The following is a 57,671-nucleotide window of genomic DNA, read 5'->3' on the forward strand; positions in this document are numbered from 1 at the left end:
CCGGCAGGTGTTTGGCGGCATACGGAAACAGCACGTCGAACACAAAACTCACCGCGCTGGTGGTGCCTTCGATGTCGGTGAGAATCGCTTTGATCGGCATCGGCTCAGTCCTCAAGACGCGGGAAGCGGCTGGCGATGTCTTCGCCGGTGAACTTGGCGACCCAGCCTTCAGGGTTGTTGAACAGGCGGATCGCGACGAAGTGCGGATGCTCGCCCATGTCGAACCAGTGCGGCGTACCGGCCGGTACGGAGATCAAGTCGTTCTTCTCGCACAGCACGGCGTAGACGTAATCATCAATATGCAGGGTGAACAGCCCACGACCGGCGACGAAAAATCGTACTTCGTCTTCGCCATGCCGGTGTTCGTCGAGAAACTTGGCGCGCAACTCGGCTTTTTGCGGGTGATCGCTGTTCAGGCTGATCACGTCGACGGTGACGTAACCGCGTTCGGTCATCAGCTTGTCGATCTGTTCCTGGTACGCCGCGATCACTTCTTCCTGGCTGGCGCCCGGCTGGATTTTCGCCGTGGCTTGCCAGCGGTCGAAACGCACGCCCTGCTCGGCCAGGGTCGAGGCGATGTCTTCGAAATGGGTCAGCACCTTGTTCGGAATTTCAGGGCTTGAGACGTGGTAAACGGACAGGCTGCTCATCAGGGCAACTCCTTAACGGTTCATGCTTTATGGTTCGAGAGAGAGCGCGTCTTCAACTCGCACTCGAACAAAAATTCAAACGCTTCGATCTGCCGCAGCGCGTCGCTCATGCGCGCGCCCCAGGTGTAGAGGCCATGGCCGCGAATCAGGTAGCCGACGCAATCGGGATGGGCTTCAAGCCAAGGCTGCACCTTGGCGGCGAGACGCGCAATGTCCTGATCGTTGTCGAAAATCGGCACGCGTACCCGGGACTCGTGGGTCGAGACGCCGCTGAAGGCTTTTTGCAGTTCGTAATCTTCGAACTCGATGAAATCTTCTGGCGTCAGGCGCGACAGCACCGTGGCGTTTACCGAATGGGTGTGCAGCACCGCGCCGATCTCCGGGCGCCAGCTGTAGAGCTGGGTGTGCAGCAAGGTTTCGGCGGACGGCTTTTTGCCCGGTTCCAGGCTGTTGCCCGACAGGTCGGTGGCCAGCACATCATCCACACTCAACTGGCCTTTGTGCTTGCCGGACACGGTCAGCAGCGCTTCGGTCGGCGACAGGCGGGTCGAATAGTTGCTGCTGGTGGCCGGCGACCAGCCGCGACCGTACAGAAAACGCCCGGCGTCGATGATTTCCTGGGCGAGGTGTTCACGGGTAAGGCTCATGGCCTGTCCTCTTGCATGCGTGTAGCAATGATAACGGCAGCGGCGAAGGCTGCGAGACTGGCAATACTAAAGGTGAACGTGGCGCCGAGGGCGTTCCAGCTATAGCCGGAATACAACGCGCCCAGTGCGCCGCCGGTGCCGGCCAGCGCGGCGTAAAGCGCCTGGCCCTGCCCTTGCTGGCGCGCACCGAAGCTACGTTGCACGAACTGGATGGCAGCGGCGTGAAAGCTGCCGAACGTTGCGGCGTGCAGCACCTGGGCAAACAGCAGCACCCAAAGGAATTCGGCCAGCGAACCCAGCAGCAACCAGCGCACGGCCGCCAGCAAAAAGCTCACCAGCAGCACCCGCCGCACCGAAAAGCGCGCGAGGATTTTGCTCATGGCCAAGAACATCAGGACTTCGGCGACCACGCCGACTGCCCAGAGCATGCCGATCACGCCTCGACTGTAACCGAGCCGTTCAAGGTGCAGGGTCAAAAAGGTGTAATAAGGCCCGTGGCTCACCTGCATCAGCGCGACGCAAGCGTAAAACGCCAACACGCCGGGATTGCGCAATTGCCTGAGGAACCCGTCTCCGGCAATCCGCTCGCCCTGAACCGGTAGAGCGTTGGGCACCCACAAGCTGCTGACGACAATGCCGGCCATGATCAGCACCAGCGCCACCGGATAGATGTCGAGGCTCAGCCATTCGAACATCCGGCCCAGCGCGACCACGGTGATGATGAAGCCGATGGACCCCCAGAGGCGGATCTGACTGTAGCGCGACGTCTGCCCTTTCAAGTGCGCCAGGGTGATGACTTCGAACTGCGGCAACACCGCGTGCCAGAAGAACGCGTGCAGTGCCATGACCATCGCCAGCCAGGCGTAGGTCTTGCTGACGAAAATCAGCGAGAACGTCAGCAACGTGCAGACGGCGCCGAAGCGCACGATGGCCAGGCGCCGGCCGGTATAGTCACCGAGCCAGCCCCAGATATTCGGCGCCACACAGCGCATCAGCATCGGGATCGCCACCAGTTCGCCAATGCGCGCACTGGAAAAGCCCAGGTGATCGAAGTACAGCGCCAGGAACGGCGCTGTCGAACCGAGCAAGGCGAAATAGAACAGATAGAAACTGGAAAGCCGCCAGTACGGGAGCGCCGCCACGGCCGTCAGGCCGCTGCGGCGTAAAGGTCAGCCATCAAAGCTGACCCAGCACCGGCGTGCTCACGCGCACGTCGGCGTTCTGCCCGCGATGACGCAACAAGTGATCCATCAGCACGATGGCCATCATCGCTTCAGCGATCGGCGTGGCGCGGATGCCGACGCACGGGTCGTGACGGCCCTTGGTGATGACCTCGACCGGGTTGCCATGAGTGTCGATGGAGCGGCCCGGCGTGGTGATGCTCGAGGTCGGCTTGAGCGCCAGGTGCGCAACAATCGGCTGACCCGACGAGATGCCGCCCAAAATGCCGCCAGCGTTGTTGCTGAGGAAGCCTTCCGGGGTCATTTCGTCGCGGTGTTCGGTACCGCGCTGGGCGACGCTGGCGAAACCGGCGCCGATTTCCACGCCCTTGACCGCATTGATGCTCATTAGCGCATGGGCCAGTTCAGCATCGAGACGGTCGAAGATCGGCTCGCCGAGGCCCGGCATCACGCCTTCGGCGACGACGGTGATCTTCGCGCCGACCGAATCCTGATCACGGCGCAATTGGTCCATATAGGCTTCCAGCTCCGGCACCTTGTCCGGGTCCGGGCTGAAGAACGCGTTTTCTTCCACCGAATCCCAGGTCTTGAACGGGATTTCGATCGGGCCGAGCTGGCTCATATAGCCGCGAATGACGATGCCCTGGGAGGCCAGGTATTTCTTGGCAATCGCACCCGCCGCCACGCGCATGGCGGTTTCCCGCGCCGAGCTGCGACCGCCGCCGCGGTAATCGCGCTCGCCGTATTTGTGGTGATAGGTGTAGTCGGCGTGGGCCGGACGAAACAGATCCTTGATCGCCGAGTAGTCCTTGGACTTCTGGTCGGTATTGCGGATCAACAGGCCGATGGCGCAACCGGTGGTGCGACCTTCGAACACGCCGGAGAGGATTTCGACTTCGTCCGCTTCCTGGCGCTGCGTGGTGTGGCGGCTGGTGCCGGGCTTGCGGCGGTCCAGGTCGCGCTGCAGATCCTCCAGGGAAATCTCCAGCCCCGGCGGGCAGCCGTCGACAATGGCGACCAACGCCGGACCATGGCTTTCGCCCGCGGTGGTGACAGTGAACAGCTTGCCGTAGGTATTGCCGGACATGCAGGACGCTCCGTGAAATGAACCTGAATACGTAATGCGCGCCAGTATACGCAGGCTACCCAAGTAGTTCATCCTCGAACCTTATGGGTGCCCGCGAGTCCAACCGGCACCTTTGTGAATGATGGCGTGATGATGCTGCGAGTTCTAGCCTTGAGCCTTACCCTGTTAACCGGCTTTGCCCAGGCCACTGTCCTGCAACGCCCGATCACTTTGGATACCGGCACCGGGGAGCTTTTCGGCTCTTTACTGTTGCCGAAATCCGACACACCGGTTCCGGTTGTCCTGATCATTTCCGGCTCCGGTCCTACGGATCGTGACGGAAACAACCCTGACGGCGGACGTAACGACAGCCTCAAGCGGCTGGCCTGGGTGCTGGCCAAACACAACATCGCCAGCGTGCGTTACGACAAGCGCGGCGTGGCGGCGAGCCTTGCGGCGACGCCGGACGAGCGCAATTTGTCGGTGGAGGCCTATGTCGCCGACGCCGAGGCCTGGGGCCGCAAGCTCAAAACCGATCCGCGCTTTGGCCAGCTGATTCTGCTGGGCCACAGCGAAGGCGCCTTGATCGCCAGCCTCGCGGCGCCCAGCGTCGATGCCGCAGCGGTCATCTCGATGTCTGGCAGCGCCCGGCCGATCGATCAGGTGTTGCGTCAGCAATTGAGCAATCGTCTGCCACCGCCACTGATGCTGCGCAGCAATGAACTGCTCGACAGCCTCAAGGCCGGAAAAACCGACGACAATGTGCCGCCGCAGTTGCAGGTGATTTTCCGCCCCAGCGTGCAGCCTTATCTGATTTCGCTGTTCCGCCAGGACCCGGCGGCGGCGTTCGGCAAATTGAAGATGCCGGCGTTGATCATCCAGGGCAGCAACGACATCCAGGTCGGCGTCGGCGACGCCAGGATGCTCAAGGCAGCCAAACCGGACGCCGAACTGGCGCTGATCGAAGGTATGAACCACGTCATGCGCATCGTGCCCAACGACGTCAAAAGGCAAATGGCCTCTTACAAGGACCCGCAATTGCCACTGGCCGCCGAACTCGGCGCGCGAATCCTCGGGTTTATTGACGGACTTCGCACCAGTTAAGCGCTGTTTGCCCTCCAGTCTTGAAAAAAACGGCCGATAAGCCTTTGTCGCCAGCGTTATGACTGACGACAAGCAGAGCTTGGACAGGATCTCGCCGTTATGACTGATACCCAGACTTCACCCGACACGACCGCTGAAAAAGACGCACCGCCAGCGGTCGAACTGCCGTGGGCGGACGTTCACGTCGAGCACCACAAGATGCTCCGTCTGGCGCCGCTGCAAACCGACCGCAATACCGGTGGGCGACCATTGCGCTTTGTCGAGTTCGGTTACGCCGACCGCCACAGCAAGGACCACAGCCTGATGCGCATGAGCATCAAGCTGCCCGGCCAGCGCGTGCGCAAAGAGCAGAATAATCTGGACGTGTGGGTCGATCACACCGCCAAGCGCGTGCATTTCGAGCCCGAGAGCGGCTTGCAGATTGAACCGATGAACCGTGGCATCGGCCGGTTCATGGCCGCCCAAGGCATCACCTGGGCGAAGAAGCGTTGGCCCGGCTACACCGTCGACGGCACGGACCTGAACAATAAAGATGCGTTGAACGAAGACACCCGCCTGCGCCGCGATCACTTCCTGAAGGCCCATGGTTTTGAAGTGGTCTACGCCGACGCCCAGCATTTGAAAGGCAGCGTCAAAGAAGTTCGGGTCGAAGACCTGGTCGGTGACTGGAACAGCGAAAAGCTGCAAGTGGTGGAAATCCTAGAAGCCGCGCAGATGCTTCAGCAGGCCGAGCAGAATCTGGCCGAGCAGGAAGTGAAGCTGAAGAAGCACGAAGAGAAGGTCAGCAAGTACAAGCGTGAAGACGCCGGGCTGCGCTTTACCATTACGTGCCTGGTGGCGTTTGCGGTGTTTCAGGCGGGGTTGTTGATCTGGATTGCTACGCACCGGTAATGATCTGAGACCGCGGCGCGGCCTTCGCGGGCAAGCCTCGCTCCTACAGGATTGGTGTCGTGCCCAAATGATACGGCACCCACAAGACCTGTAGGAGCGAGGCTTGCCCGCGAAGCGTCCTAAAATCAGACGCGGGAAGCGAACAGGGCCTGATGATCGCGGCACTGTTCCGCGCTCAACATGAACACACCATGCCCGCCGCGCTCGAAATCGAGCCAGGCGAAGTCGACTTCCGGGTACAGCGTCTCGACGTGAACCTGGCTGTTGCCCACTTCAACTATCAGCAAGCCCTTCTCGGTCAAGTGATCCGCTGCCTCAGCGAGCATCCGTCGCACCAGGTTCAGACCATCATCACCGCAGGCCAGGCCCAGCTCAGGTTCATGCTGATACTCGTCCGGCATGTCGGCGAAATCTTCCGCATCGACGTAAGGCGGGTTCGACACGATCAGGTCGAAACGCTGACCCGGCAAGCCATCAAACCCATCACCCTGAACGGTGTAGACCCGCTCATCAACGCCATGGCGTTCAATGTTCTGATTGGCCACTTCCAGCGCTTCGAACGACAAGTCGGCCAGCACCACTTCGGCGTTCTGGAACTCGTAGGCGCAGGCGATACCGATGCAACCGGAACCGGTGCACAGGTCGAGAATCCGCGCAGGCTCGGCGCCCACCCAGGGTTCAAAACGTTTTTCGATCAGCTCGCCAATCGGTGAGCGCGGGATCAACACGCGCTCGTCGACGATGAACGACATGCCGCAAAACCACGCTTCGCCCAGCAGGTAGGCAGTCGGAATGCGTTCTTTGATGCGGCGCTTGAGCATGCGCTGAAGGTTGACCAGCTCGTCCTCTTCCAGATTGCAGTCGAGGTAGCTGTCGGCGATTTCCCACGGCAAGTGCAAGGCCCCCAACACCAGCTGACGCGCTTCGTCCCAGGCGTTGTCGGTCCCATGGCCGAAAAACAGATCCTCCCCATGGAAGCGGCTGACGGCCCAACGGATATGGTCACGCAGGGTACGAAGGCGGGAAGTGATCATGGGGGCAAACTCCAAAAAAAACGACTGGCGATTCTAACAGCCAAAACACGCCACGACGACGCAGGAAAACAGCGGATCAGATGTAGGACACATCCATTTTTGCCGTTGGCTATTGAACAAAACCGGCATCTTGACAAGGCTGCACGCCAGCAATGACGGCGCCTACGATAGTAGCGATTCACAGAACCGCTCAGCCAGAGGACAATGTCGCAAAAGCCCCACTCCAAGGAGCCCCAGAATGTCCGTTCCAAAAACGATGTTTCAACTCAGCGGCCGCGGTTACGCAGCAGCCAATCTGGGTCATGCGACCCTTGTCATCATCGATGCCCAGAAAGAATACCTCAGCGGCCCGCTGGCCCTGACCGGCATGGATGCTGCCGTCGCGAACATCAAGCAACTGGTGGCCGCTGCCCGTGCAGCCGGTCGTCCGATCGTGCATGTGCGCCATCTCGGCACCGTCGGCGGGCTGTTCGATCCACAGGGTGAACGCGGTGAATTCATTCCGGGGCTTGAGCCACAGGCGGACGAAACCATTATCGGCAAACTGCTGCCGAGTGCGTTTCACGGCACCGAATTGCTGGAACGCTTACAGACCCTTGGTTCCCTGGACCTGATCGTATGCGGCTTCATGAGTCACTCCAGTGTCAGCACCACCGTGCGTGCGGCGAAGAACCTGGGCTTTCGCTGCACCCTGGTTGAAGACGCCTGCGCGACTCGGGATTTGCCTTACAAGGGTGGCGTACTCAGCGCCGAGCACGTTCAACAGACCGAAATGGCGATCATGGCGGACAACTTCGCCACCCTTGCGCTCACTCACGAACTGATCTGATTGGCCTCGAAGAGCGGTCAATACCGCCGCTCATCCGCAAAAGCCTCTCATTTGCTGCAATTGACTTAGCCTCAGGAACAACCCGGACAACTCCCGGTCGAAGGGCCGATACCCATTGAGGAAGGTCGGAATGAAGTTATCCGATGGTTTTGATGCACGCCGCTTGCGGCCCAAGGGCCAACGCAACTGGCGTTTTCGATTCGGCGCAGCCTTTGCTGCCTTGCTGGCGACGTGCGGTGTGTTGCTGGCCATGGCCGGTGCCGCCAGCCTGCTCGGCCGTCCCCCGGCCCTGGGCGAATTGAATGCCAGCCCGCTGGGCTCGGCGATCATTCTGGCGGTTGGCCTGTTCGTACTTTATATCGGTGTGTGGCTGTGGCGTCGTTGCCGGCGTCGTTCGCGCCAGTCGCGAGAGCTGAACATGTCCCCGCACCTGATGAAAAAACACGATTGAATCGAAGGCCCGGCGTTTTGGCGGGCCTCAATTGTTATGGATAGCGCCTCGACTTGGGTAAACTGGCCGCCCTTCGCGGAGGCTGACATGCAAGACGACGATTTTTCCCTGTTCAAAAGTGCGATCCAAGGCGTCAAGCCGATCAAGCACGATCGCGCCGAAACCGGCAAACCCAAGGCCGACCGCGCGCAAATCGCCAAGCTGCGCCAGGCCGCGACTGTTCGCACCGATGCCACCACCGTTGATGGTCTGTCCGATCAGTTCGTGATCGACGTCGGCCCGGAAGACGAGCTGATGTGGGCCCGTGACGGTGTTCAGGAAAGCCAGATGCGCAAGCTCAAGGTCGGACAGATTCCGTTCGAAGGCAGCCTCGACCTGCATGGCATGACAGTGGAGAAAGCCCGGGAAACCCTCTGGGCGTTTCTGGCCGAAGCGACCAAATTCGAAATCCGCTGCGTGCGCGTCACCCACGGCAAAGCCGTGCGTCTGGACGGTAAGCGGCCGATGATCAAAAGCCACGTCAACACATGGTTGCGTCAGCATTCCCAGGTGCTCGGCTTCACCTCGTGCCAACCGAAACACGGCGGCGCCGGAGCGGTTTATGTGATGCTCAAACGGACCATGATGGAAGGTCGCGACGAGTAAAGCTGTCGCTTCACGCTTGCAGCGCCGTGTTTGCCACCGTACCCTTGCCCTTTGCGAAAATCCCCACAGGTAGTTTCATGTCCCTGGAACAGAATTACACGGCCATCCTTGGTCAACTTGGCGAGGACGTCTCCCGCGAGGGCCTGCTCGACACGCCAAAGCGTGCCGCCAAAGCCATGCAGTACCTTTGCCGCGGCTATGAACAGACACTGGAAGAAGTCACCAACGGTGCCTTGTTCAGCTCCGACAACAGCGAAATGGTGCTGGTCAAGGACATCGAGCTCTACTCGTTGTGCGAACACCACCTGCTGCCGTTTATCGGCAAGGCGCACGTCGCGTATATCCCGAGCGGCAAAGTGTTGGGCCTGTCGAAAGTTGCGCGGATCGTCGATATGTACGCCCGCCGCCTGCAGATCCAGGAAAACCTCAGCCGCCAGATCGCCGATGCGGTCCAGCAAGTCACCGGCGCCCTGGGCGTTGCGGTGGTGATCGAGGCCAAGCACATGTGCATGATGATGCGCGGTGTGGAGAAACAGAACTCGTCGATGATCACGTCGGTGATGCTGGGTGAGTTCCGCGAAAACGCCGCCACTCGCAGCGAGTTTCTCAGCCTGATCAAGTAATTCGTTACATGAAGAAAACCGGCATTCATCGCCGGTTTTTTTTCGCCTGTGAAAAATCAGGTAAGCTGCGCGCCTTCCGTTCGCCCTGTGAGGCTTATTCCGTGTTCGTAAAAGCGCTTCGTGTCGGCCTTGGCCAACTGATCATCTTCATCGACTTCATTACCCGCCCAGGCAAGAAGCAGCGCCCCGCCGCCGCTCAGGCCCAGGTCGAAACGGCCGCCAAGGACCTGACGCTGTATCAGTTTCACGCCTGCCCGTTCTGCGTGAAAACCCGTCGCACCCTGCGTCGCCTGAATGTGCCAGTGGCGTTGCGCGATGCGAAGAACAACGAACAGGATCGCCAGACCCTGCTGGAGCAAGGCGGCAAGATCAAGGTGCCGTGCCTGCGCATTGAAGAAAATGGGCAGACCACCTGGATGTATGAGTCCAAGGTGATTATTGATTATCTGGATAAGCGGTTTGCTGCGGCCTGATGGTTTTGTGGTGCGCTGACTGACGTCTTCGCGAGCAAGCCCGCGATGAGGCCCGCACCAACACTGCAAATCCCGAACAGAGAAAACCGGCCGATCGCCGGTTTTTTTTCGCCCGCACACTGGCGGTAGACGGCTCGCGAAAACATCCCTCCCGGCGATATATCCCTATTGCCAATCTTTTCGTCTACAAAATCAAAAACATTATTTGCTTTATTTGTATACAAAAGCATAATCCATTTCGTGCGAGTTTCTGACCAGCCGGTCAACAAATTCGCAAATGCCTCAAAGGGCCGCTGCCACCCTCATGGGTCCGGCCCTGGAAATAACAATAAAACTCTTGAGGAGTATTCGCTGTGGAAAGCCGCAAATCCGAAGCCCCGACGCTGGAACTCTCGCCGCCGTTACGCAATGGCTTGCTTGAGCGCATCTTCAAACTCAGCTTGCACGGCACCACGGTGAAGACCGAGCTGATTGCCGGTCTGACAACCTTTATCACCATGGCTTACATCATCTTCGTCAACCCCAACATCATGGCCGACGCCGGGATCGATCACGGTGCCGCGTTCGTTGCGACCTGTATCGCTGCCGCACTGGGTTGCCTGTTGATGGGCCTGTATGCCAATTGGCCGGTCGGCCTGGCACCGGGCATGGGGCTGAACGCCTTCTTCACTTACACCGTGGTCGGCACCATGGGCTACAACTGGGAAACAGCCCTTGGCGCGGTGTTTGTTTCCGGTGTGTTGTTCATGTTCCTGACCTTTTCGCGGATTCGCGAATGGTTGCTCAACAGCATTCCTGTGAGTCTGCGCTACGCCATGGGCGCCGGCGTGGGGCTATTTCTTGGGTTGATCGGCCTGAAAACCGCCGGCATCGTCGTTGATAGCCCGGCCACCCTGATCAAGCTCGGTTCCCTGCGCGAGCCCGGCCCGTTGCTGGCTGCCATCTGCTTCCTGATGATTGCCGTGCTCAGCTACCACAAAGTGTTCGGTGCGATCCTCATCAGCATCATCACCGTGACCCTCGCGGGCTGGGGTCTGGGCCTCGTCCACTACGAAGGCATCATGTCTGCCCCGCCAAGCCTGGCGCCCACCTGGATGGCCATGAATGTTGCCGGCGTGTTCAACGTCAGCATGATCAGCGTGGTGCTGGCCTTCCTCTTCGTGCACATGTTCGACACCGCCGGCACCCTGATGGGCGTCGCCCAGCGCGCCAACCTGGTGAACGCTGACGGCCGGATCGAAAACCTCTCTCGCGCCATGAAAGCCGACAGTGCTTCCAGCGTGTTTGGTGCGGTGGTCGGCGTCCCGCCAGTCACAAGCTATGTGGAAAGTGCCGCTGGCGTAGCGGCGGGTGGCCGGACTGGTCTTACCGCCGTCACCGTAGGTGTGCTATTTATTGCCGCCATGTTTTTCGCACCGCTCGCGGGCATGATCCCTGCTTATGCAACCGCCGGTGCGCTGATTTATGTGGCGATGCTGATGATGGGCGGCATGGCGCACATCGAATGGGACGAAGCGACCGACAGCATTCCGGCGATCGTCACGGCGATCATGATGCCGCTGACCTTCTCGGTCGCCGATGGTATCGCGCTGGGGTTTATCACTTACGTGGTGCTGAAGGCCTTCACCGGTAAGCACAAGGAAATTTCCGTCAGTTTGTGGGTGTTGTGCGCGATCTTCATCGCCAAGTTTATTTTCTTGTAAGCGCTACGCCGTAAGCGTTTCAAATCAGCCTCACCCCGTCGGGTGGGGCTTTTGCACAAAGGGAGGAAAGTGATGAGTCTGGAAACCTGGCTGCTGTTCAGCGGCGCTGCGCTGGTGGTGATCCTGATCCCGGGGCCCCTGTCTTTGCTGATGATCAGCAACAGTCTGAATTACGGTTTGCGCCGGTCTTATCCGGCATTTTTGGGTGGTGTGATTGCTTCGATCTGCTTGCTCAGTGCCTCGGCGCTGGGTCTGGGCGCGCTGTTGCTGGCGTCGGAACAGCTGTTCGGTGCGCTGAAAATCGTCGGTGCGCTGTACCTGTTCTACCTCGCCTGGCAGAGCTGGCAACAGTCGCGCCAGCCATCGGTAGGCGCTGAAGTGCCCCAGGCGGCGCCGGTGCCGCGCTTTCGAGCCCTGTTCGGGCGTGCATTCGTATTAGGCGCGAGCAATCCGAAAGACATTTTGTTCTTTGCTGCTTTTCTGCCGCAGTTTTTGAGCGCCGAACAACCGTTCCTGCCGCAATTGCTGGTGATGATTGCGACCTGGACCGTGCTGGATCTGCTGTGCAAGTTGGCCTATGGGCTGGGTGCGCATGGGGCGGCGAAATATTTACGCAGTGGCAAGGGACAAAGTTGGTTTAACCGGGTGAGCGCAGGACTCTTCAGTGGAGCGGGCGCGGCTTCCTTATTGAGCAATCACTAAACGGATCGCGATAAAACTCGAAAGCTTAATTTCATAAGATTTTATTGACGTCACCGCACTAATAATTGTTTGCCAAGGATGGCAACAACCCACCCCCACCTCGCAACAAACAGCAACACGCGATATAAATATATATAGTTGTCTTTTCAGAACTCCCCCTAACATGGCGCTGCGACCTCGCACACAACGCCTGGAAAAGGAAGTTCTTATGGCAATTGTTTTCCAATCACCCGACCCTGATCACTATAATGCCGTCGAAGTTACGGACATTGACCTGCACGCCAATGAATCCTCACCGACCACTATTGATTTCGGCGAAGAAAGTATCACCTCCGCCCCACAACAAACAAACGTCAATAAAAGCCAGCTCAGCGTTATAGATGAGCTGTTCGGCCCTATCAAGATAGGCTCCCATTCGATTACCCGATGCGCACTCGATGCGCTGGGTGCGACATCAAAGGGTGAGAGATTGAACGGTCAAAACACGTTCTTTCGCCATCCCAAACGGTCTTTTGTCAACTCGTTGCAGTTTGACCCTTTGTCCATTGAAGCCCGCCTGCGCTCCACCGGAACAAGGGACGATTACGCACTCCCCTCATTACTGTTTGAGATGGCGTCGCAACGCCCGTTAACGGCTCCGCCCCTGCTAAGTGAGAAACTCGATACCCCTGCCGACCCTGAACAGTACCGACACAAACTGGACAAACTTCTGAACGCGGCGCAGAAGCTTGATATACGCCACGCACACCTGTCCAAAAGTACACCTGTCTGGGTGAACCGGGTCAAAAGTAGCAGCATGGTCAGCATGGGCACCGGGCTTCAAGCTTTTGGTATTTATAGCGGCCTGCGTGGACTGCAAGACGCTATTGCACGAAAAGATCACGGCGAAGTTGTATTCAACAGCCTTAGCACTTCAGCGGAAGTCACTTCGTTAGCCGTCGAAGTTGCCGTAACGAAACAAGCAAAATACATGATCGAGGCAGGCCAAAATGCTTACAAGGATTTTGCCAAAACCAGCTTCGGCGTTCGGCTGGGGCGTGGTGCGGGCCTGATCGCAAGCGCACTGACGTTACCCTTCGATGTTATTTCCGCCGTTAAATCCTTTAACCATGCAGCGACGGCGACAGGCAAAGAAGCCATGGATCACTATGTCGCCGCAGGCTTGAGCGTGACCAGCGCGGCAATGACATTGATTTTGGGTGCCGCAGCGTTGGCAGGCTTCTCCTTTATCGGCCCGGTAGGGTTGGCAGCCGGACTTCTGCTGGTTGCGGGTTCCCAGGTCTATGCGGCAGTACGCGTTGTCGACGATATCGATGATTACATAGAGCTCACTACCCACGAGCGCCTGCGCACGGGCTGGTTCGCCTTTTGGGGAATCAGCCCCGACGAAAACATACAAACTCGCCACGCGATTGCCAAATCCACCGTTGAACATTCGCGGTTGTTACAAGCGACCGCCCGAAAATTACTGGAAGGCAGTTTAAAAGACAGTACCGAGGTCATTGTAAACGGCAAATTTACGGTAGAACTGACGCCGACACGGGTGCCGAGCTTCGATTGGGATGCCCAACACTACACTTATAAAACCGTCCAGAAACCGCATGTTATTGACAGTGACGACACCCTTGATGCGCGCAACGGAGTGACTGCGGATATGCCCGGTGCGGAGTTTGGCACTCCCGGAGAGAACAAAGGAGCGGTGTGGTTTATTGGCGGCGGAAACGACACCATTCTTGGCATTGAAAAAAAGCCGAACAGATTCTATTACGGCGCAGGTATCAAGAACCTGACCGGGGGCGAAAAAGATGATGAATTCGTTTTCGAGGGTGCCGCCGAACTCCTCAAAAACGGCCCAAAAGACCCTCTACCCACTTCATTGAAAGGTGGTTTGGGCAACGACACGTTAGTCCTCAGCGGCAGCTATCCCGAGCGCAACCGGCAACGATTCGGATACTTCATCGATCTGGACGATGGGCGGCTTTCGATCATCACCCGTGACCAGAGCAACGACAGCCGTTTTAACTATCGACACACGCTTCTGGAGAGCATCGAGAACGTTGAAACTCTGGCGGGCGCGGAAAACAAGGTCATAGGTACCGATGGGCCGAACATTATCAAGTCTCGGGGTCGCGACACCATTGAGGCGGGCGCCGGGGATGACAAAATCTATCTTCTGAACAATCAAGGCTCAGCCTCCGGAGGGCCTGGAAAGGATCACTATGCGGTTGCCCATAAATCCGGCAACGTATTTATTACTGAAGATGGCGTGGACGAGAGCGTCATTGCACTTGACTGGCGAATGGACCTGATTAAAAGCTGGAAGATTGAAGAACAGGAACTGGTCATCACCTCAGGATTTGATCTCGACGACATCAGCGAGAGGGATGTGTACATCAAGGGCGTCTACAAAACAGTCAACAATCAACGACAACTGCAGAACAGAAAGCTGACTTTCCTTACAAAGGACGGCTTTCATTTGATGCCTGAACTTCCTGAAACCATTGAGGCGGCTGACCCGCTCGACATTAAAACCGTCATTACCCAACAGGGAATAACCCAAAATCCGCTCATTCTTTACAACCGTGAATACACGGTCGCACACGACAAAGACACGAGCTATTGCCTGTCGAGAATCAATGAGCATACGACCCTAGCCGTAAAACAACGAAGCACAAACACCCTTGCAACCCTTTACCTGGATTATGCCAGCCATGAACTGACCCGGGCCGAGGCTTACTACAACGTAGACTTGATGCGCCAGCCTGATTTCGATCGCATCATGTATAAAGAATGCGGCATGACCTTTCACTTTGACAGTAAGCGGTTGACTATAAAAAACCTGGCCAGCTCTACCTGGAGCGGAGACCATAGAATCACAAGCCGATTAACGCGCCCCACAAAAATATTGAACCAACATTTTATTCTGATCATGAATGATGGTGTTTCTTATAGAGTCGACCCACCCTCCTTACCCGATACAGCGTTTTCAAACGATCAGTTCGAGATAAACGGCCCGATGGAGCGCACCCGCGAGGTGCCGCTGCCACTAGCGGCCAGAGATGGAAAGTATATTTACCGTCAACCCATGGACAACGAAGCTCATCAGCTGGGCAACCGAGAGAAATGCGTCAAACTTGTCGCTTACCCGGATCAAACAGCCATTGAACATCTAGAGGGCGACGGCTCGACGTACCTTGTCCACCTCAGCTCCGAAATGACGTTAAGCATTTCAACGCCAGGTGCTCGAGCGAACGCCACCGTCAAATCGCAGTCGGCGTCTACCTGGGAATTCGATGCAACAGGCCTCGCCTACACCCGCATCAAACGGGTGGATAACCATCTGCTGATCGGACATACCGTCATTCGTCTTCCTCACTACGACGATCCTCAAGATTTGATCGATCAAATACGTGTCATCACCCCGGACGGGGTTGTCTACAAAGTCGATCTTGATTTTGACGAGATCTACATTGACTCGCTGGATGGCAGGTACTTTAAAGGCCCCCTTCTGAACGAAGGAGCCCTATCGGCAGAACTGACATCGTTGGAAATGGAAGACGTTGTCGTTCGAAACATAGCAATGAGGGATGGCTCTGCCGGCAGTCTGTCTTACAACCTGTCGGATCGTCGCTGGATACTTGATACCGACAAGTCCCGTACTGTCCTTTACGCCGACCTGGTGCCTCTGCACCGGTGCGCGCACCAACTCGAACACTGTTATGAATTAATGGAGTTTGGCATCAACGCCACCCCGCCTGTAAGCGCCGCCAATCTGCGGATACTTCTAGACACGTGCAAACTTTTATAGAGCCTGCTCAAGACAAATATCACTATTAAGTTGAAGCCTTTTGTAGCAAATACCGCCACACCCTATAAATATTTATAGCCTCTCGACAGCTGATCCAATCAAAACTAACCACTGTGATGTCCAGGGCCGTGCACCTTCACGAGCCCTGTTTTTCACCCAATTAATTTTTCGTCTGTTTCAGGTGCACATACTGATTTAGACCTTCACCAGATTATTTATCGGAACTAAGGTCATGGCTAAACCACCCAGGAAAGTTTCCAGTCCCAATACGCTTGGCACTTCATCGACCCTCCCCAGACCCTCTCCTGAGGATGACGTGGCCAGGGTCGGCTCATCCGGCCGTGCTGACACGCCTGTGCGTGGAGGCGAAAACCCTACAGACACCCGTGCCCCAAATACCTTGCCAGGCGACACTTCTCAACAACCGCCCGTTGTCGTCACCAACATGCCTGGCCACACCGCCGGCCCCTTCGTGCAACCCGAAAACCTGGTGTCCTGGCCCCGTGAACAGGTAGATCAACTGATTCGAGTCGCTGACACAGGGCTCTTCATGAGCAAGGAGCAAAGGTTATATGCCGATCTTGAAAACGCAGGCATTGGCAGCGTCGAGCCGAACGCCAACGGCGATTACCGAGTCTATTTCCCTTTCGCCCCTGACCATGCGGGGCCGGTGCTGAGAAAAGTCGAAGGCAAGCCACTGTGGGCCGTTTTGCCGTCAGCTCCAGACGTGCGAGCAGGGGGTTCGCACGCGACCGCCACGACCGTTGCTGCGCCTGTCCATCTCATCAAAAATCCGCTCGTGGTTAAAAAACTACCGGCCGCCAATAAGCTCGGAATACGCTGGCACAACCTGCGAAGTTATGTCGATTTGCTGGACGAGGGCATTGTTCAAGTCGCCAGAAACGCGAATGGCGATTATCAGGCAACCTTCGGCCAGGAATGGACGCCTTCCGGCCCCTTACTCGAGAGGATTGGACTGACGCAGTTCTGGCGACGTAAACCTCAGACGCAGACCACTGATCAACGGACCGCTCGCCAGCAGTCATCTGTCGTTGAAGAGGCCGGTGCCGGTCCGAGCAAGCGTCAGCGCCTGGAGGGGAATGAAGAGCAGCCAGACACAACCGGACCCGCGCAACAGATTATTCCCCTCTATCCCACCCATCCGATAAATGAAAATCCGTACCTGTGGGTCTCATGGGGAAAGGTCAACAAGCCCCTTGCAAACGAATCCATTCAAATCGGAGAACTTCATTATCAAACGGTACCCGAAGTAAAAAACGTACAAAAAGTCTTGAACTACCTCCAGCACCCCGAATTCCCACCCTCTCGCTTCGATCTGTTCGAACAGATGTTGCACGCAAAACCCTGGTTACAACCTGTACCGGTAGTTCTGAATAGCGACGGCAAATGGATTGTGAATAGCACCCGCCGATTGTTTGAAAAACCGATGACGGAATCTGTTTCGGATGTATTCCCGGACTTTTCACCGGTCACCTCGCGAGCTGTCGCAAAAAAGCTATTTGAACATTCAGGGGATTCCGAAGTGATCGCCCGAGAGGGTTTATATACCACCACACTCACCCTCGATCATTGGAAGGAACAGGCGGGCATCTTTGATGCAAAACTCGAGAATCCAATTGACTTATTGCCTGTCGCTTCGCGCATGGATCGTGAGGGGAAAATCATTTCCATGGTGCCTCCGACATTTGGCGATCCCTTACACAGGCTGGACTTCCTCCCGAAACATTTTCAGATGGAATGGGACACCTTTGTTGCAAATCGCTCTGACTACAACCTCAAGCGTCTAGTCAGCACCGCGTTGACCCGCAATGGGTATGAGGTGTTTCCGTTACTGAATGAGCATCGAAATCCCGTGCTGGTATTCAAACGTGCCGATCACGACAAGGTTTATTTCCTGAAACTAGGTATCGCTGAAAGAAATGCGATCGGAATAAACCCGTCTCCGGCGCCAGAACTTGCTGACCCGTCTTTAGTTTCACAGGTCGGTAATGACGCCCTGCAAGCACTCACCACCGCCAACCAGCAGAACAACATCGTATGGCTATTAGGTGGATTTCAAACAGCCCCATCAGGATGGCAGTCCGTTTTTATTATCAGAGAGCGTTAATACCGGCCATTTTCATTTACAGCCACCATTCACTAAAGCCCCTTATCAGATCTTCGATCTTTATCGTTTAAGCACCACCAACTTATTTAATTATCAAGGAACACTATTCATGGCTAAACCGCCAAAAAGAGCTTTAACTTCCAAGACACCCGACACTTCGACAACCCTTCCAAGGTCTTCGTCAGAAAATAGTCGGGTACGGGGCGGCGATCACGCCGCAACGGTCGGCAGACCGCTGGGAGACGCCAATCCCGTTGCCGACACCAATGTGTCAAGTTCATCGCAACGTACCTTGCCTCGTCAGCCTGTCGTCGTTACCGACATGCCAGTTAACGCTACAAGCGCCGCCGAGATCGCTGCCAAAATGATTTCCTGGCCTCGAAACGAGGTCGATGAACTATTCAAGATCGCCGACACCGGGCTGTTCATGAGCAGCCGGCAACAGCTTTACGCTGATATTGGAGAGGAAGGCATTTTTCTGATCAGAACAAACGCTAGAGGCGATTATCAAGTTCCCCTCCCATTTGCCCCAGACCAACCGGGCCCGATCCTCAAGAAAGTTCCTGGCCAGCCACAGTGGAGAATCGCCAGGGAGGGCATGGTTCTTCCAACCGCAAGCGTACCCGCGAGGCCGGAAACGCTGGAGATCATTCCCCGGCACCTGGCCGACAAACTGACGCCTCCCGATGCCAACGGCCTGCGCTACGACAAGCTGAGAAGAACCTATGTCGACCTTGCAGACGAAGGCACGGTCATGGTTCGAAAAAATACCGACGGTGATTATCAGGCGTCCTCGACGAGCGAATTGACCCCTTCGGGCCCGGTACTCGAAGGCATTGACGGGATGACGCTTTGGCAACGCAAGGCAATCGACACCACAGCCTCAGACGCTGAAGAGTCAGGCCCCACGCCGGGCAAGCGCCCTCGCCTCGATGAAAATGCCGAGGCGTCCGACACCGTGGCAGATAACAGCCAACCAGCTGCCACCTTGAATGAAAACCCGTATTTGTGGGCATCCTGGGGGAAAATAACCAAACCTGAATCGGTGGAATCCATAAAGATCGGTCAGCTCCATTACCCGATCGTGCCGAAGGGGCCGATGGCCGATCAGCTACCCCTCGTTTTCATTCAACACCCGGGATTTGCACCCTCGCGCTTCGAGGCATTCGAACGCATGCTGCACGAAGCACCTTCGTTGCAACCCGTCGCCACCAGCCACCAGGCTGGCACAAATACGCGGAAAGTCGACGGCGCTGCTCGTCTCTTTGAGAAAACACTGACGCAACAGGTCGCGGATGTTTACAAGGGTTTCACGGAACCGACTTCGCGCGCCGTCGCCAAGCGATTATTTGAGCTATCCAGTGAGTCGGAGGAGTTCAACGGCAGCGGCTTGGCCCGAATGAAGCAAACCTTTCGCCACTGGGAGGGCAAATCGACCATCGGCGTGCCACGACTCGGCGACCCGTTGGATATATTGCCTGTTGCGTCCGGCAATGAAGGCGCCAGACGGATCGTCGAACTGCACGCTCCGGATTCTATCGTGCCCTTGCAGCAGTTGAACTTCAGACCGGAGAGCACTCATGCCTGGCAGTTTTACGCAGAGTTGCCCAACGCACCGGGTCGACTTTCGTTATTACTCGCCTCGATACTGAGCCACAGCGGCTACAAGGTCTTCCTTCCTGCAAACGTTGAGAATGTTCAGCTCACTCCCCCGACGGTGGTATTTAAAAGGCCCAATCACAACAAGGTCTACTTTCTGAAACTGGGACGTGTGGAGACTGACGCGATTGAAATCAAGCCGCCGTCCGTGCCAGAGCTTGCAGACCCTCTACTGAAGACGCGAATCGGCGCCGAAGCCCACCAGTTGCTGCTTGCCGCCGATGCGAAGGGCGACGTGGTATGGCTGATAGGCGGCGTCCAGCACATGCCCGTTGGAAATCCTTCTGTTTTCATCATCAAGGAACGCTGACAGAGAAACGTGCGCACCTCGCAGGCTATTCGCGAGGTGCAACCCAATAAGTTCGCTCAAACAGAAAGCAAAAAAAAGCCCGCAGTGTGAGCGGGCGAAAGACCAAAGAAGCTATATGCGCAGTCGCTTCCAGGTTGAGGCAGCTGCTTGGGGGATCAGCTGCCGCGGTACGTGGAATAGCTGTAAGGCGAGATCAGCAATGGCACATGGTAGTGATCCTGTTCCGCAGAGATGCCGAAACGCAGCACCACCACGTCCAGGAACGCAGGCTCCGGCAGCTGAACGCCTCGGGCGCGGTAGTAATCGCCCGCATGAAACTGAACCTGATAGACCCCGGAACGGTAGTCATCGCCTTGCAGCAGCGGTGCGTCGACACGGCCGTCGCTGTTGGTGATCGCGCTGGCGACCAATTCCAGCTGCGAGCCTTCAACGCGGTACAGCTCGACCTTGATCGAGCTGCCCGGGCAACCGTGTGCAGCGTCCAAAACGTGTGTAGTCAAACGTCCCATTGATTCTGCGCGCCTGCCTGCATGGAGCAGCCAGACCTCGCGCCTCCCGAAGTCAGTTGAAAGGAGACCGCACCGGTTCGGAGCACGAAACGCTGCGGCGAGCGATTGATTAAGACACTTTTCATAAAAATTGTACACAATAAAAACGACATTTTTAGCGCTACCCCTGCCATTCACGGAAATGCGGCGAATCTGTCGCCGAACCAGACGATCAGAAGACCTTCCATCTATAAGCTGACCAATCAGGCAGGTTTCTTGCAATGACATGTTCAGATGACAGCTCATCAAAAATGCAAAAAATCAGGCTTACAAAGTGAACATAAAGTTGTATACAATCAGCCCATCGCTGTGACGCCAGCCTGTCATCTCATCGCCAGGCCGCCACACAACCTGTCAACGAACAAGAAGGAAGACTGCAGTGAGCGCTGACTACCCACGCGACCTGATCGGTTACGGCAGTAACCCTCCTCACCCACACTGGCCCGGCAATGCCCGAATCGCCCTGTCGTTCGTGCTCAATTACGAGGAAGGTGGCGAGCGCAATATCCTGCACGGCGATAAAGAATCCGAAGCCTTCCTCTCGGAAATGGTCTCGGCGCAGCCGCTGCAGGGCGCGCGCAACATGAGCATGGAATCCCTTTACGAGTATGGCAGCCGTGCCGGCGTCTGGCGGATTCTTAAACTGTTCAAGGAATTCGACATTCCGCTGACCATCTTCGCCGTGGCCATGGCCGCCCAGCGGCACCCGGACGTGATCCGCGCGATGGTCGATGCCGGCCACGAGATCTGCAGCCACGGTTATCGCTGGATCGACTACCAGTACATGGACGAAGCGCAGGAACGCGAGCACATGCTCGAAGCGATCCGCGTCCTCACCGAAATCACCGGCGAACGTCCGCTGGGCTGGTACACCGGGCGCACCGGTCCGAACACCCGTCGCCTGGTGATGGAAGAAGGTGGTTTCCTCTACGACTGCGACACCTACGACGACGACCTGCCTTACTGGGAACCGAACAACCCGACCGGCAAGCCGCACCTGGTGATTCCGTACACGCTGGACACCAACGACATGCGCTTCACCCAGGTCCAGGGTTTCAACAAGGGCGACGATTTCTTTGAATACCTCAAAGACGCGTTCGACGTGCTGTACGCCGAAGGCGCCGAAGCACCGAAAATGCTGTCGATCGGCCTGCACTGCCGGCTGATCGGCCGTCCGGCGCGCCTGGCCTCGCTCAAACGCTTTATCGAATACGCTAAAAGTCATGAACAGGTGTGGTTCAGCCGTCGCGTCGACATCGCTCGCCACTGGCATGAAACCCACCCGTACCAAGGGGCTGCCAAATGAGCACCTTCCAGACCGTCAAACCCTCGAGCCTGAGCCGCGAAGCCTTCGTCAACGCCTTCGCCGACATCTACGAACATTCGCCATGGGTGGCCGAGAAGGCCCTCGACCTGGGCCAGGACGCTTCGATCGACGAGATCGAAACCCTGCACCAGCGCATGAGCGACATCCTGTTGAGCGCCGATCAGCAAAGCCAACTGGCCCTGATCAACGCTCACCCGGACCTGGCCGGCAAAGCCGCCGTCCAGGGCCAGTTGACCGAAGCCAGCACCAATGAACAGGCTGGCGCCGGTATTCACCAATGCACGGCCGAAGAGTTCCAGCGCTTCACCGAGCTGAACGACGCCTACAAGGCCAAGTTCAAGTTTCCCTTCATCATGGCGGTAAAAGGCAGCAACCGGCATCAGATCCTCGCGGCGTTCGAAACGCGCATTCACAATTCGGCGGATACCGAATTCAAATGCGCGCTGGCGGAGATCAACAAGATCGCCCTGTTCCGTTTACTGACCCTATAGCGAGCAGCCCTTGTAAAAAGCCCCGAGTGTTGAAAACGCGAAAACACCCAGGGCTGCAAGCATCCCAAGCCAACTAATTAAAGGCAGACAAGAAGAATGAAAGCTTACGCCGTACCTTTCGAGAAGTTCGTCAACCTGGCCGACGCCCGCCTGGGCACCAAAATCATCTCGGTCACCGATGACTGGTTCGCTGATGCCAACCGCCTGTTCCAGCCGACCCCGGCTGTGTGGAAAGAGGGCGTGTTCGATGACAACGGCAAGTGGATGGACGGCTGGGAGTCGCGCCGCAAGCGCTTCGAAGGCTACGACAGCGCGGTGATCCGTCTGGGCGTACCGGGTTCGATCAAAGGCGTGGACATCGACACTTCATTCTTCACCGGCAACTTCCCGCCGTCGGCGTCCCTGGAAGCCTGCTTCCTGGCCTCGGGCGAGCCGGACGACAACACCCAGTGGACTGAAGTGCTGTCCGCCGTCGAGCTGCAAGGCAACAGCCACCACTACCACGAAATCAGCAACGACCAGGCCTTCAGCCACCTGCGCTTCAACATCTATCCGGATGGTGGCGTGGCGCGTCTGCGTGTGTACGGCGTGCCGCACCGCGACTGGTCGGCCGTTGGCGACAACGAGCAGGTTGACCTGGCCGCCGCCCTCAACGGTGGCCGCGCCCTCGCCTGCTCCGACGAACACTTCGGCCGCATGAGCAACATCCTAAACCCGGGTCGTGGCATCAACATGGGCGACGGCTGGGAAACTGCACGTCGCCGTACGCCGGGCAATGACTGGGTCATCGTCGCGCTGGGTCATCCGGGCGAGATCGAAAAAATCATCGTCGACACCCTGCACTTCAAGGGCAACTACCCGGACACGTGCTCGATCCAGGGCGCGTTCGTGAAGGGCGGCACCGACAGCCAGATCGAAACTCAATCGCTGTTCTGGCGCGAATTGCTGCCGGCGCAGAAACTGGAAATGCACGCCGAACACACCTTCGCCGAGCAGATCAAGGCGCTGGGGCCGATCACCCACATCCGCCTGAACGTGTTCCCGGATGGTGGTGTGAGTCGTCTGCGCGTACTCGGCAAGGTCGCGAAGTAACAGAAGATCGTTCCCACGCTCTGCGTGGGAATGCATACCGTGACGCTCCGCGTCACAGTGGACGCGGAGCGTCCATGGCAGCGTTCCTACGCAGAGCGTGGGAACGATCAAATTCAAAAGATTAAGAAGACCAGCATGCGCACACTGACGATTGAACCGCTGACCAAAGAAGCCTTCGCCCCTTTCGGTGACGTGATCGAAACCTCTGGCCGCGATCACTTCATGATCAACAACGGTTCGACCATGCGCTTTCACAAACTGGCGACGGTTGAAACCGCCACGCCAGAGGACAACGCGATCATCAGCATCTTCCGCGCAGACGCGCAGGACATGCCACTGACCGTCAGCATGCTGGAGCGTCACCCGCTGGGCAGCCAGGCTTTCATTCCGCTGCTCGGCAACCCTTTTCTGATCGTGGTCGCGCCACTTGGCGATGAACCTGTATCAGGCTTGGTCCGCGCCTTCGTCACCAACGGCAGGCAGGGCATTAATTACCATCGCGGCGTTTGGCACCATCCGGTGCTGACGATCGAAAAGCGGGATGACTTCCTGGTGGTTGATCGCAGTGGCACAGGCAATAACTGCGATGAGCATTTTTTCAAAGAGGATGAGCGTTTGATCCTTGCCCCCCACCAATAAGAGAAGGTCTGATCACTCGACAACAGAGTGACAGGCGAGAGGTAAAGACTGTGGAAGCACATCTGTTGGAATGGCTGAACCTGAGCGTGCGCTGGGTTCACATGATTACTGGCGTGGCCTGGATCGGTGCGTCGTTCTATTTCGTCTGGCTGGAAAACAACCTCAATCGGGTCAACCCGAAAAGCGGTCTGGCCGGCGATCTGTGGGCGATCCACGGCGGCGGTATCTACCACCTGGAAAAATACAAACTGGCCCCACCGACCATGCCGGACAACCTGCACTGGTTCAAATGGGAAGCCTATTTCACCTGGCTGTCGGGGATCGCGCTGCTGTGCGTGGTGTTCTACTCCAACCCGACGCTGTACCTGCTGGCACCGGGCAGCAGCCTGACCGGCCCTGAAGGGGTCGCACTGGGCATCGCCTCGTTGTTCGTCGGCTGGTTCGTCTACTCCTTCCTCTGCGACTCGGCTCTGGGCAAACGCCCTGCCCTGCTCGGTTTCATCCTGTTCGTGCTGATCATTGGTGCTGCTTACGGCTTCAGCAAAGTGTTCAGCGGTCGTGGTGCGTACCTGCACGTCGGCGCGATCATCGGCACCATCATGGTCGGCAACGTGTTCCGCATCATCATGCCGGCGCAGCGCGCACTGGTAGCGGCGATTGCCGAGAACCGCACGCCCGATCCGGCACTGCCGGCCAAAGGCTTGCTGCGTTCGCGGCACAACAATTACTTCACCTTGCCGGTGCTGTTCATCATGATCAGCAACCACTTCCCGAGCACCTACGGCAGCCAATACAACTGGCTGATCCTGGCCGGGATCGCGGTGCTGGCGGTGTTGGTGCGTCACTACTTCAACACCCGTCACGACAGCCACAAGTTCGCCTGGACCTTGCCTGTCGCGGCTGTTGGCATGATCTGCCTGGCTTACGTGACGGGCCCGGCGCAAATGCCGAGCGCACCTGAAGTCGCCAAGGCACCCGGGACCATCGAGTACCAGCCGCTGCCGGAAACCGCCGTCGGTGGTGGTGCCAAACCTGCCGCTGCGAAGCCTGCCGAAGCACCGGCCCAGGCGTCCAACGCCGGCCCGAGTTTCGACAAGGTGCACAGCGTGATCCAGGAACGTTGCTCGGTATGCCATTCGGCCAAACCGACCAGCCCGCTGTTCAGCGCGGCGCCGGGCGGTGTGATGTTCGACACCCCCGAGCAGATCCGTCAGAACGCCGCGCGGATCCAGGCGCAAGCCGTCACCACCCAGATCATGCCACTGGGCAACATCACCCAGATGACCCAGCAGGAGCGTGACCTGATCGGTGCGTGGATCGTTCAGGGAGCGCCGACCAATTAACCGTTGAAAAGCTTCGCGGGCAAGCCTCGCTCCTACAGATTTATGTCGTTCACAAATGATGCGACCGACCCAATACCTGTAGGAGCGAGGCTTGCCCGCGAACGGCCGCGCCGCGGTCCCCCTGATGCACAAAATTACAAGAATAAAAAAGATCCGAGGTGTTGCATGTCCGAGCTATCCGAAGCGCGCATCCCCGACGCACCCGCTATTCAGCGTTTGCCCCTTTTTCAACTGATTCTGGTCGGCCTGCAACACGTTCTGCTGATGTACGGCGGCGCCATCGCGGTGCCGTTGATCATCGGGCAAGCCGCCGGCCTGAGTCGTGAGGAAATCGCCTTCCTGATCAACGCCGACCTGCTGGTGGCCGGGATCGCGACCATCGTGCAATCGCTGGGCATCGGCCCCATGGGCATCCGCATGCCGGTGATGATGGGCGCCAGTTTCGCCGCGGTCGGCAGCATGGTCGCCATGGCTGGCATGCCCGGGATCGGCCTGCAAGGGATCTTCGGTGCAACCATCGCCGCCGGGTTCTTCGGCATGATCATCGCGCCGTTCATGTCTAAAGTCGTGCGCTTCTTCCCGCCGCTGGTGACCGGCACAGTCATCACCTCGATCGGTTTGTCGCTGTTCCCCGTGGCCGTCAACTGGGCGGGCGGCGGTGCTGGCGCCACTCAATTCGGCTCACCGATTTACCTGGCCATCGCTGCGCTGGTGTTGGCCACCATCCTGTTGGTTCACCGCTTCATGCGCGGGTTCTGGGTCAATATTTCCGTGCTGATCGGCATGTGCCTGGGCTACGTGATCTGCGGGCTGATCGGCATGGTCGACCTCAGCGGCATGGCGGATGCGCCATGGCTGCAGATTGTCACCCCGCTGCACTTCGGCATGCCCAAGTTTGAACTCGCACCGATCCTGTCCATGTGCCTGGTGGTGGTGATCATCTTCGTCGAGTCCACCGGAATGTTCCTGGCGCTGGGCAAAATCACTGGCCAGGAAGTCTGCCCACGGATGCTCCGTCGCGGCTTGCTGTGTGATGCCGGCGCCTCGTTCTTCGCCGGGTTCTTCAACACCTTCACCCACTCTTCGTTCGCACAGAACATCGGCCTGGTGCAGATGACCGGCGTGCGTTGCCGCTCGGTGACCATCGTTGCCGGCGGTTTGCTGGTGGTGCTGAGCCTGCTGCCGAAAGCGGCGTTCCTGGTGGCCTCGATTCCACCGGCAGTACTGGGCGGCGCGGCAATTGCGATGTTCGGCATGGTGGCTGCGACCGGGATCAAGATTCTTCAGGAAGCCGACATCGGTGATCGTCGCAATCAATTGCTGGTGGCGGTGAGCATCGGCATGGGGCTGATTCCAGTGGTGCGCCCGGAGTTCTTCGCGCACTTGCCGTTGTGGATGAGTCCGATCACCCACAGTGGCATTGCGATGGCGACGTTGAGTGCGCTGTCGCTGAACCTGCTGTTCAACATCCTCGGCGGCGCCGAACGCGCGGCCATCAACGACTGCCACGCCAACCCGCATTGATCGAACCTGTGAAGGCGCTCCCTGTGGCGAGGGGGCTTGCCCCCGTTCGGCTGCGAAGCAGTCGTAAAACCTGCGAGCAGAGTACGACTGGAGAAATGCCGGGGCCGCTTCGCGACCCAACGGGGGCAAGCCCCCTCGCCACAAAACAATAAAAACAAGAGGGAGCAACAGATGATTCGGACTCAAACAACCCTGCTGTTGGGCGGTGGCCTGCTGGCCGCGAGCCAAGCCATGGCCGGCGATTTGCTGCTGTGGCAGACCAACAGCCTGAGCTATCTGTATGGCAAGGATTTCGCGGTCAACCCGTCGATCCAGCAGACGATAACCTTTGAGCATGCTGACCGCTGGAAGTACGGCGACAACTTTCTGTTCGTCGACAGCACTTACTACAACGGCGAGAAAGACCGGAACAAAGGCGTTCACGCCTATTACGGCGAGTTCAGCCCGCGCCTCTCCTTCGGCAAAATCCTCGACCGCCGTTTCGAATTCGGCCCGATCAAGGACGTGTTGCTGGCCATGACCTACGAGAATGGCGAAGACGACACCGAGGCCTATATGATCGGCCCCGGTTTCGACCTCGCGGTGCCAGGCTTCAACTTTTTCACCTTGAACTTTTACTATCGCCAGACCGAAGGCTCGCGTCCCGGCGACGATGTCTGGCAGATCACGCCGGCCTGGTCCTACACCCTGCCATTGGGCAACTCGAACCTGTTGATCGACGGCTACATCGACTGGGTCGTGGATAACGACCAGAACTCACAGGGCACCTACCACGCCAACCTGCACGTCAACCCGCAGATCAAGTACGACTTGGGTAAAGCCCTGGGCTGGCGGGAGAAACAGGTGTACGTCGGCGTCGAGTACAGCTATTGGAAAGACAAGTACGGCATCGAAAACAACGGCAACTTCGACACCAATGAAAACACCACCAGCCTGTTGGTGAAGGTGCACTTTTAAGATGGCCCGCAACCGTGCTCCAAACCTGTCGTCGGTGCGCTGTTGCGGGGCACTTGAGACCTGGCCAAGGAGTCAGTATTCTCCGCGGCCGCCTGAATCCGCTTTAAAAAAAAGCCCGGATTTAATTCCTGACCAGAAAGCCAACTTATCCCGGCTCTGCACGGTACCAAGGCACTCCAAAACCCCTCTCAATCGACTGCTCTTGAGCCGCCGAGCGGGAGTTTTTTGGCTTTTCGAAAGCCTTGGCTCAGCTCTTGCTAACAGCACTGAAGCTGACCGACTGGATGATTTTTTACCGCTACAGAAAAAGGCGCCACACCAGAGCGTCGACCTTAGAAAAATAACGTGGAACCACCTACTTTTTGGGAGCAACCGAATGAAACGCACGTGCACCAGCCTGATGCTCGCAGGATCGTTACTGGCCGGGGGCCAGGCCATGGCCGGCGACTTGCTGCAATGGCAGAACAACAGCCTGACCTACCTCTATGGCAAGGACTTCCAGGTCAACCCGCGCATTCAGCAGACGGTGACCTTCGAACACGCCGATGGCTGGAAATACGGCGACAACTTCTTCTTCATCGACAAGATCTTCTACAACGGCAAGGAAGACGCCTTCGCCGGTGAGAACACCCACTACGGAGAGCTCAGCCCACGCTTGTCGTTCAACAAGATCTTCGACCAGAAATTGACGTTTGGCCCGATCAAAGACGTGCTGTTGGCCATGACTTACGAGTTCGGTGAAGACGATACCGAGTCCTACCTGATCGGCCCTGGTTTCGATCTGGCGATCCCTGGCTTCGACTACTTCCAGCTGAACTTCTACAACCGTCACACCGAAGGCGACCGTCCGGGTGATGATATCTGGCAAATCACACCGGTATGGTCCTACACCATTCCCGTTGGCGATTCGAACATCCTGATCGACGGTTTCATGGACTGGGTGGTCGACAACGACGTCAACAAAAAGGGCGAATATCACGCCAACCTGCACTTCAATCCGCAGGTCAAATACGACCTGGGCAAGGCACTGAACCTTGGCGAAAAGCAGTTGTACGTCGGCGTCGAGTATGACTACTGGAAAAACAAGTACGGCATCGAAGACAGCCAGGGTTTCAAGACTGATCAGAGCGTGACCAGCTTCCTGGTCAAGGTTCACTTCTGATCCGGCGGCGTCTGTGAGGACGCCTTCGCGGGCAAGCCTCGCTCCTACAGGGTTTGTGTCGTTCGCCAATTATGTGAACGACACAAAACCCGTAGGAGCGAGGCTTGCCCGCGATGGCCGCACCGCCAATCTCAAGCTGGAACAACAGGCTCCGACAACCCGAGAAACCGGCACAACTCCCCGCGCTTGGCCAACGCATCCCGCCGCCCCAGATCAATCAATTCGCTGCAATACCCCGCCTCGAAAAGGAGATAACTCAACACCCCTGCCCCACTCGTCTTGGTCGCCCCTGGCCCACGCAGAAACAGGCGCAACGCCGCCGGTAATTCCTGCCGATGCCGCGCGGCAATTTCATCGATCGGCTGACTCGGCGAAATCACCAGCACGTCCACTGGTGCCACGCCCAGCGCACGGGTCGGCGTGCCATCGGGCAACAAGTGGCTGAACTGGTTCAGACGCTGCAACAACTCGATGTCACTTTCCAGGCTGTCAATGAACGTACTGTTGAGCATGTGCCCACCGATCTGCGCCAGGGTCGGCTGCTGACCGGTGTAGGCGCGTTGCAGCGGCTGCTCCGGATCGACCCCGCGCGGATTGCCGCTGACGCCCACCACCAGCACGCGGCTGGCGCCCAGGTGCAGGGCCGGGCTGATCGGTGCCGATTGGCGCACCGCGCCATCGCCGAAATACTCTTCGCCGATTTTCACCGGCGCGAACAACAGCGGAATCGCAGAACTGGCCAGCAAGTGATCGACGGTCAATTGCGTGGGGACGCCGATCCGCCGATGGCGCAACCACGCATCGATGGTGCCGCCCCCCTGATAGAACGTCACGGCCTGCCCGGACTCGTAACCGAACGCCGTGACCGCCACCGCCTGCAACTGCTTCTGGGCGATGGCCTCGGCGATGCCGTTCATGTGCAATTTGTCGTCGAGCAAACCGCGCAGCGGCGAACTGTTGAGCAACGCCACAGGAACCTGAGCGCCAATCCCGAGCAAACTGTGGCTGACAAAACGGCTGGCCTGGCTGATCACGCCAGGCCAATCGCTGCGCAATACCAGATGGCTGCGAAAGCCCTGCCAGAACGCGGTCAGGCGCTCGATCGCGCCACGAAAGTCCATCGCCCCACTGGCCAGGCTGACCGCGTTGATCGCCCCGGCCGAGGTGCCGACGATCACCGGAAACGGATTGTCTGCGCCCACCGGCAGCAACTCGGCAATCGCCGCCAGCACGCCCACCTGATACGCCGCCCGAGCCCCGCCGCCGGAAAGTATCAACCCTGTAACCGGTTCAGCAGGACTCATCGCAACACTCCATGGTGCTTAAAGGGATGGGTGACTCAAGCGCGTTTCTTGTACAACTTCGGCTCGCCCGGTGGACGGCTCTTGAAGCGGCGATGGGCCCAGAGGTATTGCTCCGGACATTCGCGCAGAGCGCCTTCGACCCACTGATTGATGCGGATGCAATCGGCCTCTTCGGTCTCGCCGGGGAAACCTTCGAGCGGAGGGTGGATCATCAACCGATAGCCGCTGCCGTCCGCCAGACGCTCCTGGGTGAACGGCACCACCAGCGCCTTGCCCAGCCGGGCAAATTTGCTGGTGGCCGTGACGGTGGCGGCCTGAATGCCGAACAGCGGCACAAAAATACTTTGCTTGGCGCCGTAGTCCTGATCCGGTGCGTACCAGATCGCCCGGCCGGCCCGCAGCAATTTGAGCATGCCGCGCACGTCGTCGCGCTCCACGGCCAGCGAATCGAGGTTGTGCCGCTCGCGGCCCCGGCGCTGGATGTAGTCGAACAAAGGATTCTTGTGCTCGCGGTACATGCCGTCGATGGTGTGCTGCTGCCCCAACAGCGCCGCGCCGATTTCCAGCGTGGTGAAATGCACCGCCATCAGGATCACGCCTTTGCCTTCGCGCTGGGCTTCTTTCAGATGCTCCAGGCCTTCGACATGGGCCAGCTTCGCCAGACGCTGACGCGACCACCACCAGCTCATGGCCATTTCAAAGAAGGCGATGCCGGTGGAGGCAAAGTTTTCCTTGAGCAGGCGCTTGCGCTCGTCGGCGGACTTTTCAGGGAAACACAGCTCCAGATTGCGTTTGGCAATGCGCCGTCGGTCGCCGGCCAGCCGGTACATCAAGGCCCCCAGGAGGCGACCGATAGACAGCAACGCCGGATACGGCAACTGAACAATCAGCCACAACAGCCCCAAGCCACACCACAGCGGCCAGAAACGCGGCATAAGAAATGTTTTTCGAAAACGCGGGCGATCCATTAAAGGTTCCGGAAAGACAATGGCCGCGCATTCTACATCGTTCGACCCGGCTTGCGGCTTGCGGGCGTTCTCGTTATAAGTCTCGGCACTTTTAGTGACAAGCCGTTGTATGCCGACCATGAGCCAAACCGAACCGCAAGACCAGGATCCCGTGTTCCAGTTGAAGGGCAGCATGCTCGCCATCACGGTGCTGGAACTGGCCCGCAACGACCTTGAGAACCTTGATCGGCAACTGGCCGCCAAGGTCGCCCAGGCGCCCAACTTCTTCAGCAATGCGCCGCTGGTGCTGGCCCTGGACAAACTCCCGGCCAGCGAAGGCGCGGTCGATCTGCCGGGCCTGATGCGCGTGTGCCGCCAGCATGGCCTGCGCACCCTGGCGATCCGTGCCAGCCGCATCGAAGACATCGCGGCCGCTATCGCGGTCGATTTGCCGGTGCTGCCGCCGTCCGGCGCCCGTGAGCGTGCATTGGACCCGCTGGAAGGCGTCGTCAAGAAAAAGCCGGAAAAACCGCCTGAGCCGACCATCAAACCGACGAAAATCATCACGTCGCCAGTACGCGGTGGCCAGCAGATTTATGCCCAGGGCTGCGATCTGGTGGTGATCTCCTCGGTCAGCCCGGGTGCGGAACTTCTCGCCGATGGGAACATCCATGTATACGGTCCGATGCGCGGTCGCGTGTTGGCCGGGGTCAAAGGCGACACGAAAGCCAGGATTTTTTGTCAGCAGATGAGCGCTGAACTGGTCTCCATCGCCGGTCACTACAAGGTTTCCGAGGATTTGCGCCGTGACCCTTTGTGGGGCGCGGGCGTACAAGTCAGCCTGTCAGGCGACGTGTTGAACATCATTCGGCTTTAACGGATACTGCCGCATTTTCCAAGCATCTCTAAAACGTAGCGAAAACGGCTCAAACGAAGTAGGAAAAAGGCCAAACGCAGTGTTTACCGCTGTTCTGGACCGGATTCCAGCCAAGGCTGTCCGACTGCAGTAGTTTTTCAAGAGATGTTTTTCAGGGGCTAAAAGTCCTTTTTCCTTAGGGGTGAAACACCTTGGCCAAGATTCTAGTGGTTACATCCGGCAAGGGTGGTGTGGGTAAGACCACCACCAGCGCCGCTATCGGTACCGGCCTCGCATTGCGCGGCCACAAAACAGTTATCGTCGACTTCGACGTCGGTTTGCGTAACCTCGACCTGATCATGGGTTGCGAGCGCCGCGTGGTGTATGACTTCGTCAACGTGGTCAACGGCGAAGCCAACCTGCAACAAGCCCTGATCAAAGACAAACGCCTGGAAAACCTCTACGTCCTGGCCGCCAGTCAGACCCGCGACAAAGACGCGCTGACTGTGGAAGGCGTGGAAAAAGTCCTGATGGCGCTCAAGGAAGACTTCGAATTCGTAGTCTGCGACTCCCCGGCCGGCATCGAGAAAGGCGCCCACCTGGCCATGTACTTCGCTGATGAAGCGATTATCGTGACCAACCCGGAAGTGTCCTCGGTACGTGACTCGGACCGCATGCTGGGCCTGCTGGCCAGCAAATCCCGTCGTGCCGAAAACGGCGAAGATCCAATCAAGGAACACCTGCTGCTGACCCGCTACAACCCGCAACGCGTCAGCGATGGCGAAATGCTGGGCGTCGAAGACGTCAAGGAAATCCTGGCGGTCGCCCTGCTGGGTGTCATTCCGGAATCCCAAGCGGTACTCAAGGCTTCCAACTCGGGCGTGCCCGTGATTCTCGACGACCAGAGCGACGCCGGTCAGGCGTACAGCGACGCGGTCGATCGTCTGCTGGGCAAAACCGTGGAACATCGTTTTCTCGATGTGACGAAGAAGGGCTTCTTCGAGCGCCTGTTTGGAGGTAGATAATGAATCTTTTTGACTTCTTTCGTGCCAGCAAAAAGGTCAGCACCGCGTCGGTAGCGAAAGAGCGTCTACAGATCATCGTGGCGCATGAACGCGGCCAGCGCAGTACGCCGGACTACTTGCCAGCCTTGCAAAAGGAACTGGTGGAAGTGATCCGCAAGTACGTCAATATCGGGTCCGACGACGTGCACGTCGCGCTGGAAAACCAGGGCAGCTGCTCGATTCTGGAACTCAATATCACCCTGCCGGATCGCTAGTCGATCCAGCGGGAGCCACGGCGGCTCAGGCTCTTATGCACTCCGTAGGAGCGAAGCTTGCTCGCGAACAGAGGCAACTCGGTGTATCTGATAGACCGAGTGACGCATTCGCGAGCAAGCTTCGCTCCTACAGAGTGCGGGGGCCTGAGTCGCCGTTGGCGTTTGTTACGAGGCTGTTTTAATGCCGTTGTCCAACATCCGCATCATCCATCAGGACGCCGCCGTACTGGTGGTCGATAAGCCGACCCTGCTGCTCTCTGTCCCTGGCCGGGCCGATGACAACAAGGACTGCCTGATCACCCGCCTGCAAGAAAACGGCTACCCGGAAGCGCGAATCGTCCATCGACTGGACTGGGAAACGTCCGGCATCATTCTGTTGGCCCGTGACCCGGACACTCATCGCGAGCTGTCTCGGCAATTTCACGACCGCGAAACAGAAAAAGCCTACACCGCCCTGTGCTGGGGACAACCGGAACTGGACAGCGGCAGCATCGACCTGCCCTTGCGCTACGATCCGCCGACCAAACCACGCCATGTGGTCGACCACGAATTCGGCAAACACGCCCTGACCTTCTGGCGAGTGCTGGAACGTTGTGGCGACTGGTGCCGCGTCGAACTGACGCCGATCACCGGCCGCTCCCACCAGTTGCGCGTGCACATGCTTTCCATCGGTCACCCGCTATTGGGTGACGGGCTCTACGCCCACGAGCAAGCCCTGGCCGCCTGGCCACGCCTGTGCCTGCACGCTAGCATGCTCAGCTTCACCCATCCGCAAACCGGTGAACGCTTGCGCTTCGAATGCCCGGCACCGTTTTAAGCACTGCCTGACACGCAGTCGCCTGCTTTCGCAAAAGGATACCCATCCCGATGAGCTGTACTGAATTCCCGGCAATACCCGTCAAGAAAACCCGACACCAACTGCTGTACCTGATCTATGGCAATCAGGACGTTTACCGGCGCGAAGCCAAATTCAGTATTTTGACCGCGCTGTCCCACGCGAAAAACGGCAAGCTCCCGAGCATCCGAATCCTCACGGATCGCCCTCAGGACTACGCCGGCTGGCCGGTTGAAACCGTCACCCTGACCCAGGAAACCCTGACCCTGTGGCAAGGCGAAAACGGCTATCACCATCGTCGCAAGGCCTGTGCGATTGCCGCCGGTCTGCAGTTTGCTGAAAAAACCCTGTTCGTCGATACCGACACGCTGTTCACCAGCGACCCGAACCTGATCTTCAACCAGATCCAGCCGCAGCACTACTTGATGGATCGCTTCGAGTACGACTGGCGGGACGTGTGTGAACGCCCCGACTACGTGAAGCTCGGAGGTTGCCTGCGCGCGCACGGCGTCACCGCGAACAACGGCTTCAAGCTGTACAACAGCGGATTGTGTGGCGTGACCGACCGCGACAGCGCCCTGTTCGAAGAGTCGATCAAGCTCATCGACGAATGGACCCGGGACGGTTTCGACATCCACACCATCGAGCAGATCGCCCTGTCGTTCGCGATGCGCGACAAACCGGTGTATGAAGCCAAGAAATACATCTATCACTACTTCGCGGAAAAACGCTTTTTCCATGCGATGCAGGCGTATTTCTTCTCTCAGCATGGCGAGAAGTTCAGCGCTGAGCTGGTCGAACTCTGCCGGGACGTGCCGCGCGTCAAACCCTTCCCTTCGGCCTGGCAGCGGCTGAAAATCAAATGGAAGCTGCGCAACCAGACTGGCGCCCTGAGAAAGGTCGGCCGCGATCTGCTTTACGGCAGCGCGGCGCCCGATCATCCGTACTACACCGTATGTCGCCACGAATGGTGGGAATCTGCCTCGCGGGAGATCCTTCGTTGGGACCAGGCTCGTCAGAAAAAGCTGCTGGAGACTCATCAGCACGCCTGGCCCCGGCAATTGCCCAAGCCCGAAAAGCCTGAAGATGAGCGGATTATCATGAAGTACCTGAAAAAGCGGGTAGAGGCTGCCAGCTGACGTGACCGGTTCACGTCATGCCCAAAGGCCCCGGCCAATACGTTAAACTCCCGCCCACTGCTGTCTGGAGCTTCTTATGCGCGAAGAGTTGAACCAAGGCCTGATCGATTTCCTCAAGGCCTCCCCTACCCCATTCCATGCCACTGCCAGCCTTGTTCAGCGTCTGGAAGCGGCGGGGTTTGTGCGCCTTGACGAGCGCGAGCCCTGGACCACCGAAGCCAACGGTCGTTACTACGTCACCCGTAACGACTCATCGATCGTCGCCATCAAGATGGGACGTCATTCGCCGCTGCATGGCGGTATCCGCCTGGTCGGCGCCCATACCGACAGCCCGTGCCTGCGGGTCAAGCCCCAGCCGGAACTGCAACGCCAGGGCTTCTGGCAACTGGGCGTCGAAGTCTACGGCGGTGCGCTGCTGGCGCCGTGGTTTGACCGCGACTTGTCCCTGGCCGGCCGCGTGACGTTCCGCCGCGACGGCAAGGTCGAGAGCCAGCTGATCGACTTCAAGGCGCCGATTGCGACCATCCCGAACCTGGCGATCCACCTCAATCGTGAAGCCAATATGGGCTGGGCCATCAACGCCCAGACCGAACTGCCACCGATCCTCGCACAATTTGCCGGTGACGAGCGCGTGGACTTCCGCGCCGTGCTCACCAATCAGCTGGCGCTGGAACACGGCCTGAATGCCGACGTGGTACTCGATTACGAGCTGAGTTTCTACGACACCCAAAGCGCTGCGATCATCGGCCTGCATGGCGACTTCATCGCGGGCGCGCGCCTGGACAACTTGCTGTCGTGCTATGCCGGCCTGCAAGCCTTGCTGACCGCTGAAACCGACGAAACCTGCGTGCTGGTGTGCAACGACCACGAAGAAGTCGGTTCCTGTTCGGCGTGCGGCGCCGATGGTCCGATGCTTGAGCAAACCTTGCGTCGCCTGCTGCCTGAAGGTGACGAGTTCGTGCGCACCATTCAGAAGTCCCTGCTGGTCTCGGCCGACAACGCCCACGGCGTGCACCCCAACTATGCGGAAAAGCACGACGCCAACCACGGCCCGAAACTCAACGCCGGCCCGGTGATCAAGGTCAACAGCAACCAGCGCTACGCCACCAACAGCGAAACCGCCGGGTTCTTCCGCCATTTGTGCATGGCCGAAGAAGTGCCGGTGCAAAGCTTTGTGGTGCGCAGCGACATGGGCTGTGGCTCGACCATCGGCCCGATCACCGCCAGCCACCTGGGCGTGCGTACCGTGGACATCGGCCTGCCGACGTTTGCCATGCACTCGATCCGTGAACTGTGCGGCAGCCACGACCTGGCCCACCTGGTCAAAGTGCTGAGCGCGTTCTACGCCTGCCAGGAATTGCCGTAATTTCGCGCCAATGAATGGCCGGAATGCTTTTGTGGCGAGGGGGCTTGCCCCCGTTCGAGCGCGAAGCGGTCGCAATCCGGCTAACGCGGTTCTACTGGCAGACCGCATTCACTGGCTTTGCGACTGCTTCGCAGTCGAACGGGGGCAAGCCCCCTCGCCACAGCAAACTCCCTCGCCACAATGATCGCGCTGCATTCATGACTCATCTCTGACCACCGGTCACCCAAAAGCCACCTAGACTTAAGCTACCCCCTCCGACAAGGCAGTCACCCATGATCTCTATGTCATCATTCCACGCCATGCTGATCCCCATTCTTGCCGGGATGATCATGCTGGCAATCGGCTTCAATTTTCGCGACAAAAACGCCGGTGTGTTCGCCATGTGGATCGGCATGCTGACGATCCTCGCCACCGTAGTGTTCAAGATCCTCGCCAAACTCAACGAATAAATCCTCCCCCTTGCTCGCATTGATTTTGACGGGCTCGTACACTCGGCCGATCTGTTCCTCCCGAGGTTGACCGCCTAGTGTTCGCTCGTCTTTTTGCCCTGCCGTGTTTTTTCCTTGTCTGCTTGATGACGCTGCTGCCGATGGCGCCTGCCCAGGCGGTCGGTTTACCGGGGCTGCTCAACGGCTCGGCAAAAACCCAACCGGAGGCGCAAGAACCGCTGGGGCAGTCGCTGGACGAAGTCATCAAGTCGCTGGAGAACGATCAGCAGCGAACCAAACTGCTGGCGGATCTGAAGAAGCTGCGCGACGTCACCAAAAAGGCCCAGCCGACCGCTGAACAAGGCGTACTCGGCCTGATCGGCGGCACATTGGCCAACTTCGAAAAGCAGTTTTCCGGGGCCGGCAGTCCGCTGACGCGCTGGTCCGAGGAGTTTGATCTGGCCAAGGACGAACTCGCGGCACTGATGCTGCCGGCCAGCGAGTGGCTGCCGATCATCTTTGCTTTCGCCATGATTCTGATGGTCTGGAGCCTGCTGGCCGCTGCGCTGATCTGGGTCAGTCACCGGGTGCGCATGCGCTTCGGCCTGACCGAAGAGCTGCCGCAGCACCCCAAGGCCCTGGACATGTTGCGCTTCGCCCTGCGCAAACTCGGGCCGTGGCTGATTGCCTTGGTCATGACGGTCTACATGAGCTACGCCCTGCCCTCGTCGCTGGGCAAAAGCCTGGCCATGGTGCTGGCTTATGCGTTGGTGGTCGGTACTTGTTTCTCGGCGATCTGCGTGATTGCGTTTTCCGTGCTCGACGGCCCGCATCGCCACCGCGCCTTGTACATCCTGCGCCATCAAGCCTTTCGGCCGTTGTGGCTGATCGGCAGTTTCGCCGCGTTCGGTGAAGCGCTGAGCGATCCGCGCCTGGTCGCCAGCCTCGGCAGTCACCTGGCCCACACCGCCGCCACCGTCGCCAACGTCCTGGCGGCGCTGTCCACCGGGTTGTTCATCCTGCGTTTCCGCCGGCCGATCGCCCACCTGATCCGCAACCAGCCGTTGTCCCGACGCCTGACACGCCGCGCACTCAGCGACACCATCGATATTCTCGGCACCTTCTGGTATGTGCCGGCCTTGGTGTTGGTGGCCATCTCTCTGTTCGCCACCTTCGTCTCGGCCGGCGACACCAGCACCGCACTGCGCCAGGCGCTGATCTGCACCGTGTTGCTGGTGTTGTGCATGGTCATCAACGGCCTGGTTCGCCGTCATTCGCTTAAACCGCAACGGGGTGTGAAGCGTCATGCGCTGTATTCGGAACGCCTGAAAAGCTTCTTCTACACCCTCGCCCATCTCGTGGTGTGGCTGGTCTTCATCGAATTGGGCCTGCGGGTCTGGGGCATGTCGCTGATTGCCTTCACCGAAGGCGAAGGCCATGAAGTCAGCGTCAAACTGTTCAGCCTCGCCGGCACGCTGATTTTTGCCTGGCTGATCTGGATCCTTAGCGACACCGCGGTGCACCACGCCCTCACCCGTTCGCGCAAAGGCCTGGCCAACGCCCGCGCGCAGACGATGATGCCGCTGATTCGCAACGTGCTGTTCGTGGCCATTTTCATCATTGCGTTGATCGTCGCGCTGGCGAACATGGGCATGAACGTCACGCCATTGCTGGCCGGTGCCGGCGTGATCGGTCTGGCCATCGGTTTCGGTGCGCAGTCGCTGGTCGCGGACTTGATCACCGGCCTGTTCATCATCATCGAAGACTCCCTGGCCATCGACGACTACGTGGACGTCGGCGGCCACCTCGGCACCGTTGAAGGACTGACCATCCGCACCGTTCGCCTGCGGGACATCGACGGCATCGTCCATACCATTCCGTTCAGCGAAATCAAAAGCATCAAGAACTACTCCCGGGAATTCGGCTACGCGATCTTCCGGGTGGCGGTGCCGTCCAGCATGGACATCGACGAGGCGATCAAACTGATGCGCGAAGTCGGCCAGAAAATGCGCACCGACCCGCTGCAACGGCGCAATATCTGGTCACCGTTGGAGATCCAGGGGGTCGAGAGTTTCGAGTCCGGCAATGCGATTCTTCGGGCTCGATTCAAGACCGCGCCGATCAAGCAGTGGGAAGTTTCGCGGGCATTCAACTTGTCGCTCAAGCGGCATCTGGATGAGGCGGGGATGGACCTGGCGACGCCGCGGATGAGTGTGCAGGTGATGACGGCCGGCGGTGGGCCGCAGAAGGATGTGTCTGCTTGATATCTGGGGTGGCTGTCAGGCCGCCATCGCGAGCAGGTTCACTCCTACATTTGAAATGCGTTCCAATGTAGGAGTGAGCCTGCTCGCGATGGCGGCGACGCGGTCTCCTTGGCTAAACCACATCCACCCCGACATGAATCGCATCATGCCGCCAAAACTCCAGGTCACAATCGATCAACCGCTCATGCTGATCATAATTGACCCGGGCAATCCGCAACCCCGGGCTCCCCACCGACACCCGTAACGCTGCCGCCGCATCCACCGACAACGCCGTCGGCACGATCTCGAAGCGCACCCGCCCGTAGTGCAAGTCGTAATGCCTGGCGTACAGCTCGGTGATCGACTGATTCAGATCGAAATCCAGAATCCCCGGAAAGTACTGCGGATTCAGGTAGTGCTCCACGTACAACACCAGCCGCTCATCAATACGCCGCGCCCGGCAAATCTGGATCACGCTGGACAACGCCGGCAACTGTAACCACGCACACACCGCAGCCGACGCCGGTTGTAAACGCGCCGAGATCACCTCGGTCGACGGCACCCGCCCCTGAGCACTGACCATCGCGTGAAAGTGACTGCGCTGCATCAGGTTGTAAGCCAGACGGGGTGGCGACACGAACCAGCCTCGGCGCTCCTCGCGATAAATTTGCCCCTGGGCCTCCAGTTGCAACAAGGCTTCACGCACAGTGATGCGCGTGGTACCGAACAACTCACTGAGCTTGCGCTCGGCCGGCAGTTTGCTCCCGGGCGCCAACAGGCCATGGTCGAGCTGTTCTTGCAGAACCTGCCCGATGGCTGTCACCGCTTTGGTGGTCTCGATGCGCATCAACATTACCTATCTGGACTAGACCAGCACTGTTTCGGGGCAGAACCGTGATTCAAACCGGCTCCATCAACTCCCTGCAAGCCTAGGCACTGCTTATGACTGGCAGATGACAAAGCCGCCTAACGGTTGCGCCAGACACCTGCAAATTCACGGCCAAGTCCTTTCGTATCAGCCCTTTAGCCATGGTCTACGCTTACTCGCAAGCCTGAGCACTCCCGCTTGAAAAATGTAGGCCGACCGATCGTCGACATCAAAATGTCATCAGCGGCGCCTAAATTGGCTCAGGTATTGCTGACCTAGACCAACACAACCGCAATCGCAGCGTTGAAAACGCCCAAAGGAGCTTCGGATGAAAAAGCTTTTCCTGGCATCACTGTTAGGCTCGACCATTGCCATGTGCAGCGCCGCCATGGCCGCTGATGATTTGAAAACCCTGGAAGCCGCTGCGAAAGCGGAAGGCGCGGTCAATAGCGTCGGCATGCCCGATGACTGGGCCAACTGGAAAGGCACCTGGGAAGACCTGGCCAAGACTTACGGCCTGAAACACATCGACACCGACATGAGCTCGGCGCAGGAAATCGCCAAGTTCGCCGCCGAGAAAGACAACGCCAGCGCCGACATCGGCGACGTCGGCGCCGCCTTCGGCCCGATCGCGGTCAAACAGGGCGTGGTGCAACCCTACAAGCCAAGCACCTGGGATCAGGTCCCGGACTGGGCCAAAGACAAGGACGGCAACTGGGCGCTGGCGTACACCGGCACCATCGCATTCATCATCAACAAGAAGCTGCTGCACGGCTCCGACGCCCCGACCAAGTGGGCTGATCTGAAAACCGGTAAATACAAGGTGTCCATCGGTGACGTGAGCACCGCCGCCCAGGCCGCCAACGGTGTACTGGCCGCGGCACTGGCCAACGGTGGCGACGAGAAGAATCTGCAGCCAGCGCTGTTGCTGTTCGCAGACATTGCCAAGCAGGGCCGCCTGTCCATGGCCAACCCGACCATCGCCACGATGGAAAAGGGTGAAATCGAAGTCGGCGTGGTCTGGGACTTCAACGGCCTGAGCTACAAGGCCAAGATGGCGAACCCGGACGATTACGTGGTGCTGATCCCATCCGATGGCTCGGTGATTTCCGGCTACACCACCATCATCAACAAATACGCGAAGAACCCGAACGCCGCCAAGCTGACCCGCGAATACATCTTCAGCGATGCCGGTCAGATCAACCTGGCGAAAGGCAACGCCCGTCCAATCCGCGCTGAGCACATCAAGCTGCCCGCTGACATCCAGGCCAAGTTGCTGCCTAACGAGCAGTACAAAAAGGTCACACCGATCAAAGACGCGGATGCATGGGAAAAGACTTCCAAGGCCCTGCCTCAGAAGTGGAACGAAGAAGTTCTCGTCGAGATGAAGTAATGCTTCATCTGTAGGAGCGAAGCTTGCTCGCGAAGGCGGACTGTCAGCCAACATCATTGTTGAATGTAAATCCATCTTCGCGGGCAAGCCTCGCTCCTACGGTTTTCACGATATCTAATGTTTCGCGGAGTTTTGCCCCTATGAAGCACAACGTCATCCTTGTCGTGCTCGACGGCCTCAACTACGAGGTCGCGCGCCACGCCATGGGGCACCTGCAGGCTTACGTCGGCGCAGGACGCGCGGCACTCTACAAACTGGAGTGCGAACTGCCGGCCCTGTCCCGACCGCTTTACGAATGCATCCTCACCGGCGTCCCGCCGATCGAGAGCGGCATCGTCCATAACAACGTCTCGCGCCTGTCCAACCAGCGCAGCATTTATCACTACGCCACGGAAGCCGGCCTGACCACCGCCGCCGCGGCGTATCACTGGGTCAGCGAATTGTATAACCGCTCGCCGTTCGAGGCCGCCCGGGATCGTCACACCGACAACCCCGACCTGCCGATCCAGCACGGTCACTTCTACTGGAACGACCACTACCCGGATTCGCACCTGTTCGCCGACGCCGAAAACCTGCGTCTGCGTCACGCGCCGAACTTCTTGTTGATCCACCCCATGAACATTGACGACGCCGGGCACAAGCACGGCCTCGACACCTCGCAATACCGCAACAGCGCTCGCTCGGCAGACATCATCCTGGCCGACTACCTGCAAACCTGGCTCGACGCCGGCTACCAAGTGCTGGTGACCGCCGACCACGGCATGAACAACGACCGCTCGCACAACGGCCTGCTGCCGGAAGAACGCGAAGTGCCGCTATTTGTGCTGGGCGATGCCTTCAGCTTCAACACCAGCGCCGCGCCGAAACAGACGGAAATCTGCGGCACGGTCTGCGAACTGCTGGGCGTGCCCCACGACAAACCTGTCTGCCGGGAGCTGCTCAAGTGAACTCCATGACTCGCGGCAAATGGCTGGCAGCGTTGTGCCTGGTGCCTTTCACCCTGTTCTTTATCGTGTTCGAGATCGCCCCGCTGGTCTGGGTGATGATCAACAGCCTGCAATCGGAAGAGTTCGGCTGGGGCCTGGCCAACTTCACCAAAATCTTCAATTCAAAATTCTATTTGCAGGCGATCCAGTACAGCCTCGAGATCAGTTTCTGGTCCAGCGTATTCGGCATCATCATCGCGGTGCTCGGCGCGTACTCCCTGCGCCGGGTCGACTCGAAACTGCGTAACTTCGTGAATGCTTTCGCCAACATGACCAGCAACTTCGCCGGCGTACCTTTGGCCTTCGCGTTCATCATTCTGCTGGGCTTCAACGGCAGCTTCACCATCATGCTCAAGCAGGCGGGGATCATTCAGGACTTCAACCTGTACTCGAAAACCGGGTTGATCATTCTCTACACCTACTTCCAGATTCCCTTGGGTGTGCTGCTGCTCTACCCGGCCTTCGACGCCCTGCGCGAAGACTGGCGTGAGTCCGCCGAACTGCTCGGCGCCAACGGCTGGCAATTCTGGCGCCACATCGGTTTGCCGGTGTTGACCCCTGCGTTGTTGGGCACTTTCGTGATCCTGCTGGCCAACGCACTTGGCGCCTACGCCACGGTCTACGCGCTGACCACCGGCAACTTCAACGTGCTGCCGATCCGCATTGCGGCGATGGTCTCCGGCGACATTTCCCTTGATCCGAACCTGGCCAGCGCCCTGGCCGTGGTGCTCGTGGCGTTGATGACCCTGGTGACCATCGTGCATCAGCTGCTGTTGAAGAGGAGCTACCATGTCTCGCGCTGAACTGGGGCCAGTCGGTGTCTATCACCGCGTCGTGGTGTATGTGCTGTTCGCCATTCTGTTGCTGCCGCTGGCCGGGACGCTGATCTACTCGATCGCCAGCAGTTGGTCGGCAACCATTCTGCCCAGCGGTTTTACCTTCAAGTGGTACATCCAGCTGTGGAGCGATCCTCGTTTCTTGCATGCCTTCGGGCAGTCGCTGCTGGTGTGCGTCGGCGCGCTGATTCTGTCGGTGGTGCTGATTCTGCCGCTGCTGTTCGTGGTGCATTACCACTTCCCCAAACTCGATGCGCTGATGAACATCCTGATCCTGCTGCCCTTCGCGGTGCCGCCGGTGGTGTCCTCGGTGGGGCTGCTGCAGCTCTACGGTTCCGGGCCGTTTGCGATGGTCGGTACGCCGTGGATTCTGATCGGCTGCTACTTCACCATCGCGCTGCCGTTCATGTACCGGGCGATCACCAATAACCTGCAAGCGATCAACCTGCGCGACCTGATGGACGCCGCGCAACTGCTCGGCGCCAGCACCTGGCAAGCCGCGTTCCTGGTGGTGCTGCCGAACCTGCGCAAGGGTTTGATGGTGGCGTTGCTGCTGTCCTTCTCCTTCCTGTTCGGTGAATTCGTTTTCGCCAACATCCTGGTCGGCACCCGCTACGAAACCCTGCAGGTCTACCTCAACAATATGCGTAACAGCAGCGGCCACTTCACCAGTGCGCTGGTGATTTCCTACTTCTTCTTTGTGCTGGTTCTGACCTGGGCGGCCAATATCTTGAACAAGGACAAAAGCGAATGAGCTATGTCAGCGTCCAACACCTGCAAAAAAGCTTTGCAGGCACCACGGTATTCAGCGACATCAACTGCGAAATCCAGAAAGGTGAATTCGTCACCCTCCTCGGCCCGTCCGGTTGCGGCAAGTCCACGCTGCTGCGTTGCATCGCCGGCCTGACATCGGTGGATGGCGGCAAGATTCTGCTCGAAGGTGTCGACATCGTGCCATTGAGCCCGCAGAAACGCGGGATCGGCATGGTTTTCCAGAGCTACGCCCTGTTCCCGAACATGACCGTGGAACAGAACGTCACCTTCGGATTACGCATGCAGAAGGTCAACGCCGACGACAGCCAGAAGCGTGTCGCCGAAGTGTTGAAACTTGTCGAGCTCAATGACTTCGCCGCGCGCTATCCGCATCAATTGTCGGGCGGCCAGTGCCAGCGCGTGGCCCTCGCCCGCTCTCTGGTCACGCGGCCACGGCTGTTGTTGCTGGATGAGCCGCTGTCGGCCCTCGATGCGCGGATTCGCAAGCACCTGCGCGAACAGATCCGTCAGATCCAGCGCGAACTCGGCTTGACCACGATTTTCGTCACACACGATCAGGAAGAAGCGCTGACCATGTCCGACCGGATTTTCCTGATGAATCAGGGAAAGATCGTACAGAGCGGCGACGCCGAAACCCTCTACACCGCACCCGTGGATGTGTTTGCCGCCGGTTTCATCGGCAACTACAACCTGCTGGACGCCGACAGCGCCTCGAAACTGCTGCAACGGCCGATCAGCCACCGCATTGCAATTCGCCCGGAAGCCATCGAGCTGAGCCTCAATGGCGAGCTTGATGCGCAAGTGCGCAGCCACAGCTTGCTGGGCAACGTGATTCGTTATCGGGTCGAAGCCCGGGGCGTGGAATTGGTGGTGGATGTGCTGAATCGCTCGGCGGCCGATTTGCACCCCGATGGTCAGCGCCTGGCACTTTCCATCGATCCGACTGCCCTGTGTGAGGTAGCCTGATGCCTTTGTTGATGTCGAAGAGAGAACTGCACTGATGGCCCTGGCAATTTTTGATCTGGACGAAACCCTGATCCACGGCGACTGCGCCACCCTCTGGAGCGAGCAAATGGGCCGCCTGGGCTGGGTCGATCCCCAGTCGTTCATGCGTCAGAACAACGAACTGATGGACGCCTACAGCCACGGCAAGCTGCGGATGGAGGACTACATGACCTTCAGCCTGGAGCCGATGATCGGGCGCACACCGGAAGAGGTCGACCATCTGGTCGGGCCCTGGGTGGAAGACTTCATCGAGCCGATCATCTTTAGTGACGCCACCAAAGCCATCGCGGCCCACCGCAAGGCCGGCGACCGGATTCTGGTGATCTCGGCGTCGGGCACGCATTTGGTCAGGCCGATTGCCGACCGTTTGGGCATCGACGAGATTCTTGGCATCGAACTGGAAGTGGCGCACGGGGTGTATAGCGGCCACACCGTTGGAACGCTGACGTACCGCGAAGGCAAGATCGTTCGGTTGCTGGAGTGGCTGGATGCGGAAGAGGAAAACCTGGAAGGTGCGAGTTTCTATTCCGACTCACGCAACGATTTACCGCTGCTATTAAAGGTGGATTTCCCACACGTGGTGAATCCGGATCCGGTGCTGCTTGAGCATGCCGAAAAAGCCGGCTGGCCGATCCATATCTGGAAATAACCGATACCCCTGTAGGAGCGAGGCTTGCCCGCGAAGAACGATGACGCGGTCTCACTGGTAAACCGCGACGCCTCATTCGCGGGCAAGCCTCGCTCCTACAGGGTCAGTGTGTCCTTCAGGTCAGGCTTTCGTCGATTATCAGCACCAACTTCCCCGCCACCTTATTACTCGCCAACTCCGCAAACGCCGCTTCGGCGTCCTTGATCGGAAATGTCATCGCCAGCTGCGGACTCAACCGCCCTTCGGCAAACAACGGCCATACATGCTGGCTCAAATCACTGAACAAATCCGCCTTGAACTGCTCATCGCGACTGCGCAAAGTCGAACCCAGCAGTTGCACGCGCTTGGCCAGAACCTGCGCCAGATCCAGCTTCGCCTCACGACCGCCCATCAAACCGATCAACACCCAACGGCCATCCAGAGCCAGCATTTTCAGGTTCAGCGCAGCGTAGTTGCCACCGACCGGATCGAGAATCACGTCGAACGGCCCCAGATCCCGCAAACTGTCCAGGTCGCCCGTGCGCACCACACCACCCTGCGCACCCAGCGTTTCGCAATAAGCCAGACGCTCGGCAGAACCGACGCTGACCCAGCACGGGTTGCCAAAGGCCTTGCACAGCTGAATGGCGGCTGAACCGATTCCACTTGCTCCAGCGTGCAGAAGAACTTTCTCACCCGGTTTGAGCGCAGCCAGTTGAAACAAATTCAGCCAGACGGTCGCGTACACTTCCGGCAACGCTGCCGCCTCGGCCAGGGACAAACCTTCGGGGACCGGGAGCACATGCCGTCCGTCGACAACTACCTCCTCGGCCATCCCGCCCCCGGCCAGCAAGGCGCAGACCCGATCGCCGACCTGCCAGGACGAACCCGGGCCGACCTCGCTGATCACCCCCGAACACTCAAGACCCAGTACCTGACTGGCTCCCGGCGGTGGCGGATAAAGTCCTGCTTTCTGTAACAAATCGGCGCGATTGAGGCCCGCTGCCGCCACTCGAATCCGAACTTGTCCTACATCGCATGTAGGACTGGGCTCTTCAACCCACTCCACTTGACCTTCCACGCCTTGCAATGCTTTCACAGTGCCTCCATAGTGAGTCTGGACTGAGCCCGTAGCTGTAGCGCCGGGCTTTCTTGCATTATGTGACCGGCCCTTTGTGGAACCGGCGACTTCAAAGACGGCCTAATATGCGTGATCAATTGTCCCCGCGTCGAATCAGCATGAAGCATTTTTTCCCCAGCACCGCCCTAGCCCTATTCATTGGTATCGGCCTGATGCCGATGTCGAGCAATGCATTCGCAGCCAATAGCTGGGACAAGCTTCAGCCTGATCGTGACGAAGTGATCGCCAGCCTGAACGTCGTCGAACTGCTCAAGCGCCATCACTACAGCAAGCCGCCGCTCGATGACGCGCGCTCCGTGATCATCTATGACAGCTACCTCAAGCTGCTGGATCCGTCGCGCAGCTACTTCATGGCCAGCGACATTGCCGAATTCGACAAGTGGAAGACCCAGTTCGACGACTTCCTCAAAAGCGGCGACCTCAACGCCGGGTTCACCATCTACAAGCGCTACCTGGACCGCGTCAAAGCGCGTCTGGACTTTGCCCTTGCCGAGTTGAACAAGGGCGTCGACAAAATCGACTTCACCACCAAGGAAACCTTGCTGATCGATCGCAAGGACGCCCCTTGGCTCAAGTCCACCGCTGAACTCGACGACCTGTGGCGCAAACGCGTCAAGGACGAAGTCTTGCGGCAGAAGATCGCGGGCAAGGACTCCAAGCAGATTCAGGAAACCTTGACCAAGCGCTACAAGAACCAGTTGGCGCGCCTGGACCAGACCCGTGCGGAAGACATCTTCCAGGCGTACATCAACACCTTCGCCATGTCCTACGACCCGCACACCAACTATCTGTCGCCGGATAACGCGGAAAACTTCGACATCAACATGAGCCTGTCCCTCGAGGGCATCGGTGCCGTGTTGCAGAGCGACAACGATCAGGTAAAAGTCGTGCGTCTGGTGCCTGCCGGCCCGGCCGACAAGACCAAGCAGGTTGCACCGGCCGACAAGATCATCGGCGTTGCCCAGGGCAGCAAAGAGATGGTCGACGTGGTCGGCTGGCGTCTGGACGAAGTGGTCAAGCTGATCCGTGGTCCGAAAGGCACCGTGGTGCGCCTGGAAGTGATTCCGGCCAGCAACGCGCCGAACGATCAGACCTCCAAGATCGTGCCGATCACCCGCGAAGCGGTGAAGCTTGAAGACCAGGCCGTGAAGAAGTCGGTGCTCAACCTCAAACAGGATGGCAAGGACTACAAGCTCGGCGTCATCGAGATTCCGGCGTTCTACCTCGACTTCAAGGCGTTCCGTGCCGGTGATCCGGACTACAAGAGCACCACTCGCGACGTCAAGAAACTGCTCACCGAGTTGCAGAAAGAGAAAGTCGACGGCGTGGTCATCGACTTGCGCAACAACGGCGGCGGTTCCCTGCAGGAAGCCACCGAGCTGACCAGCCTGTTCATCGACAAAGGTCCGACCGTGCTGGTGCGTAATGCCGACGGCCGGGTCGATGTGCTGGAAGATGAAAACCCGGGCGCGTTCTACAAAGGCCCGATGGCGTTGCTGGTCAACCGCTTGTCCGCCTCGGCTTCGGAGATTTTTGCCGGCGCCATGCAGGACTATCACCGCGCGCTGATCATCGGCGGCCAGACCTTCGGAAAAGGCACCGTGCAGACCATTCAGCCGCTGAACCATGGCGAGCTGAAACTGACCCTGGCCAAGTTCTACCGGGTTTCCGGCCAGAGCACCCAGCATCAGGGCGTACTGCCGGACATCGATTACCCGTCGATCATCGACACCAAGGAAATCGGCGAAAGTGCCCTGCCGGAAGCCATGCCGTGGGACACCATCCGCGCGGCCATCAAGCCGGCAGTCGACCCGTTCAAACCGTACATCGCTCAGCTCAAATCCGAGCATGATTTGCGTTCGACGAAGGATGCGGAGTTCGTGTTCATCCGCGACAAGCTGGCCCTGGCCCAGAAGCTGATGGCGGAAAAAACCGTCAGCCTCAACGAAGCCGATCGTCGCGCGCAGCACGCCGATATCGAAGCCAAGCAACTGGTCATGGAAAACATCCGTCGCAAGGCCAAGGGCGAAGAACCGCTCAAAGAGCTGAAGAAAGAAGACGAAGACGCGATGGCAGCCGAGCCGGACAAGACCAAGCCAGAAGATGATGCCTACCTGAGCGAGACAGGGCGGATTCTGTTGGATTACTTGAAACTCAACACTGCGGTCGCCAAGCACTAAAAATGGTGGCGATTTAATGCTGACGCTCTCCGGAGCGTCATCATACAGTCATCATTCTGTCGTGAAATAAAGGACTTAGCGCTTTGGCGCTCAGTCCTTTTTTTATCGCCAGAGATCACCATGACCACGACCGAACAGCTGAGTGCATTGAGTTCAATACTGACTCAAAGCGGCTTGCACAGCCTGTTCCAGCCGATCATTTCCCTCTCCGAGCGACGCATTGTCGGCTACGAAGCCCTGACCCGCGGCCCCTCGAACAGTCCGCTGCACTCCCCCATTGCGTTATTTGCGGTCGCCCGCCAGGCCGGTCGCTTGAGCGAGCTGGAAATCGCCTGCCGTGAAAGTGCGTGCCGACGTTTCAAGGAACAACAGCTGCCGGGCAAACTGTTTCTCAACGTCTCTCCGGAATCCCTGCTTGAAGCCGCTCATCAACCGGGACGGACCCTGCAATTGCTGCAGGACTTCGGCATACCGCCAAGCCAGGTGGTGATCGAACTCACCGAACAGACCCCGACCGACGACTTCCAGTTATTGCAAAACGCCCTGCATCACTATCGGGCGATGGGATTTTCCATTGCGTTGGACGATCTGGGCGCGGGTTATTCGAGTTTGCGATTGTGGTCCGAGCTGCGTCCGGACTTCGTGAAGATCGACCGGCATTTCATCGACGGCATCCATCAGGACGCGCTCAAGCGTGAGTTCGTCGGCTCGATCCTGCAAATTGCCAAGGCCTCGCGGGCGCAGGTGATCGCCGAAGGGATCGAGCTACCGGAAGAGCTCGCGGTGTTGACCGAGATGGGCGTCGATCTGGTGCAAGGCTATTTGCTGTGTCGGCCTCAAGAGCATCCCCCTCGCGAAGCGCGATCCTTGATGCCCAAACACGACAGCACCGCCGTGGCGCTGAATGACGAAGGCAGCGACCTCAGCGCCTTGCTCAACGACCAACCGGCCGTGGCACGGGACACACCGACGGCCACGGTGCTGGAAGCCTTCCGCCGCCAGGCCAACCTGAACTCACTGGCGGTGCTCGACGAGCAAGGCCATCCTTGCGGCATCGTCCATCGGCATTCGCTCTCGGACGCGCTGCTCAAGCCCTTTGCTACCGATCTGTTTGCACGCAAGCCCATCAGCCGCTTGATGAACGACGACTTCCTCGCCGTGGAGATGAGCCAGTCGCTGCAACAGGTCAGCCGTTTGATCACCAGCCGCGCGCGGCAGCGCATCGAGGAGGACTTCATCATCACCCTCAATGGCGGCTATCTGGGTCTGGGCCGGGTGATCGATGTGCTCAAACTGATTACCGAACTGAAAATCCAGCAGGCCCGCTACGCCAACCCGCTGACCCTGCTGCCGGGCAACGTGCCCATCCAGCAATGCCTGACGCGGCTGCTGCAACAGGAGCGGGAGTCGGTGATCTGCTACGTCGACATCGACAGTTTCAAACCCTTCAACGACATCTACGGCTACGGTCGCGGTGACGAAGTCCTGCTGTGCCTGGCGCAATGCCTGAACGATCGCGTCGACCCGTCCCGCGACTTCGTCGGCCATATCGGCGGTGATGACTTCCTGCTGGTGCTCGGCCCGGAAGACTGGCGCAAACGCTTGAACCAGCTGCTGGACGACTTCCAGAGCCAGTGCCGACGTTTCTACCGCAGCGAACACCTGGAAGCCGGCTGCTTTATCGCACCGAATCGCCAGGGCGTGCGCCAGGAGTTTCCACTGTTGTCATTGTCGATTGGCGTGGTGCATTTACATCCACAGGCCTGTGGGCAACTCGATGCGAGCCAGTTGGCGGAGATGGCTTCGCAGGCCAAGCATCACGCGAAGAATGTGGCGGGGTATAGCGTGCATGTGATTGATAGTTTGGTTGTGCCGGTACCAAACGAGGATTTGATCATTGGGCAGCGGTGAGTGAACGGACGCCTTCGCGGGCAAGCCTCGCTCCTACAGGGGTTTGTGTCATCCGCAATGATTGTGAACAACACAACCCCTGTAGGAGCGAGGCTTGCCCGCGAAGAGGCCAGACCAGACAACCAGGATCTCTGGATTCAATCCCCTGCTGACCGCGCCCCCAACCGCCGCCCAACCACATCCAGCACATCACAGCCATCACGCAACGGAATGGCGCAGAGCAACGCGAAATCGCTGAGAATCATGGAGTCGCACTCAATCGAACCGCGCATGGACAGGTTCTCCAGCACTTGGGTGACGGCTCGGATTCGATAGCGGGCTGCGTCGGTCAAAATATCCAGCGGCGCGTGGGTGTCGACGAACAAGGTGGGCATGTCGCTGCAGTTGCTGGTCAGCGCCATGAAGCGGTTTTTGGGATGGGAAACCGGCTTTTCGTAGGGTGGATCAGGATGAAGTGTTGGCATTTGAGACCTTCCGATGACAATGGGAGCTGCCAAAAGCCTTCCTACAGGCTTGGGTGGCAGCTATACGCGGGGTAGGAATACCGAGCATCGGAGACTCGACCACGCCGAAGCGTGCCCGCGCACAGCCGCCGCAACAAATCTTACGGACGCACATAGACGGCCGCAAATCAGGTTTCGACGCTAACGCAATACCGATGCTGAAAGGGTTCCTACACCCCACCACTGAGTTTTCAGTGACCATCAAAGGCTATCGGGTGAACTTCCTTCGCACCAGTTCATGAAAGCCGCCACAACTCGAAGGAAATCTCCTTTGAATTTACACAGCATTAAACGCGCAGGACTTTGCGGGGAATCAATCAGGAAAGAAGTCAGCAACGGACGATGTTGGTGTAGGGCAATTCTCCAATGCGCCGTCCTAGGAAAAGAAACGTCAGAAACGCAAACGTGGCGGGAGGTTTCCCTCACGCCACGTTTATTTGTTGAACAGCTATGGATCTATTTCGCGGAATCGCGAGACGCCAGCTCTTTAAGCTTCATCTCAGCCAACGGATGCCCCGCCTTCGCCGCCATCCCCCAAAATCTCGCCGCTTCATCCGGATCCGGCGCCTTGCTCGGCGAACCCGCCAAACTGATCACCCCCACCTGATACGCCGCCTTGCCATCCCCCGCCAATGCCGCCAGGCGCAGCAATCGCACACCCTCCTCGCGAGCCCCAAGGCCAACGCCGCGGAAGGTCAAGATGTGGCCATAGAAGCTTTGCGCGCCGACATCACCCAGGTTGGCCATGCGGGCGAACTGGCCTTCGAGCCAGCTCCAGCCGCGCGGCTGTCGCACGAACCACGACCAATGAAACAACCGGCGGGCCAGCCAGTAACCGGCCCGTGCCTTGAGCTTCAAGAACACTCAGGCCTCCGCCGATTCCGGGTACTCGTATTCGAACACTCGCACCACTTCCGAGGCGTGCCACGAGGCGGCCGCAACGCCGTCGGACGGCCCGGAGAAACGCCCCAGACGCTCGACGCATTCGAAGAAACCGGTGCGTGGCAGGCGGCTGGCGCCCTGGCTGATCACCAGCGAGCTGCGCAGCGGCTGCTCGGCCCTGGCGTCCAGCGCGGCCAGATGCTCCAGCGCAGCGGTGAGGGTTTGCATGGCCGGCGTAGGCAACTGCAAACGTTCCAGCAAGGCTCGATAAGTCAGCAGATGCCGTTGGCGGCGGGCCTGGTCCAGCTCACCCAGCAACCCGTCCCAATGTTGACGACTGATGCGTACGCTCACGATTCATCCCTCCATCCTGGCACCGTCAATTCCCAGGCCAGGCTGCGGCGAATCGCAGCGTCAGGTAGACGCTCGCCACTTTCGATCAAGGCCAGATAAGACGGACTGATGCCTACCGTGCGGGCGAGCGCCTCAATGGCGATGCCCTTCCCTTCGCGCAAACTGCGTAGTTGATCCAGACCCGGAAGAATCTGGTCTGGTGATGTTGCTGGACGCGCCGGCGTATCGGGCGCCGGTTGTTGGTTGATGCCTGCTGCTTTCAGTAGAGCCTGGTACTGAGCCCACGGCAGAACCGCGTATTCGGGCTCGCCTTCGCGTGTGATTATCTGAATATCCATGACTTCCCCGTAGGACAACGACACTTAGCGAGTCGGCACTTTTCCCTAGAAGTGTAATCCTAACAGCGGCCACGGTCGCGGGGGGTATGAATATGAGGACGATCCTCAATCGAATCAGGTTTTTTTCGGGCCCTGAAGCTGAAGTTGCTCGGGGGTATCGGGGAGCCGCTCGACCACCGCAAGCTTCTCCGGCAACTGGCGATTGCGCCAGGCACGGAAAGCATTGAGTTCGTCATCGAGGACTTTCATCAACCAGGCCAGCACGGCAATGTCATCGAGCATGCCGAATACCGGGATGAAGTCCGGAATCGCGTCCACCGGGCTGAGGAAGTACATCAGGCCGGCCACCGCCGAGAGCAGCGCCTTCGGGCTGATGGCGCGGTATTCGCCACGCCAGTAGGCCAGGCACAACGCCTGCAACAGGCGCAGATCGTCTTTGAGTTTGCCCAATCGGTTGCCCTGGCTGGCCCCTTTGCTTGCGACGGCGAACAGCAGGGTTGGCAAACGTCCACGGGCAAGCAGGCGTCCAGCGAGTGGCAGGAAGCGAGCGAAATTCCAGGGTGTTTTCATCATTCCTCCCGCTGAAATGTTATCCACACAAATTGTGGATAACCTTGTGAACAGAGCTATATTTCACGGCTGAAAGCCCCGTTTCATAAGGGCTCAACTCAGATCGGGCGTTTTTTACTCACATAAAAAAACCCAAGATTTCATTGACTTGGCGCGTCGGCGCGGCTAGCACGGCGCCCTCAATGGCTATGACTGCACGGTACAGCATCCGTTCGCTTTGTTTACCCTCGCTGAACGCCAGATGCAACAACGCCCCGCATAAAGCGAGGCGTTGTTTTTAAAGCAGACGCTGATTACTTGGCGGCGTCTTCTTTTGCTGGATCCTTGATCGCCAGCAGTTCCAGGTCGAATACCAGCACCGAGTTGGCTGGAATCGCTGGGCTTGGGCTTTGGGCGCCGTAGGCCAGCTCGCTAGGAATGTACAGTTTGTACTTCTCGCCAACGTGCATCAGTTGCAGGCCTTCGACCCAACCCGGAATCACGCCGCTGACCGGCAGATCGATCGGGCTGCCACGGTCGACGGAGCTGTCAAAGGTAGTGCCGTCGGTCAGCTTGCCGGTGTAGTGAACAGTCACTACGTCGGTCGGCTTAGGCTGTGCGCCATCAGCTTTCTTGACCACTTCGTATTGCAGGCCCGAAGCAGTGGTGGTGACACCGGCTTTCTTGGCGTTGTCTTCGAGGAATTTCTTGCCGGCGGATGCCGACTCTTCGCTCATTTTGGCCATACGCTCTTCAGCACGCTTCTGCAGTGCTGCGAAGGCTTCGACCAGCTCGTCATCCTTCAGCTTCTGTTCTTTCTTGCCGACGGCATCTTCGATGCCTTGCGCTACGGCTTTGGAGTCCAGGTCATCCATGCCTTCCTGAGCCAGGCTCTTGCCCATGTTCAGGCCAATCCCGTAGGAAGCTTTTTGCGCCGGGGTTTTCAGCTCTACGCTGGTCTGCGAATCACAACCCGCAAGTACCAGGCTAACCAGGGCCACCGCCGCCGCCAACCGATGCTGTTTCATGCTATTTCCTTGTTCATGCGCCTAAAGGGCAATCGAGTAAAGCCGCGAGCTTATCAGGCGGCCACGACCAATGGCTACCGGCATGAGAGCAGGAAACTTCTGATAAGTTCAGGTGTTTTAACGCATTTCGGGATTGGAATGATGAAGCTTCTGTCATCTTGAGCCCACAGAGGGCGATGCCGGATCCCACAGCATCTGGCGTAATGGCCACTTGCCGCACCTTGGGCGCTGAGGCATAAGAGAGTTACAAATCGACAAGGATGTTTATCTTGCGCATCTTATTCCGCCTGCTGGTATTACTTGCTGTGCTGTTGGGACTGGGCCTGGCCGTGGTGCTGTACTACGTCGCCAACCCGAAACTGCCGACCTGGTCGCCCGCGCAACAGGTGCATTACCTGGAACAGTGGAGCGCCGCCGACCGCCAGACTTACTACTTCACCCCACAAGGCACTCAGGTCAAAGGCTTGCGCTATGACTGGTTCACGGCCCTCGAACTGCCCTTCTCGCAACAACGCTTCGCCGCCCCCGAGTACCTCGCGCGCTTCGGTTTTTTGATCGATCCCGAGCAGAAAGCCACGCCAAACAACCCCGGCAACTTGCCTGTGGGTTTTGCCCGCCATCAAAACCCCGGCAGCCAGGACGAATTCCTCGACATCACCTGCGCCGCCTGCCACACCGGCGAATTGCGCTTCAACGGCCAGGCCGTGCGCATCGACGGCGGTTCGGCGCAGCATGTCCTGCCTTCCAGTGTTCCTACACTACGGGGCGGCAGTTTCGGACAAGCTCTGGTAGCCAGTCTGGCCTCGACGTACTACAACCCCTGGAAATTCGAACGTTTCGCACGCAACGTGCTCGGCGAGGACTACGACGCCCGGCGCCAACAGTTGCGCCAAGACTTCAAAGCCTCCCTCAACACGTTCGTGAAAGTGGCCTGGAACGACACCCATCGCGGGCTCTATCCGACCGAGGAAGGCCCCGGCCGCACCGACGCCTTCGGGCGCATCGCCAACGCCAGCTTCGGCGACGCGATTTCAGCCGATAACTACCGCGTGGCGGATGCCCCGGTGGATTACCCGCACCTGTGGGACATGTGGACCTTTGACTGGGTGCAATGGAACGGTTCGGCGCAGCAACCGATGGCGCGCAACATCGGCGAAGCGCTTGGGGTCGGCGCCACCCTGAATTTCTTCGACGCCAATGGCCAGCCGTTTAAAGGTGACGAGCGCTATCCGTCGAGTGTCCGCTTGCGCGACTTGCACCAGATCGAACAAACCCTGCAACGGCTCAAACCACCGGCCTGGCCGGAAGAACTGCTGGGAGCTGTCGACAAACCTCTGGCCGCCAGAGGTCGCGAATTGTTCAGCGAAAACTGCGCCGGTTGCCACGTGCCTCGATCGGTCCAGACCAACGGACGCTGGGTGCAACACCTGAAAATGCTGCCGGTGGACTACATCGGCACAGACCCGGGTGCGGCCAACAACATCGCCGACCATCGCTTCGACCTCAGCGCTCTGCAATGGGATCCGGCGGAGCTGGCGAAACTGGATGTGCAGTTGCAGCCGCCGCCCGCCGAACCGCTGGACATGAGCAAACTCTCGTCCGCCAAAGGCCTGGCCTACGTCACCGCGCTCGTAGGAAACCGTGCTTACCGCGAGGCGAAAATTCCCGAGGCCGAGCGCCCGGACATGGATGGCTTCGGCCTGCCGATTGGCGTGCGTGAATTGCGCGCCTACAAAGCCCGCCCATTGGCCGGCGTCTGGGCGACGGCGCCGTTTCTGCACAACGGTTCGGTCCCGAGCATCTATCAACTGCTCTCGCCCCAGGATGAACGCGCAACGACCTTCTACAAAGGCACGTTCGAGTACGACCCCAGGCACCTGGGCTACCGCACCCAGGCCTTCACCAACGGCTTCAAGTTCGACACGCGCATCACCGGCAATCACAACAGCGGCCACGAGTTCCGGGCTGGCAAGCGTGGCAACGGCGTCATCGGCCGCCTGCTGCAACCGGAGGAGCGCTGGGCGCTGCTGGAGTATCTGAAAGTGTTGGGCGGCCCGCTGGAGGCACAATTGCCATGAGCAGACTCTGGAGGTGGTTTGGCGCCTTTCTCGGCAAAGCGCTGTTGTGGTTACTGGGCCTGGGAGTGCTCGGCTGGGCGCTGGCCACGGCGTGGTTTGCCTGGCAGCACAGTGGACCGGTATCCGCTGAAGAACTGATCCCGAACGGCGAAGCGGCGATGACTCAGGACATCATTCAGACGGCCGTGCGCATCGTCGATCAACACCGTGAAAGCACCCGCTACCTTCGCGACGCGCATGCCAAAGCGCACGGTTGCGTGAAGGCCGAGGTTCAGGTGCTGCCGGATCTGGCGAATGAGCTGCGTCAGGGCGTGTTCAGCGAATCCGGTAAAACCTGGCAAGCGACGATGAGGCTGTCCAACGGCAATGCCTATCCGCAGTTCGACAGTATCCGCGATGCCCGAGGCATGGCGATCAAGCTGCTCGATGTGCCTGGCAGACAACTGCTCGCCGATCAACCAAGCCGTGGTGAACAGGACTTTGTGATGTTCAGCCACCCTAACTTCTTCGTCAGCGATGTCGCCGAATACCGTCAGAACGTGGGCGCGCAGGCGGATGGCAAGAAGCTGATGGCTTTTTTCCCCGGCTGGGATCCGCGCACGTGGCAGGTTCGTCATCTGTTTATTGCCTTGGCGACGCTCTCCCCTGCCCCGGAAAGTCCGACGCAGACGACGTACTTTTCGGTTTCGCCCTACAAGTTTGGCGATGCCAACGCGAAGTTTCGGGTGACGCCGGATCCTGACAGCTGCCCGGCCTACACGTTGCCGGCGCAGAACCAGAAGCTGCCGAATTTTTTGCGCAATGCGCTGAATCAGCAATTGTCGACGGATCGG

The 57,671-nt window shown here is 58.7% G+C and carries 54 protein-coding genes and 1 pseudogene (2 of these 55 cut by a window edge); 38 read left to right on the forward strand and 17 right to left on the reverse strand.

The genetic code is table 11. The annotated features are described in order from the left end of the window. The 5 genes in view from mtnC to aroC are tightly spaced (at most 34 nt apart) and all read right to left on the reverse strand, a layout consistent with a single transcriptional unit that may run on beyond the window. Positions 1-100, reverse strand: partial view of an acireductone synthase gene (mtnC, locus tag ACIQV9_RS10460; RefSeq protein ID WP_403100843.1) — the beginning only. The gene continues 584 nt to the left of window position 1, outside the view; the window shows 100 of its 684 coding nt (coding positions 1-100); the start codon lies at positions 98-100; its stop codon lies off the left edge, out of view. Positions 101-104: 4 nt separating this feature from the next. Further along, positions 105-650, reverse strand: a complete 546-nt coding sequence (locus ACIQV9_RS10465; protein WP_054048581.1) for an acireductone dioxygenase — start codon at positions 648-650, stop codon at positions 105-107. Positions 651-670: 20 nt separating this feature from the next. Further along, positions 671-1,297 (reverse strand): methylthioribulose 1-phosphate dehydratase, encoded by a 627-nt coding sequence (locus tag ACIQV9_RS10470; protein WP_403100845.1) that lies wholly within the window; start codon positions 1,295-1,297, stop codon positions 671-673. Then, on the reverse strand, positions 1,294-2,439 hold the full coding sequence (locus tag ACIQV9_RS10475) for an MFS transporter (protein WP_403100846.1): 1,146 nt from the start codon (positions 2,437-2,439) through the stop codon (positions 1,294-1,296). Before ACIQV9_RS10475 ends, ACIQV9_RS10470 begins: the two co-directional genes overlap by 4 nt. A gap of 34 nt (positions 2,440-2,473) precedes the next feature. Further along, positions 2,474-3,565 carry a chorismate synthase gene (gene aroC / locus ACIQV9_RS10480; protein ID WP_403100848.1) on the reverse strand — a complete coding sequence of 364 codons (1,092 nt, stop codon included), beginning with the start codon at positions 3,563-3,565 and terminating at the stop codon, positions 2,474-2,476. A gap of 83 nt (positions 3,566-3,648) precedes the next feature. Between aroC and ACIQV9_RS10485 the strand changes: the two are divergent. Then, a pseudogene (locus ACIQV9_RS10485) lies at positions 3,649-4,648 on the forward strand (alpha/beta hydrolase). A 99-nt stretch (positions 4,649-4,747) separates the two neighbouring features. Next, positions 4,748-5,539 carry a hypothetical protein gene (locus tag ACIQV9_RS10490; protein WP_403100850.1) on the forward strand — a complete coding sequence of 264 codons (792 nt, stop codon included), beginning with the start codon at positions 4,748-4,750 and terminating at the stop codon, positions 5,537-5,539. Between the two features lie 125 nt (positions 5,540-5,664). On the opposite strand, the gene prmB is transcribed toward ACIQV9_RS10490, so the two are convergent. Beyond that, complete coding sequence (prmB, locus tag ACIQV9_RS10495; protein ID WP_403100852.1) at positions 5,665-6,573, reverse strand: 50S ribosomal protein L3 N(5)-glutamine methyltransferase; 909 nt, start codon at positions 6,571-6,573, stop codon at positions 5,665-5,667. 238 nt (positions 6,574-6,811) lie between these two features. Between prmB and ACIQV9_RS10500 the strand changes: the two genes are divergently transcribed. The 10 genes from ACIQV9_RS10500 to ACIQV9_RS10545 all read left to right on the forward strand — a co-directional run bounded on the left by ACIQV9_RS10500 (position 6,812) and on the right by ACIQV9_RS10545 (position 19,904). Next, complete coding sequence (locus ACIQV9_RS10500; RefSeq protein ID WP_403100854.1) at positions 6,812-7,402, forward strand: cysteine hydrolase family protein; 591 nt, start codon at positions 6,812-6,814, stop codon at positions 7,400-7,402. Between the two features lie 130 nt (positions 7,403-7,532). Next, complete coding sequence (locus tag ACIQV9_RS10505) at positions 7,533-7,853, forward strand: hypothetical protein (protein ID WP_010456650.1); 321 nt, start codon at positions 7,533-7,535, stop codon at positions 7,851-7,853. A gap of 87 nt (positions 7,854-7,940) precedes the next feature. Next, positions 7,941-8,498 (forward strand): Smr/MutS family protein, encoded by a 558-nt coding sequence (locus ACIQV9_RS10510; RefSeq protein ID WP_403100856.1) that lies wholly within the window; start codon positions 7,941-7,943, stop codon positions 8,496-8,498. Positions 8,499-8,575: 77 nt separating this feature from the next. Further along, the gene (folE, locus tag ACIQV9_RS10515) at positions 8,576-9,121 is read left to right on the forward strand and encodes a GTP cyclohydrolase I FolE (RefSeq protein ID WP_003204506.1); all 546 of its coding nucleotides are present in this window, start codon (positions 8,576-8,578) and stop codon (positions 9,119-9,121) included. 101 nt (positions 9,122-9,222) lie between these two features. After that, a complete protein-coding gene (locus ACIQV9_RS10520) occupies positions 9,223-9,594 on the forward strand; it encodes a glutathione S-transferase N-terminal domain-containing protein (protein ID WP_046047502.1) in 372 nt (123 codons plus the stop codon). 353 nt (positions 9,595-9,947) lie between these two features. Next, positions 9,948-11,297, forward strand: coding sequence for an NCS2 family permease (locus ACIQV9_RS10525; protein WP_042932677.1), 1,350 nt, complete (start codon positions 9,948-9,950; stop codon positions 11,295-11,297). Positions 11,298-11,369: 72 nt separating this feature from the next. Beyond that, the gene (locus ACIQV9_RS10530) at positions 11,370-11,999 is read left to right on the forward strand and encodes a LysE family translocator (protein WP_403100861.1); all 630 of its coding nucleotides are present in this window, start codon (positions 11,370-11,372) and stop codon (positions 11,997-11,999) included. Positions 12,000-12,207: 208 nt separating this feature from the next. After that, positions 12,208-15,807, forward strand: a complete 3,600-nt coding sequence (locus ACIQV9_RS10535; RefSeq protein ID WP_403100864.1) for a calcium-binding protein — start codon at positions 12,208-12,210, stop codon at positions 15,805-15,807. Positions 15,808-16,039: 232 nt separating this feature from the next. Further along, on the forward strand, positions 16,040-17,935 hold the full coding sequence (locus ACIQV9_RS10540) for a hypothetical protein (RefSeq protein WP_403100867.1): 1,896 nt from the start codon (positions 16,040-16,042) through the stop codon (positions 17,933-17,935). Beyond that, entirely contained in the window at positions 17,877-19,904 is a 2,028-nt protein-coding gene (locus ACIQV9_RS10545; protein ID WP_403100869.1) for a hypothetical protein, read from the forward strand. Before ACIQV9_RS10540 ends, ACIQV9_RS10545 begins: the two co-directional genes overlap by 59 nt. A 155-nt stretch (positions 19,905-20,059) precedes the next feature. On the opposite strand, the gene uraH is transcribed toward ACIQV9_RS10545, so the two are convergent. Next, on the reverse strand, positions 20,060-20,413 hold the full coding sequence (gene uraH, locus ACIQV9_RS10550) for a hydroxyisourate hydrolase (RefSeq protein WP_010456673.1): 354 nt from the start codon (positions 20,411-20,413) through the stop codon (positions 20,060-20,062). A gap of 418 nt (positions 20,414-20,831) precedes the next feature. Here uraH and puuE point away from each other — a divergent pair, with 418 nt between their 5' ends. From puuE to ACIQV9_RS10590, 8 genes are all read left to right on the forward strand, one after another. Continuing rightward, complete coding sequence (gene puuE / locus ACIQV9_RS10555) at positions 20,832-21,758, forward strand: allantoinase PuuE (protein ID WP_059404690.1); 927 nt, start codon at positions 20,832-20,834, stop codon at positions 21,756-21,758. Beyond that, positions 21,755-22,270: a 2-oxo-4-hydroxy-4-carboxy-5-ureidoimidazoline decarboxylase gene (gene uraD, locus ACIQV9_RS10560; RefSeq protein WP_403100873.1), complete on the forward strand. Its 516-nt coding sequence runs from the start codon at positions 21,755-21,757 to the stop codon at positions 22,268-22,270. The genes puuE and uraD overlap by 4 nt, the downstream gene beginning before the upstream one ends. Positions 22,271-22,366: 96 nt before the next feature. Next, positions 22,367-23,362: an allantoicase gene (alc, locus tag ACIQV9_RS10565; RefSeq protein WP_403100875.1), complete on the forward strand. Its 996-nt coding sequence runs from the start codon at positions 22,367-22,369 to the stop codon at positions 23,360-23,362. A gap of 135 nt (positions 23,363-23,497) precedes the next feature. Next, entirely contained in the window at positions 23,498-24,001 is a 504-nt protein-coding gene (locus ACIQV9_RS10570) for an ureidoglycolate lyase (protein WP_403101035.1), read from the forward strand. A 50-nt stretch (positions 24,002-24,051) separates the two neighbouring features. Then, complete coding sequence (locus ACIQV9_RS10575; protein WP_403100877.1) at positions 24,052-25,344, forward strand: urate hydroxylase PuuD; 1,293 nt, start codon at positions 24,052-24,054, stop codon at positions 25,342-25,344. Positions 25,345-25,509: 165 nt separating this feature from the next. Continuing rightward, positions 25,510-26,868 (forward strand): nucleobase:cation symporter-2 family protein, encoded by a 1,359-nt coding sequence (locus tag ACIQV9_RS10580; RefSeq protein ID WP_403100879.1) that lies wholly within the window; start codon positions 25,510-25,512, stop codon positions 26,866-26,868. Positions 26,869-27,039: 171 nt separating this feature from the next. Further along, positions 27,040-27,825 (forward strand): outer membrane protein OmpK, encoded by a 786-nt coding sequence (locus tag ACIQV9_RS10585; protein WP_403100882.1) that lies wholly within the window; start codon positions 27,040-27,042, stop codon positions 27,823-27,825. 376 nt (positions 27,826-28,201) lie between these two features. After that, positions 28,202-28,987 (forward strand): outer membrane protein OmpK, encoded by a 786-nt coding sequence (locus tag ACIQV9_RS10590; protein WP_403100884.1) that lies wholly within the window; start codon positions 28,202-28,204, stop codon positions 28,985-28,987. Positions 28,988-29,118: 131 nt separating this feature from the next. Here the strand turns inward: ACIQV9_RS10590 and ACIQV9_RS10595 are convergent, their stop codons facing one another. Beyond that, a complete protein-coding gene (locus ACIQV9_RS10595) occupies positions 29,119-30,291 on the reverse strand; it encodes a patatin-like phospholipase family protein (RefSeq protein ID WP_403100887.1) in 1,173 nt (390 codons plus the stop codon). A gap of 35 nt (positions 30,292-30,326) precedes the next feature. Then, complete coding sequence (locus ACIQV9_RS10600) at positions 30,327-31,259, reverse strand: lipid A biosynthesis lauroyl acyltransferase (protein ID WP_403100890.1); 933 nt, start codon at positions 31,257-31,259, stop codon at positions 30,327-30,329. 118 nt (positions 31,260-31,377) lie between these two features. Here ACIQV9_RS10600 and minC point away from each other — a divergent pair, with 118 nt between their 5' ends. The 8 genes from minC to ACIQV9_RS10640 all read left to right on the forward strand — a co-directional run bounded on the left by minC (position 31,378) and on the right by ACIQV9_RS10640 (position 39,405). Then, a complete protein-coding gene (minC, locus tag ACIQV9_RS10605) occupies positions 31,378-32,115 on the forward strand; it encodes a septum site-determining protein MinC (RefSeq protein WP_403100893.1) in 738 nt (245 codons plus the stop codon). Positions 32,116-32,306: 191 nt separating this feature from the next. Next, positions 32,307-33,119 (forward strand): septum site-determining protein MinD, encoded by an 813-nt coding sequence (gene minD / locus ACIQV9_RS10610; RefSeq protein ID WP_403100896.1) that lies wholly within the window; start codon positions 32,307-32,309, stop codon positions 33,117-33,119. Further along, a complete protein-coding gene (gene minE, locus ACIQV9_RS10615; protein WP_007898843.1) occupies positions 33,119-33,373 on the forward strand; it encodes a cell division topological specificity factor MinE in 255 nt (84 codons plus the stop codon). The genes minD and minE overlap by 1 nt, the downstream gene beginning before the upstream one ends. Before the next feature lie 181 nt (positions 33,374-33,554). After that, complete coding sequence (locus ACIQV9_RS10620; protein WP_030131660.1) at positions 33,555-34,190, forward strand: RluA family pseudouridine synthase; 636 nt, start codon at positions 33,555-33,557, stop codon at positions 34,188-34,190. 50 nt (positions 34,191-34,240) lie between these two features. Further along, positions 34,241-35,347, forward strand: coding sequence for a hypothetical protein (locus ACIQV9_RS10625; protein ID WP_403100899.1), 1,107 nt, complete (start codon positions 34,241-34,243; stop codon positions 35,345-35,347). 76 nt (positions 35,348-35,423) lie between these two features. Continuing rightward, positions 35,424-36,713 (forward strand): M18 family aminopeptidase, encoded by a 1,290-nt coding sequence (locus ACIQV9_RS10630; protein ID WP_027922480.1) that lies wholly within the window; start codon positions 35,424-35,426, stop codon positions 36,711-36,713. Positions 36,714-36,985: 272 nt separating this feature from the next. After that, positions 36,986-37,162 (forward strand): hypothetical protein, encoded by a 177-nt coding sequence (locus tag ACIQV9_RS10635; RefSeq protein ID WP_178082289.1) that lies wholly within the window; start codon positions 36,986-36,988, stop codon positions 37,160-37,162. A gap of 77 nt (positions 37,163-37,239) precedes the next feature. Continuing rightward, complete coding sequence (locus ACIQV9_RS10640) at positions 37,240-39,405, forward strand: mechanosensitive ion channel family protein (RefSeq protein WP_403100903.1); 2,166 nt, start codon at positions 37,240-37,242, stop codon at positions 39,403-39,405. A 112-nt stretch (positions 39,406-39,517) separates the two neighbouring features. Here the strand turns inward: ACIQV9_RS10640 and ACIQV9_RS10645 are convergent, their stop codons facing one another. After that, complete coding sequence (locus ACIQV9_RS10645) at positions 39,518-40,231, reverse strand: UTRA domain-containing protein (RefSeq protein ID WP_010456716.1); 714 nt, start codon at positions 40,229-40,231, stop codon at positions 39,518-39,520. A gap of 349 nt (positions 40,232-40,580) precedes the next feature. On the opposite strand from ACIQV9_RS10645, the gene ACIQV9_RS10650 reads away from it, so the two are divergent. From ACIQV9_RS10650 to ACIQV9_RS10675, 6 genes are all read left to right on the forward strand, one after another. Continuing rightward, positions 40,581-41,645: an ABC transporter substrate-binding protein gene (locus tag ACIQV9_RS10650; RefSeq protein WP_403100906.1), complete on the forward strand. Its 1,065-nt coding sequence runs from the start codon at positions 40,581-40,583 to the stop codon at positions 41,643-41,645. A gap of 140 nt (positions 41,646-41,785) precedes the next feature. Next, entirely contained in the window at positions 41,786-42,592 is an 807-nt protein-coding gene (locus ACIQV9_RS10655) for an alkaline phosphatase family protein (RefSeq protein WP_403100908.1), read from the forward strand. A gap of 5 nt (positions 42,593-42,597) precedes the next feature. After that, positions 42,598-43,434 carry an ABC transporter permease gene (locus ACIQV9_RS10660; RefSeq protein ID WP_403101036.1) on the forward strand — a complete coding sequence of 279 codons (837 nt, stop codon included), beginning with the start codon at positions 42,598-42,600 and terminating at the stop codon, positions 43,432-43,434. Further along, on the forward strand, positions 43,421-44,221 hold the full coding sequence (locus ACIQV9_RS10665; protein ID WP_403100910.1) for an ABC transporter permease: 801 nt from the start codon (positions 43,421-43,423) through the stop codon (positions 44,219-44,221). Before ACIQV9_RS10660 ends, ACIQV9_RS10665 begins: the two co-directional genes overlap by 14 nt. Then, on the forward strand, positions 44,218-45,207 hold the full coding sequence (locus ACIQV9_RS10670; protein WP_403100913.1) for an ABC transporter ATP-binding protein: 990 nt from the start codon (positions 44,218-44,220) through the stop codon (positions 45,205-45,207). Before ACIQV9_RS10665 ends, ACIQV9_RS10670 begins: the two co-directional genes overlap by 4 nt. Positions 45,208-45,241: 34 nt before the next feature. Beyond that, the gene (locus ACIQV9_RS10675) at positions 45,242-45,895 is read left to right on the forward strand and encodes an HAD family hydrolase (RefSeq protein WP_403100915.1); all 654 of its coding nucleotides are present in this window, start codon (positions 45,242-45,244) and stop codon (positions 45,893-45,895) included. Between the two features lie 115 nt (positions 45,896-46,010). Here ACIQV9_RS10675 and ACIQV9_RS10680 read toward each other — a convergent pair whose 3' ends face one another. Beyond that, positions 46,011-46,973 (reverse strand): zinc-binding dehydrogenase, encoded by a 963-nt coding sequence (locus ACIQV9_RS10680; RefSeq protein ID WP_403100917.1) that lies wholly within the window; start codon positions 46,971-46,973, stop codon positions 46,011-46,013. A gap of 140 nt (positions 46,974-47,113) precedes the next feature. Between ACIQV9_RS10680 and ACIQV9_RS10685 the strand changes: the two genes are divergently transcribed. Both ACIQV9_RS10685 and ACIQV9_RS10690 read left to right on the forward strand, forming a co-directional pair. Then, positions 47,114-49,195: a carboxy terminal-processing peptidase gene (locus ACIQV9_RS10685; RefSeq protein WP_403100919.1), complete on the forward strand. Its 2,082-nt coding sequence runs from the start codon at positions 47,114-47,116 to the stop codon at positions 49,193-49,195. A 120-nt stretch (positions 49,196-49,315) separates the two neighbouring features. Beyond that, positions 49,316-51,106, forward strand: a complete 1,791-nt coding sequence (locus ACIQV9_RS10690) for a bifunctional diguanylate cyclase/phosphodiesterase (RefSeq protein ID WP_403100921.1) — start codon at positions 49,316-49,318, stop codon at positions 51,104-51,106. Positions 51,107-51,243: 137 nt separating this feature from the next. On the opposite strand, the gene ACIQV9_RS10695 is transcribed toward ACIQV9_RS10690, so the two are convergent. The 6 genes from ACIQV9_RS10695 to ACIQV9_RS10720 all read right to left on the reverse strand — a co-directional run bounded on the left by ACIQV9_RS10695 (position 51,244) and on the right by ACIQV9_RS10720 (position 54,760). After that, positions 51,244-51,570 (reverse strand): hypothetical protein, encoded by a 327-nt coding sequence (locus ACIQV9_RS10695; RefSeq protein ID WP_403100922.1) that lies wholly within the window; start codon positions 51,568-51,570, stop codon positions 51,244-51,246. Positions 51,571-52,065: 495 nt separating this feature from the next. Continuing rightward, positions 52,066-52,473, reverse strand: a complete 408-nt coding sequence (locus tag ACIQV9_RS10700; protein WP_403100923.1) for a sel1 repeat family protein — start codon at positions 52,471-52,473, stop codon at positions 52,066-52,068. After that, positions 52,474-52,845 carry a hypothetical protein gene (locus ACIQV9_RS10705; protein ID WP_007898892.1) on the reverse strand — a complete coding sequence of 124 codons (372 nt, stop codon included), beginning with the start codon at positions 52,843-52,845 and terminating at the stop codon, positions 52,474-52,476. Continuing rightward, a complete protein-coding gene (locus ACIQV9_RS10710) occupies positions 52,842-53,183 on the reverse strand; it encodes a multiprotein-bridging factor 1 family protein (protein WP_403100926.1) in 342 nt (113 codons plus the stop codon). Before ACIQV9_RS10710 ends, ACIQV9_RS10705 begins: the two co-directional genes overlap by 4 nt. A gap of 114 nt (positions 53,184-53,297) precedes the next feature. Next, complete coding sequence (locus tag ACIQV9_RS10715; RefSeq protein ID WP_403100928.1) at positions 53,298-53,753, reverse strand: YkvA family protein; 456 nt, start codon at positions 53,751-53,753, stop codon at positions 53,298-53,300. A gap of 293 nt (positions 53,754-54,046) precedes the next feature. Continuing rightward, a complete protein-coding gene (locus tag ACIQV9_RS10720; protein ID WP_403100929.1) occupies positions 54,047-54,760 on the reverse strand; it encodes an FKBP-type peptidyl-prolyl cis-trans isomerase in 714 nt (237 codons plus the stop codon). Positions 54,761-55,029: 269 nt separating this feature from the next. On the opposite strand from ACIQV9_RS10720, the gene ACIQV9_RS10725 reads away from it, so the two are divergent. Together ACIQV9_RS10725 and ACIQV9_RS10730 are read left to right on the forward strand one after the other, a co-directional pair. Beyond that, complete coding sequence (locus tag ACIQV9_RS10725) at positions 55,030-56,838, forward strand: di-heme-cytochrome C peroxidase (protein ID WP_403100931.1); 1,809 nt, start codon at positions 55,030-55,032, stop codon at positions 56,836-56,838. After that, a protein-coding gene (locus ACIQV9_RS10730; protein WP_403100933.1) for a catalase family protein crosses the window boundary here: on the forward strand, positions 56,835-57,671 show its 5' portion. The gene runs 297 nt beyond the window's last position; only the first 837 of its 1,134 coding nucleotides appear in the window; its start codon is at positions 56,835-56,837; its stop codon lies beyond the right edge, outside the window. Before ACIQV9_RS10725 ends, ACIQV9_RS10730 begins: the two co-directional genes overlap by 4 nt.

The sequence above is a fragment of the Pseudomonas sp. NPDC099000 genome (assembly GCF_044759925.1).
In the GTDB taxonomy this organism is placed as follows: domain Bacteria; phylum Pseudomonadota; class Gammaproteobacteria; order Pseudomonadales; family Pseudomonadaceae; genus Aquipseudomonas.

Bases quoted from the DNA above. Each gene is read 5' to 3' on its own strand.
- uraH (WP_010456673.1), bottom strand. From the start codon at position 20,413: ATGGGACGTTTGACTACACACGTTTTGGACGCTGCACACGGTTGCCCG.
- ACIQV9_RS10535 (WP_403100864.1), top strand. From the start codon at position 12,208: ATGGCAATTGTTTTCCAATCACCCGACCCTGATCACTATAATGCCGTC.
- ACIQV9_RS10590 (WP_403100884.1), top strand. From the start codon at position 28,202: ATGAAACGCACGTGCACCAGCCTGATGCTCGCAGGATCGTTACTGGCC.
- ACIQV9_RS10710 (WP_403100926.1), bottom strand. From the start codon at position 53,183: ATGGATATTCAGATAATCACACGCGAAGGCGAGCCCGAATACGCGGTT.
- ACIQV9_RS10580 (WP_403100879.1), top strand. From the start codon at position 25,510: ATGTCCGAGCTATCCGAAGCGCGCATCCCCGACGCACCCGCTATTCAG.
- prmB (WP_403100852.1), bottom strand. From the start codon at position 6,573: ATGATCACTTCCCGCCTTCGTACCCTGCGTGACCATATCCGTTGGGCC.
- minC (WP_403100893.1), top strand. From the start codon at position 31,378: ATGAGCCAAACCGAACCGCAAGACCAGGATCCCGTGTTCCAGTTGAAG.
- ACIQV9_RS10585 (WP_403100882.1), top strand. From the start codon at position 27,040: ATGATTCGGACTCAAACAACCCTGCTGTTGGGCGGTGGCCTGCTGGCC.
- uraD (WP_403100873.1), top strand. From the start codon at position 21,755: ATGAGCACCTTCCAGACCGTCAAACCCTCGAGCCTGAGCCGCGAAGCC.
- ACIQV9_RS10540 (WP_403100867.1), top strand. From the start codon at position 16,040: ATGGCTAAACCACCCAGGAAAGTTTCCAGTCCCAATACGCTTGGCACT.
- ACIQV9_RS10720 (WP_403100929.1), bottom strand. From the start codon at position 54,760: ATGAAACAGCATCGGTTGGCGGCGGCGGTGGCCCTGGTTAGCCTGGTA.
- ACIQV9_RS10570 (WP_403101035.1), top strand. From the start codon at position 23,498: ATGCGCACACTGACGATTGAACCGCTGACCAAAGAAGCCTTCGCCCCT.
- ACIQV9_RS10715 (WP_403100928.1), bottom strand. From the start codon at position 53,753: ATGAAAACACCCTGGAATTTCGCTCGCTTCCTGCCACTCGCTGGACGC.
- ACIQV9_RS10500 (WP_403100854.1), top strand. From the start codon at position 6,812: ATGTCCGTTCCAAAAACGATGTTTCAACTCAGCGGCCGCGGTTACGCA.
- ACIQV9_RS10660 (WP_403101036.1), top strand. From the start codon at position 42,598: ATGACTCGCGGCAAATGGCTGGCAGCGTTGTGCCTGGTGCCTTTCACC.
- ACIQV9_RS10465 (WP_054048581.1), bottom strand. From the start codon at position 650: ATGAGCAGCCTGTCCGTTTACCACGTCTCAAGCCCTGAAATTCCGAAC.
- ACIQV9_RS10630 (WP_027922480.1), top strand. From the start codon at position 35,424: ATGCGCGAAGAGTTGAACCAAGGCCTGATCGATTTCCTCAAGGCCTCC.
- ACIQV9_RS10690 (WP_403100921.1), top strand. From the start codon at position 49,316: ATGACCACGACCGAACAGCTGAGTGCATTGAGTTCAATACTGACTCAA.
- folE (WP_003204506.1), top strand. From the start codon at position 8,576: ATGTCCCTGGAACAGAATTACACGGCCATCCTTGGTCAACTTGGCGAG.
- ACIQV9_RS10625 (WP_403100899.1), top strand. From the start codon at position 34,241: ATGAGCTGTACTGAATTCCCGGCAATACCCGTCAAGAAAACCCGACAC.
- ACIQV9_RS10655 (WP_403100908.1), top strand. From the start codon at position 41,786: ATGAAGCACAACGTCATCCTTGTCGTGCTCGACGGCCTCAACTACGAG.
- ACIQV9_RS10695 (WP_403100922.1), bottom strand. From the start codon at position 51,570: ATGCCAACACTTCATCCTGATCCACCCTACGAAAAGCCGGTTTCCCAT.
- ACIQV9_RS10670 (WP_403100913.1), top strand. From the start codon at position 44,218: ATGAGCTATGTCAGCGTCCAACACCTGCAAAAAAGCTTTGCAGGCACC.
- ACIQV9_RS10490 (WP_403100850.1), top strand. From the start codon at position 4,748: ATGACTGATACCCAGACTTCACCCGACACGACCGCTGAAAAAGACGCA.
- minE (WP_007898843.1), top strand. From the start codon at position 33,119: ATGAATCTTTTTGACTTCTTTCGTGCCAGCAAAAAGGTCAGCACCGCG.
- ACIQV9_RS10620 (WP_030131660.1), top strand. From the start codon at position 33,555: ATGCCGTTGTCCAACATCCGCATCATCCATCAGGACGCCGCCGTACTG.
- ACIQV9_RS10685 (WP_403100919.1), top strand. From the start codon at position 47,114: ATGAAGCATTTTTTCCCCAGCACCGCCCTAGCCCTATTCATTGGTATC.
- ACIQV9_RS10650 (WP_403100906.1), top strand. From the start codon at position 40,581: ATGAAAAAGCTTTTCCTGGCATCACTGTTAGGCTCGACCATTGCCATG.
- ACIQV9_RS10470 (WP_403100845.1), bottom strand. From the start codon at position 1,297: ATGAGCCTTACCCGTGAACACCTCGCCCAGGAAATCATCGACGCCGGG.
- ACIQV9_RS10635 (WP_178082289.1), top strand. From the start codon at position 36,986: ATGATCTCTATGTCATCATTCCACGCCATGCTGATCCCCATTCTTGCC.
- ACIQV9_RS10595 (WP_403100887.1), bottom strand. From the start codon at position 30,291: ATGAGTCCTGCTGAACCGGTTACAGGGTTGATACTTTCCGGCGGCGGG.
- aroC (WP_403100848.1), bottom strand. From the start codon at position 3,565: ATGTCCGGCAATACCTACGGCAAGCTGTTCACTGTCACCACCGCGGGC.
- ACIQV9_RS10665 (WP_403100910.1), top strand. From the start codon at position 43,421: ATGTCTCGCGCTGAACTGGGGCCAGTCGGTGTCTATCACCGCGTCGTG.
- ACIQV9_RS10645 (WP_010456716.1), bottom strand. From the start codon at position 40,231: ATGCGCATCGAGACCACCAAAGCGGTGACAGCCATCGGGCAGGTTCTG.
- ACIQV9_RS10600 (WP_403100890.1), bottom strand. From the start codon at position 31,259: ATGGATCGCCCGCGTTTTCGAAAAACATTTCTTATGCCGCGTTTCTGG.
- ACIQV9_RS10675 (WP_403100915.1), top strand. From the start codon at position 45,242: ATGGCCCTGGCAATTTTTGATCTGGACGAAACCCTGATCCACGGCGAC.
- ACIQV9_RS10505 (WP_010456650.1), top strand. From the start codon at position 7,533: ATGAAGTTATCCGATGGTTTTGATGCACGCCGCTTGCGGCCCAAGGGC.
- alc (WP_403100875.1), top strand. From the start codon at position 22,367: ATGAAAGCTTACGCCGTACCTTTCGAGAAGTTCGTCAACCTGGCCGAC.
- ACIQV9_RS10530 (WP_403100861.1), top strand. From the start codon at position 11,370: ATGAGTCTGGAAACCTGGCTGCTGTTCAGCGGCGCTGCGCTGGTGGTG.
- ACIQV9_RS10510 (WP_403100856.1), top strand. From the start codon at position 7,941: ATGCAAGACGACGATTTTTCCCTGTTCAAAAGTGCGATCCAAGGCGTC.